The 48,620-nt window shown below is 42.8% G+C and carries 46 protein-coding genes (1 of these 46 only partly in view); 29 read left to right on the top strand and 17 right to left on the bottom strand.

What is annotated here, in order from left to right; genetic code table 11:
* Nucleotides 1-469, top strand: partial view of an SGNH/GDSL hydrolase family protein gene (locus AM228_RS02630; RefSeq protein ID WP_054464696.1) — the 3' portion only. The gene continues 521 nt to the left of window position 1, outside the view; the window shows 469 of its 990 coding nt (coding positions 522-990); its start codon lies off the left edge, out of view; the stop codon is at nt 467-469.
* Nucleotides 470-807: 338 nt separating this feature from the next.
* Here the strand turns inward: AM228_RS02630 and AM228_RS02635 are convergent, their stop codons facing one another.
* From AM228_RS02635 to AM228_RS02660, 6 genes are all read right to left on the bottom strand, one after another.
* Nucleotides 808-1,935, bottom strand: coding sequence for a Gfo/Idh/MocA family protein (locus AM228_RS02635; protein WP_054464549.1), 1,128 nt, complete (start codon nt 1,933-1,935; stop codon nt 808-810).
* Between the two features lie 710 nt (nt 1,936-2,645).
* Nucleotides 2,646-2,996, bottom strand: a complete 351-nt coding sequence (locus AM228_RS02645) for a phenylpyruvate tautomerase MIF-related protein (RefSeq protein WP_054464551.1) — start codon at nt 2,994-2,996, stop codon at nt 2,646-2,648.
* A gap of 88 nt (nt 2,997-3,084) precedes the next feature.
* Nucleotides 3,085-3,564: a flavin reductase family protein gene (locus tag AM228_RS02650; RefSeq protein ID WP_054464697.1), complete on the bottom strand. Its 480-nt coding sequence runs from the start codon at nt 3,562-3,564 to the stop codon at nt 3,085-3,087.
* A 320-nt stretch (nt 3,565-3,884) separates the two neighbouring features.
* Nucleotides 3,885-4,040 (bottom strand): zf-TFIIB domain-containing protein, encoded by a 156-nt coding sequence (locus AM228_RS34830; protein WP_231636561.1) that lies wholly within the window; start codon nt 4,038-4,040, stop codon nt 3,885-3,887.
* A gap of 92 nt (nt 4,041-4,132) precedes the next feature.
* On the bottom strand, nt 4,133-4,210 hold the full coding sequence (locus AM228_RS36645; protein ID WP_369817663.1) for a hypothetical protein: 78 nt from the start codon (nt 4,208-4,210) through the stop codon (nt 4,133-4,135).
* Between the two features lie 205 nt (nt 4,211-4,415).
* Entirely contained in the window at nt 4,416-5,930 is a 1,515-nt protein-coding gene (locus tag AM228_RS02660) for an NB-ARC domain-containing protein (protein WP_231636563.1), read from the bottom strand.
* A 792-nt stretch (nt 5,931-6,722) separates the two neighbouring features.
* Between AM228_RS02660 and AM228_RS02665 the strand changes: the two genes are divergently transcribed.
* From AM228_RS02665 to AM228_RS02695, 8 genes are all read left to right on the top strand, one after another.
* The gene (locus AM228_RS02665; protein WP_054464553.1) at nt 6,723-7,838 is read left to right on the top strand and encodes a hypothetical protein; all 1,116 of its coding nucleotides are present in this window, start codon (nt 6,723-6,725) and stop codon (nt 7,836-7,838) included.
* A 2-nt stretch (nt 7,839-7,840) separates the two neighbouring features.
* On the top strand, nt 7,841-8,377 hold the full coding sequence (locus AM228_RS02670; RefSeq protein ID WP_054464554.1) for a hypothetical protein: 537 nt from the start codon (nt 7,841-7,843) through the stop codon (nt 8,375-8,377).
* Entirely contained in the window at nt 8,377-9,546 is a 1,170-nt protein-coding gene (locus AM228_RS02675; RefSeq protein ID WP_054464555.1) for an ATP-binding protein, read from the top strand. Before AM228_RS02670 ends, AM228_RS02675 begins: the two co-directional genes overlap by 1 nt.
* Nucleotides 9,547-9,565: 19 nt before the next feature.
* Nucleotides 9,566-10,852: a hypothetical protein gene (locus tag AM228_RS02680; protein ID WP_054464556.1), complete on the top strand. Its 1,287-nt coding sequence runs from the start codon at nt 9,566-9,568 to the stop codon at nt 10,850-10,852.
* Nucleotides 10,853-10,934: 82 nt separating this feature from the next.
* Entirely contained in the window at nt 10,935-12,857 is a 1,923-nt protein-coding gene (locus tag AM228_RS02685; protein ID WP_054464557.1) for an ATP-binding protein, read from the top strand.
* A 10-nt stretch (nt 12,858-12,867) separates the two neighbouring features.
* On the top strand, nt 12,868-12,954 hold the full coding sequence (locus tag AM228_RS34835) for a hypothetical protein (protein WP_231636582.1): 87 nt from the start codon (nt 12,868-12,870) through the stop codon (nt 12,952-12,954).
* A 247-nt stretch (nt 12,955-13,201) separates the two neighbouring features.
* Entirely contained in the window at nt 13,202-13,492 is a 291-nt protein-coding gene (locus AM228_RS02690) for a nucleotidyltransferase family protein (protein WP_054464558.1), read from the top strand.
* On the top strand, nt 13,485-13,841 hold the full coding sequence (locus tag AM228_RS02695; RefSeq protein ID WP_054464559.1) for a DUF86 domain-containing protein: 357 nt from the start codon (nt 13,485-13,487) through the stop codon (nt 13,839-13,841). Before AM228_RS02690 ends, AM228_RS02695 begins: the two co-directional genes overlap by 8 nt.
* A gap of 6 nt (nt 13,842-13,847) precedes the next feature.
* On the opposite strand, the gene AM228_RS31650 is transcribed toward AM228_RS02695, so the two are convergent.
* From AM228_RS31650 to lgt, 3 genes are read right to left on the bottom strand one after another with little or no spacing between them, the layout of a single operon-like run.
* Nucleotides 13,848-14,048 (bottom strand): hypothetical protein, encoded by a 201-nt coding sequence (locus tag AM228_RS31650; protein WP_156331482.1) that lies wholly within the window; start codon nt 14,046-14,048, stop codon nt 13,848-13,850.
* Nucleotides 14,048-14,893, bottom strand: a complete 846-nt coding sequence (cobM, locus tag AM228_RS02700) for a precorrin-4 C(11)-methyltransferase (RefSeq protein WP_054464560.1) — start codon at nt 14,891-14,893, stop codon at nt 14,048-14,050. Before cobM ends, AM228_RS31650 begins: the two co-directional genes overlap by 1 nt.
* 52 nt (nt 14,894-14,945) lie before the next feature.
* Nucleotides 14,946-15,839 (bottom strand): prolipoprotein diacylglyceryl transferase, encoded by an 894-nt coding sequence (lgt, locus tag AM228_RS02705; RefSeq protein WP_199317216.1) that lies wholly within the window; start codon nt 15,837-15,839, stop codon nt 14,946-14,948.
* Between the two features lie 445 nt (nt 15,840-16,284).
* Here lgt and rlmN point away from each other — a divergent pair, with 445 nt between their 5' ends.
* Entirely contained in the window at nt 16,285-17,334 is a 1,050-nt protein-coding gene (rlmN, locus tag AM228_RS02710) for a 23S rRNA (adenine(2503)-C(2))-methyltransferase RlmN (RefSeq protein WP_054464699.1), read from the top strand.
* Nucleotides 17,335-17,403: 69 nt separating this feature from the next.
* Here rlmN and AM228_RS02715 read toward each other — a convergent pair whose 3' ends face one another.
* Nucleotides 17,404-18,564 carry a PP2C family protein-serine/threonine phosphatase gene (locus tag AM228_RS02715; protein ID WP_054464561.1) on the bottom strand — a complete coding sequence of 387 codons (1,161 nt, stop codon included), beginning with the start codon at nt 18,562-18,564 and terminating at the stop codon, nt 17,404-17,406.
* Nucleotides 18,565-18,992: 428 nt separating this feature from the next.
* Between AM228_RS02715 and AM228_RS02720 the strand changes: the two genes are divergently transcribed.
* A complete protein-coding gene (locus AM228_RS02720; protein ID WP_231636565.1) occupies nt 18,993-19,430 on the top strand; it encodes an ATP-binding protein in 438 nt (145 codons plus the stop codon).
* 152 nt (nt 19,431-19,582) lie between these two features.
* On the opposite strand, the gene AM228_RS02725 is transcribed toward AM228_RS02720, so the two are convergent.
* Nucleotides 19,583-19,765 (bottom strand): hypothetical protein, encoded by a 183-nt coding sequence (locus AM228_RS02725; RefSeq protein WP_054464563.1) that lies wholly within the window; start codon nt 19,763-19,765, stop codon nt 19,583-19,585.
* Nucleotides 19,766-20,991: 1,226 nt separating this feature from the next.
* Here AM228_RS02725 and AM228_RS34840 point away from each other — a divergent pair.
* On the top strand, nt 20,992-21,699 hold the full coding sequence (locus tag AM228_RS34840) for a PEP-CTERM sorting domain-containing protein (protein ID WP_054464564.1): 708 nt from the start codon (nt 20,992-20,994) through the stop codon (nt 21,697-21,699).
* A 174-nt stretch (nt 21,700-21,873) separates the two neighbouring features.
* Here AM228_RS34840 and AM228_RS02735 read toward each other — a convergent pair whose 3' ends face one another.
* Both AM228_RS02735 and AM228_RS02740 read right to left on the bottom strand, forming a co-directional pair.
* Complete coding sequence (locus tag AM228_RS02735) at nt 21,874-24,123, bottom strand: GumC family protein (RefSeq protein ID WP_054464565.1); 2,250 nt, start codon at nt 24,121-24,123, stop codon at nt 21,874-21,876.
* A 185-nt stretch (nt 24,124-24,308) separates the two neighbouring features.
* Nucleotides 24,309-25,907, bottom strand: coding sequence for an SLBB domain-containing protein (locus tag AM228_RS02740; RefSeq protein ID WP_072160621.1), 1,599 nt, complete (start codon nt 25,905-25,907; stop codon nt 24,309-24,311).
* A 338-nt stretch (nt 25,908-26,245) separates the two neighbouring features.
* Between AM228_RS02740 and AM228_RS31660 the strand changes: the two genes are divergently transcribed.
* The 11 genes from AM228_RS31660 to AM228_RS02785 all read left to right on the top strand — a co-directional run bounded on the left by AM228_RS31660 (nt 26,246) and on the right by AM228_RS02785 (nt 35,849).
* On the top strand, nt 26,246-26,584 hold the full coding sequence (locus AM228_RS31660) for a hypothetical protein (protein ID WP_156331483.1): 339 nt from the start codon (nt 26,246-26,248) through the stop codon (nt 26,582-26,584).
* The gene (locus AM228_RS02750; protein ID WP_054464567.1) at nt 26,493-27,908 is read left to right on the top strand and encodes an O-antigen ligase; all 1,416 of its coding nucleotides are present in this window, start codon (nt 26,493-26,495) and stop codon (nt 27,906-27,908) included. Before AM228_RS31660 ends, AM228_RS02750 begins: the two co-directional genes overlap by 92 nt.
* Nucleotides 27,909-27,912: 4 nt before the next feature.
* Entirely contained in the window at nt 27,913-28,086 is a 174-nt protein-coding gene (locus AM228_RS31665) for a hypothetical protein (protein WP_156331484.1), read from the top strand.
* A 182-nt stretch (nt 28,087-28,268) separates the two neighbouring features.
* Complete coding sequence (locus AM228_RS02755; protein WP_082348717.1) at nt 28,269-29,600, top strand: flippase; 1,332 nt, start codon at nt 28,269-28,271, stop codon at nt 29,598-29,600.
* A gap of 233 nt (nt 29,601-29,833) precedes the next feature.
* Nucleotides 29,834-30,754: a hemolytic protein HlpA-like protein gene (locus AM228_RS02760; protein WP_054464568.1), complete on the top strand. Its 921-nt coding sequence runs from the start codon at nt 29,834-29,836 to the stop codon at nt 30,752-30,754.
* Between the two features lie 41 nt (nt 30,755-30,795).
* Nucleotides 30,796-31,914: a polysaccharide pyruvyl transferase family protein gene (locus AM228_RS02765; RefSeq protein ID WP_054464569.1), complete on the top strand. Its 1,119-nt coding sequence runs from the start codon at nt 30,796-30,798 to the stop codon at nt 31,912-31,914.
* Between the two features lies 1 nt (nt 31,915).
* Nucleotides 31,916-33,040, top strand: a complete 1,125-nt coding sequence (locus tag AM228_RS02770) for a glycosyltransferase family 1 protein (protein ID WP_054464570.1) — start codon at nt 31,916-31,918, stop codon at nt 33,038-33,040.
* A 236-nt stretch (nt 33,041-33,276) separates the two neighbouring features.
* The gene (locus AM228_RS02775) at nt 33,277-34,233 is read left to right on the top strand and encodes a hypothetical protein (RefSeq protein ID WP_156331485.1); all 957 of its coding nucleotides are present in this window, start codon (nt 33,277-33,279) and stop codon (nt 34,231-34,233) included.
* 42 nt (nt 34,234-34,275) lie between these two features.
* Nucleotides 34,276-35,175, top strand: coding sequence for a glycosyltransferase family 2 protein (locus AM228_RS02780; protein ID WP_231636566.1), 900 nt, complete (start codon nt 34,276-34,278; stop codon nt 35,173-35,175).
* A gap of 148 nt (nt 35,176-35,323) precedes the next feature.
* Nucleotides 35,324-35,542 (top strand): hypothetical protein, encoded by a 219-nt coding sequence (locus tag AM228_RS31670; protein ID WP_156331486.1) that lies wholly within the window; start codon nt 35,324-35,326, stop codon nt 35,540-35,542.
* A gap of 115 nt (nt 35,543-35,657) precedes the next feature.
* Nucleotides 35,658-35,849 carry a hypothetical protein gene (locus tag AM228_RS02785; protein ID WP_197285200.1) on the top strand — a complete coding sequence of 64 codons (192 nt, stop codon included), beginning with the start codon at nt 35,658-35,660 and terminating at the stop codon, nt 35,847-35,849.
* Nucleotides 35,850-36,075: 226 nt separating this feature from the next.
* Here AM228_RS02785 and AM228_RS02790 read toward each other — a convergent pair whose 3' ends face one another.
* On the bottom strand, nt 36,076-36,342 hold the full coding sequence (locus AM228_RS02790) for a hypothetical protein (protein ID WP_054464573.1): 267 nt from the start codon (nt 36,340-36,342) through the stop codon (nt 36,076-36,078).
* Between the two features lie 201 nt (nt 36,343-36,543).
* Nucleotides 36,544-37,218, bottom strand: a complete 675-nt coding sequence (locus AM228_RS02795) for a formyltransferase family protein (protein WP_054464574.1) — start codon at nt 37,216-37,218, stop codon at nt 36,544-36,546.
* A 397-nt stretch (nt 37,219-37,615) separates the two neighbouring features.
* Between AM228_RS02795 and AM228_RS02800 the strand changes: the two genes are divergently transcribed.
* From AM228_RS02800 to AM228_RS02820, 5 genes are all read left to right on the top strand, one after another.
* A complete protein-coding gene (locus tag AM228_RS02800) occupies nt 37,616-39,028 on the top strand; it encodes an NB-ARC domain-containing protein (RefSeq protein WP_054464575.1) in 1,413 nt (470 codons plus the stop codon).
* Between the two features lie 559 nt (nt 39,029-39,587).
* Complete coding sequence (gene alaS, locus AM228_RS02805) at nt 39,588-42,221, top strand: alanine--tRNA ligase (RefSeq protein WP_054464576.1); 2,634 nt, start codon at nt 39,588-39,590, stop codon at nt 42,219-42,221.
* 216 nt (nt 42,222-42,437) lie between these two features.
* Entirely contained in the window at nt 42,438-43,196 is a 759-nt protein-coding gene (locus AM228_RS02810) for a TIGR04255 family protein (RefSeq protein ID WP_054464577.1), read from the top strand.
* The gene (locus AM228_RS02815) at nt 43,193-43,651 is read left to right on the top strand and encodes a hypothetical protein (protein ID WP_054464578.1); all 459 of its coding nucleotides are present in this window, start codon (nt 43,193-43,195) and stop codon (nt 43,649-43,651) included. The genes AM228_RS02810 and AM228_RS02815 overlap by 4 nt, the downstream gene beginning before the upstream one ends.
* Nucleotides 43,652-43,663: 12 nt before the next feature.
* A complete protein-coding gene (locus AM228_RS02820; protein ID WP_054464579.1) occupies nt 43,664-44,410 on the top strand; it encodes a hypothetical protein in 747 nt (248 codons plus the stop codon).
* A 328-nt stretch (nt 44,411-44,738) separates the two neighbouring features.
* On the opposite strand, the gene AM228_RS02825 is transcribed toward AM228_RS02820, so the two are convergent.
* On the bottom strand, nt 44,739-45,251 hold the full coding sequence (locus tag AM228_RS02825; protein WP_054464580.1) for a sterol desaturase family protein: 513 nt from the start codon (nt 45,249-45,251) through the stop codon (nt 44,739-44,741).
* Between the two features lie 300 nt (nt 45,252-45,551).
* Between AM228_RS02825 and AM228_RS02830 the strand changes: the two genes are divergently transcribed.
* Nucleotides 45,552-47,387: a fatty acyl-AMP ligase gene (locus AM228_RS02830; protein ID WP_054464581.1), complete on the top strand. Its 1,836-nt coding sequence runs from the start codon at nt 45,552-45,554 to the stop codon at nt 47,385-47,387.
* A gap of 86 nt (nt 47,388-47,473) precedes the next feature.
* Here AM228_RS02830 and AM228_RS02835 read toward each other — a convergent pair whose 3' ends face one another.
* Nucleotides 47,474-48,538: a M28 family peptidase gene (locus AM228_RS02835; RefSeq protein WP_054464582.1), complete on the bottom strand. Its 1,065-nt coding sequence runs from the start codon at nt 48,536-48,538 to the stop codon at nt 47,474-47,476.
* Between the last annotated feature and the right edge of the window lie 82 nt (nt 48,539-48,620).

The raw sequence follows: 48,620 nt of genomic DNA on the forward strand, positions 1-48,620 counted from the left end.
TGCGGCAGCCCCTAGTTCTCTCCCGGTTGGGCGCGATCGCAACTACCCAGACAAAAAACCTGCCCTAGCCTGGTTTGAACTATTCACTCGTTACATATTACCCGCCCCCAAAGTTCCCACCGCCCCCAAAGAACCGGGGGATCCGGTCGATCGCAACCTAGAAGCCATTCGACAAATCAAACTCTTAACCCAAGAAAGCAATAGTCATCTACTGGTGGCCATGACGCCACTCTTGAGAGAAACCGGCAACCCAACCACCCCACGGGACTATGAACAGAAAGCCAGGGCTAGGATACGGTCGTTCACCCAAGCCGAAAAAATTTTCTACCTGGATTTTTTACCAATTTTCAACCGCCAAGAACAACCAGCCAGCTTATACCGGGATCACATTCACCTCAGTCCCACCGGCAACCAGCTTGTCAGCCAAACCCTCTGCCAAATAATTCAACGAGAAACCGGGTTTCTATAACAATTTTGGTGGCCTCACCTACGATTTTTTAAAGTATCGTAGGGTGCGTTAGCGACAGCGTAACGCACCATATTCTATGTCTTACGCAGTAGCGAAGTATCGTAGGGTGCGTTAGCGACAGCGTAACGCTTATTTCTATAAAAGAAAGCGCAAAGTATCGTAGGGTGCGTTAGCGACAGCGTAACGCTTATTTCTATAAAAGAAAGCGCAAAGTATCGTAGGGTGCGTTAGCGACAGCGTAACGCACCATATTCTATGTGCAGCATTTAACCTTCTCAAATCTGTTCATAGTATCGTAGGGTGCGTTAGCGACAGCGTAACGCACCATATTCCATATCTTACGCAGGCACCGCCACGGGGTTAACACACTCCAGATTTGGCGAACTCCAGGCTTGGCCATCCAAAGCCATCTGCTCAATCACACTAGCCAAACGCAAAGCTTTAAGGGCTTGTTGACCGCCCACCGAAGGTTGCTGTCCACCCCGGACGCAATTCACAAAATGCTCTAACTCAGCGTGCAGGGGTTCTATATTGCTGGTGTAAACTTTTTCAATCAAACCATCTTGGCGATAAAGCACTTGACCATAGTCCGTCATATAGTCCGCCGTAGTCTGCCGATGAATCAGAATTTCATTATTCAGAAAATCCGCCTCAGTCAGGGAGTTGTGGCAATGAGCCATCAAACGGCGAATTTTGCGATGAGTCACCTTGCTGGCAGTTAGAGTGGCGACAACTCCATTGGCAAACCCCAGGGTGGCAGTGACATAGTCCACGGGTGGGGCAGACTGTGCTTGCCTAATGGGCCAATGAGGGGTTTTCTTTTCGGCTTGATTGTGGTAAACCCGCGAACCGCTGGCCGTTAAGCGAATCACTGGAGAACCCACTAATTCCAACAGCAAATCAATATCGTGAATCATTAAATCCAAAACCACGGAGACATCGTTAGCGCGATGAGAATATGGACTCATGCGATGGGCTTCTACAGCCAGTAACTCCTCGGTTTTCAGGACTTTACTGAGTTCTTGGAAAGCTGGGTTGAAGCGTTCAATGTGACCCACTTGCAGGATACAGCCCGAATCCGCAGCGGCATTAACTAAAGATTCGGCTTCCGCAATACTAGAGGCAATTGGCTTTTCAATTAAAACGTGAACCCCTGATTGTAGACAGGTCATGCCGACGGAGTGATGCAAGCGAGTGGGGACGGCAATACAGACCGCTTCTACATGGGGCAGCAAGTCCTGATAGTCTTCAAAAAACCGAATGCGATATTTGCTGGCGATGTCTAGACCTCTTTCCACATTGATATCCGCCACACCGACTAATTCAATATCTTTCAGCAGACTCAGAACACGAGTGTGATGTTGTCCCATGTTGCCCACCCCAATTACGCCAACTCTCAGGGGTTGAGGTTGACTGCGTACATGAGAATTGATCGGTCGGGTTAAAATGTAATTATTTTTTTGCATTTTTGGTTTTTACTCCTCACACCATAAACAATTTGCCTGTCACGAGGCATTCGGGATCTCACACCACTTGTGATAGTAACACAATGTATCTCTTTGTAAAGAATTTCAAAGTTACCTGGAAGTTCCTTAAGCAAAGGGAGAATAGATGGACAAAATTAATCGTAGTTATTTCTGAGCGATCGCTCTGATTAATTTTTTTTGGTATCAACTGACACTTCTATCTGTACCTTTGGACTTGAGAGAGAATCCGGAAAATTCATGCGGTGCCGGAAAATTAATTTTTTGTATCCTAGTTATCAGTGAGATAGTTGGGAGAGCTTGGTTGCGGTTTAAGGGGGCGCGATCGCGCCCCCTGCCAGAGGCATATCCCTGTATTTCTTATTGGCTTGACCATCCCATTTACTCGGTTATCAATCAATCAGATGAATCAATCAGCGGATTTTTAATTTTTTTACTTATTTTATGGATTTTTCTCAATTACTAGGTTTATTTCGGCGCAAGTAGGGGCAGTTCGCGAACCGCCCATAATGCTTTTTTTATTAAAACCGGTATAATTTATAATTTATTCTTTTTGCCATAAAAAAATAGAGATTTGCGGCAACAAATCTCTATTTTTTATGTTTAATAATTCATCCCCAAAAAGAAACCGGGTTTCTAAAATAACTTTTGCCGGAAATCGGAAATCTGATCAATAAATCCGGTTTCTGTAGTTAGAAAGTAGAACCATTCCAGCCCCACATCGAACCTTTGGCGTCATTAAACTCAATATAAATGCGATTTTGGGGAACCCCCAGAGATTGATTAATTTTTTGGCAAAAATCCTCACTCATACTTTGAGTTTGAGTCGAAGTCATACTGCCAATACTTTTAATTTCTATGTAACAAACTGGGTCGGTTGTTCCCGCAAAGGTCATCGGCACATCTGAGTCAAAAGCAGTCATTACATAAGACTCTGGCTTACCCAGATGTTTGGCTAAACTCGCGGAAAGGGTTTTAAGTAAACTTTCCACCTCTGTTTTTGGCGGAGTCGAAACCGTGGTTTTTACTGCGATCAAAGGCATAAATCAAACAAGCAATGATGGACTAAGGAAAATTCAGAATCGCGAGGTAGCCGCGCTGAATGGATTTAATTAAAATACTCGGATTTTTTTATCCACCGTAATTCCATCCGGTACTTTCCAGCAAGAGGGGCTCACCCTCTCGGTGAACTCCGGCAGCAATCACTTCTCCGACATAAACGGTATGATCGCCATGTTCCACGGAACCCACGACTTTGCACTCTACATAGCCCAAAGAGTCGGAGATAATAGGACAGCCAGTTTCTCCTATGTAGGATTCCACGTCTTCAAACTTATTGCCCACCAGACGCTGAGGCTTAAAGAATTTTTGCGCCACATCTTTTTGACCAGCTTCGAGGACGCTGAGGGAAAAAACCCCACTGGCTTTGATCATGGCGTGAGAAATCGAGTCACTTTTGACGCAGTTGACGACCAGAGGGGGCTGAAAGGAAGCCTGCATCACCCAACTGGCGGTAAACCCGTTGACATTTTCCCCGTCACAGACTCCACAGATGTAAAGCCCGTGGGGGATTTTCCGCAGAATTGTTTTTTTGGCTTGTTCGTCTAGCAAGGGATTCAGTAGCTCCAAGGATATGACATTGCACAGTTTACCAAAATTATTATCTCCAGATGCGACTCTTGGGCGATCGGGCCCGGTGCCGAGATATCGCAATCAAGTTCCCGCTACCCAACTAAGTAGACGGGCAGAAATAAATGCATCACAGACCAGATCAGAAGAAAAACTGTCATTCCCGCGCAGGCGGGAATCCAAAGCCTATCGGCGGAGAACGAAAAGTGCAATTGATTATGTTCACCTACTTATAAACATCACCCACCGATATCGGTGGGCATTTTCCGAGGAATTCGATAAATCGCCAGAGTATCATTAAGTTAGCTAAAGAAATTTTTAATGGTTTCAAAGACCGTTTCTTCTTTGTAATCTTTGAATTCTCCCGCATCAAACCACATCCCATAGCAAACGGGACATTTTTCATAAAAAATATGGGATTGTTTCAAGTCCGTATTTTGGTCATCTTGGTTTGACATTTGGGACAGTTAATTTCTCTGGTTTGATTAAATTTTTGGCCGGTTTGCGGATCTCCTACATCGATACTTTCAGCCCCTTTGATTTCCTTGAGTTATTGGGCTTCGAGAGAATCAAAGCAAATTCCCTGACATTCCGTACAACGGTCTACAGTAATGCTGGCATAGATCACTTCGGATAAAGTTCCTTGGCATTTCGGGCTTCGGAAGTTGAGTCATTATTTTTGCCTAATTTTTAGCTTCATTATTCCCACTATCTTAACATATATATTGCTGGATATCACCCCCACCACCGGGAAATTAAATCTGCTGGATCCCAATTCGATCCTTTCAGGATTAAATCCACAGTATCATTCACCATTTATGGGCTTATTAACATTACTCAATAAATTGATAAATTTTGTTATATTTCCGATTAAAATACTGCCGCATTACGGGTTGAAGGGTAAATAGAGTAATTTTTTGGGCTGTTTCTTTGGTAATCAAGGAACGACGGATTAAGGATTGCATGGCATCAGGAAGATTAGCTGGGGAAATGGGGAGTATGTCTCGCAATTTAGCCAAAGAAAGCGATTCTGACTCGGCGGCTAAAGCAGAAATAACCTGTTGTTCTAATTCCGATAAGCGATCGCACTGCTGTTGTAACCTAAATTGCAAATCTTCCGGTAAAAATAACGGGTCATAATCAAATAATTCCTCCACGTTGCCGCCAAACAAATCGGTAATCATGGTAGCAACTATTTTTAACCAAAGGGGGTTTCCTTGGTACTGATGAATCAATTTGTCCCAGTGGCGATCGGGGATTAAACCTTGTTGGCTTAAAAGTTCTCTAGCGGGTGCAATACTTAACCCATTTAATTGTAATGAATGACAATATTGATTCGTGGATTCTACGTCAGCAATTTCTTTAGGTGGTTCTGAACTAATCAGCAACAAGCAAGATGAGTGAGAGAGTTCAGCCACTTGTTTAAATAGGCAGCCATAATCCTCATAACCAGTTCGGTAATAACCCGCGAATTTTACCCTATCGAAAAGCATTTCTACATCATCGAGAATCACCAAACAGCGAAACTTGCGGAAGAATTCTAGCAGTTCCGATATCGATTCCTTCCGGTGCGATTCTGTTACGGAGATTCGCGGGTTTCCCAATAAAGAGTAAGTAGGATAATTTGAGCAAAATTGCCGGATACTTTGCTGAAGTAATTCTAGGGTTGGGGCAGAACGCAAACTGCGCCAAATTACATAATCAAATTTATCTTTAATTTGCTCGATTAACTTCACTGCCAGGGTAGTTTTGCCGATGCCACTAATACCCAAAAGTTCTACCAAGCGCGATCGCTCTTTTACTATCCAATTTTCTAATAAACTGAGTTCATCTTGCCGTCCGTAGCAAGCAAAAATTTCCGGGGCTTCACTTAAATCTTGACAGGGGATATTCTCAGGAGAAGGAAGGAGAGAAAGGGAAGAGATATTTAACTGAGTTTCCAATTCATGCAATAAATCGCGATCGCTGGGCTGAGATATTTCTAAAGATTCCCAATCATTTGCCACCTCATTTCTCTGTGCAAAAGCTTTACCAAACTGTAAGACAAAAGAAAATCGCCATCGTCTTTCTAATGCCGAGCGAAAATTGCCTTTATTAACAGCTTCACCCAAGATATCAGAGAGTGCCTGCCACAACTTAAACCCCACTTCTTTCACATACACTTCAGAACGGTGGTGTGCCTCGGCAATTTCCCGATATTTATGATTATCCCAAGCCCCGCGCAAAATAGCCTGTTGCAAACTATCCAGGTGTTTTCCCGTCATTGCAAATATCAGATGGTCAGCAAATTCCAAGACTTCTTCGATATCCATTTCCCTGGTATATGTCAATAGTTTGGCGTATAGCAATTCTCTCTCCTGATGAAGTACAGATTAAAAACCTGTCATTCCCGCGCAGGCGGGAATCCATCTTTTTATGTAGACAGAGAATTTATCTATTATAACCAACTAAATCCACCTTTTTCCACCCCACCCAGCTAAATCCACCTTTTTCCACCCTATTTTGGGTCTAAAATTCCCTACTTTATCCAGCTTGATCCATCTAGACAAATTTTATCAATATCCGTGATAATAAATACTTATTTTATGTCTATTGGAATCTTAAATAAATAATTCGGTAGGGTGCGTTAGGCGCTCAATTAATTAAAAATCTAACCAGAAACTCCCAATAGCGCCGTAACGCACCTTACGCCGATGAACATAGCAGTCTTCGTAGAGCCTGGTTTTAACCACAAATATCTGCCGGAAGGTATCCCCCGGAGTAAGGGCGAAGCATGACCGTAATAAATTGCTGCTTTTAACCACAAATATCTGCGGTCATGCTTCGCCCCTACAGGGGTAATTGATTCTTCTGAAAAACGCTGTAGGGGTTGGGGGTATCAACCCAATTATCTAATTTTTGAAGGCTTCTTATACGGAATCCGGTTGTCATAAACGTAATAAAAGTCGCCAGCCTAAAGGCTTTCAGCTTTTTATAGAAGACCTTTCGGTTCCGGATTCCGTATTAGACCGCTACGACGTTGACATCATATATTCGTCAAAATACAGTTTGATTTGAAAAAGCGATCTTTTCCTTAAAATTTGGCGACTCTGTATTCTCGTGTGATTGAATCAGATATATAAGCGAATCTTAGATATGATATGAGTCAAAATTCAAATTCACAAAACTTAAACCAAGTTACCTTCTCACAAATTGTAGATAACGAATTTGATATAACTGAAACCTATTGGCATCCTGATATGGGTGGATTAGTGCCTGAATTAATCCATGCAACAGAAACAATAGATCCTTGGATTCCAGGTTTGCGTCAGATTATGGATCAAAACCTGAAACAACCTGGTCAAACTGTTGACGCTCCAGCACTTTTGAGACGGGATGAATGGGCTAATATTGAATCGCAATGGTTTTGGGATAACTATGTTAACGGAAATATTGGTGCTGTTGATGGAACAATTATTTTTCCTCACACTAAGTTTGTTTTAACTCAAGTTTTTGCCGTAGGAGTTGGAGTCTATAACTCAGCGGGAAATACTGACACAAGATTAACGGCAACTAGAACTGTTGCGAATTTTGTGCAACCACCGCAAGGAATTCCAACTCCTCAAGAAATAAATAGAGCAATTGAGCAAACAAAATTTCTCACTCAGGATAAATCTTGGCCTAATACATGGAGAGAATATAGAGAACGAGTAGCCGCTATTGAAACTAACGAACAGATAATTTATTTAGATGGCCCCATTATTACTCAAAATCTAGTAACTCAGGCACAGGGTCGTCAAATTATGCGAGATTTACATGATACAGGCAAGTTCTGCGTTGGAGTGATCAAAGATATTCGTCAAAGTCAGCAAACACTTAGATGGTTTAGTAGAGCTTTGCAGCAAAATGAAGTTTTTTTAATAGATACTGTTGGAAGCTTGTTGAGAACCCGCCTACAAGACTGGGGTAGCAATGACGATCTCGTTAGTTTTCTAAATAATGTAGCTGATCAATATGTTCGTGGTATTTACAAACCCGGTAGAAAAGTTTTTGGTTTTGAATGTCTAGCCCATGATATCCCAAGGGCTATGGCAATGTTATTTCAAGATTGTAATGGAGTAGCAGGCCATGAAATACCATATATTTTAGATAAAGTAGATTGTGATATTAGAGGCAAGTTTAGACCTGATGAAGCCGAACAATATCTTTATGGAAAATTAGCTGAACAATACCCTGGACAAACTTTGGATGAAATGAATGAACGTTTGATGAGGTAATTATGACTTATAGCAATGATTCTCTAAGTGAAACACAGTCCAATAATAGTCAACAAAATCAGACTTCACCTAGCTTTACACCAATTGCCCCATTGGTTACTTGGTCTGATAGCTATGGTGCAAACCCCGCTTATGTTGAGTTGCTAGGGTTTCCTAATAGTCCAAACTATCAACGAATTGAAGCACTAGATTTTGTAATTATTGAGGATGTTTGGGATAATCCACGATATCAATATTTTGCTAGGATTGAAGAAGCTAATCTCAACCTACCTTTAATGGGATTAAGCCGAGAGAATCCTACCCGTATTGTTACGCAAGAAAGATATTTAAGAGGGATGCCAACTCCTTCTACTTTAGGTGAATGTGTACATCTATTTAAAGCCAAACTTATTACGCGCCTTGACAATGGAATCTCATCTTCACCTCGAACAAGACCTAATTGGAATAGTCCAACAAGATTAGCAAATGCTCAAGAAATTATTGATAATCTTGGTCTTCCATCTGCTAACCCAGATTTTGAAATAGGAGTGATTGCATAATGTCTGACAATAGAATTTCAATTTGTTTGGATAATCAAGTGCTACGTCATCACGGTGCGGTAGCTGGTACAACTGGGTACGGTAAGTCTAACATCAATAGTAATATTGTGAGGGCTGCTATTAATATGGGTTATTGTGTTTTCTTATTTGACCATAAGCCGGACTACCAAAATTTAGAGAAACCTAACGATGAGAAAGATTTATTTACAGATCCTCAGTGGAAACCTCAAGGATTTGATTGTCAACTACGTTATTTTTCGCTATCCGATGATAAGTCTCGTAAAGCCAACTCAAATGAAAAGTTAATAAATGTATATGCCAGCAGTTTCGAGCCTTATCAACTAGCTTCTGCTCTTTTTCATAAAAGAGGTGAAGAAGTGCCGCAAGAAAATATGACTTTGCTATTGAATGAATATAAAGACAAGCAAGAAGAAAAAAATAAAAAACCCTGGACACTAAAAGATGCAATTGAGTGGATTCGTGGGCTAGATAAGGGTACAATGTCTAATGTTTTAGGTGGTGGTAGTATTACTGAGAACAGTAAGACTGCGATGCTCCGTAAACTAAAAGCGCGATCAATGCCTTGGATGGATCGGATAGAGGATTACAGCACCAGTAAGTTACCAGGGCTAGAAAGCACTCAAAAACGTCTAGCTCCAGAAATTGACGTAACATCATTAATTACAAAAAAGACTGTAAATATTATCCGAGTAGGGCAAAGTCAAGGGCGAGATTATGGTTTATTTTTGTCGTTTTTGTTAGAGCGTGTTTATGATGCTAAAGCTTCTAACCCCGATCTTCCCCCTATTTTATATTTAATTGATGAAGCACAAGACATCTTTAGCGGTTCTAAACAGTTACGCGAAGCTTGTGAAGATATGCTCGATGCTAATATGAGAAAGGGGCGTAGTCTTAACATTGCTTTTTGGTACGGTTTGCAAAGGTTCAGTGCATTGCCAGAAAGTATTAGTATCAATATCAACTCCCGCATTATTATGGCTCATAAGCAAGCCGATGAAGTAAAGAACGCTTTACCGGGAGCCTCAAAAGAAATTCTTGGTTTGGTTACACAACTAAAACGTGGAGAAGCCTTGGTTAGTTTGTTTGGTTCCACTTCAATCGTACAAGCTAAAATGCACCCATCTAAAGCACTGTTAACTAAGGAATAGTAATTAACTAATTAAACTAATGGAAACTCAAAAACTTGCTGTAGAGGGGCTTCATCTAGGACTGGTCAAGACTCCCATAACAGAAACAGACATCTTAAAATACTTGAGAGATGCTAAGTCTGATTTAGCTAAGATTAAGAGCATCTACGATGCTATTTCTGTAAAAAATGCCACGAAAGCAATTGAGGAGCTAACCAAACAAGTTGAGGTAGCAGAAGACATTCGTTTAGATGCAACAGAACTCCGTATTCGGTCTGAAAGAGTATTAGGGCTGATGATAGAGTCGATGCCATCGAAAAAGAAAGGAAATCATCAAAAGCCTAATGTAAGTGTCGATCAAAATGCTGAATGTATAAATGACTTACCAGAAACCAATTTCCCTACACTAAAAACATTAGGTATTAGACAAGATGAGGCTAATCGATGCCGTAGCCTTTCTAGGCTTAGAGAGGATATTTTTGAAGCAATCTTGACTGATGTTAGATTAGAAGTAGCAACAAAAAAGCGAAAAACTCTGTCTGTTACTGCTATTGTAAATGCTTTTCGACAACTAGAAAAAGGTAAATCAGAATCTCTTTACAGTCCTCTGATAAAACCTTCTGATAATTGGAATTTTGCTCAGGTTAAATATGGTCGAATTGACCAAGAAGATAATGAAATAGAAACTTGGGGTTACATTCCAGGGGAACTGTACGCTAACTGTTTTTGGTATTACGTTAAACCTAATGATTTAGTTGTTGCACCAATGGCAGGTGCAGGTCAAGTTTGGCGTGTCTATGAGGATCGTCAAGAATGGATGGGACAAAAAGTTTATGATTTTCAATTGAAAATGTTCGATTTGACTCCACGTGGCAAGTATAAAGATTTAATTGGTCAGCATGATTTGATCAAAAGCTTCCCAGTTCCAAATCCTGATTATATAGTTATGGATATTCCTTATTATGGAATGGTTGCTCAACAGTATTCTAACAAGCCAGAGGATTTAGCTAACATGGCTTTAGAAGATTGGAAATTAGCAATAGCCACAATTGCTAAAAATTGTGCTGCCGCACAACAGACAGGAACCCTTTGCACGGTTATTTCTCCGAATTATCGAGATGTGGCAAAAGGGAAAATTGTTGTGATTACAGACATGATCCGCTCTTTGTGGGAGTCGGCTGGTTATGTTCTTTATGATAAAGCTTACTCAAGTCGCCGAATTCAGCAAAATCAAACTCCTCAAATGGCTAGAATGAATAATCAGGCTAAAGCTAATCAAATTATGCTGACTGACATTACAGAAATTTTGACATTTCGCAGGCTTTGATTTGGTGAATATCATGGCCAATTCCAGGCAGATATTGATGCAATGATTAACAATAAATTTAATCAAAGGTTTAGCGAATCGTATGAAAGGATTGAGTTTCAGTGAAATTTGGGAAAAATTATCAAGCAATGACGAATCAGTTTTAATAGAGGCTAAACGTGCATCTGACATTGGAAAAAGTGTGATGGAAACCGTTTCGGCCTTTGCTAATGAACCAGGACGCGGTGGCGGATATCTCATCCTGGGAGTAGAAAAATCGGAAGATGAATCCGCTGAAGATTACAAGATAACTGGAATTTCTAACTCCGATCAAATTCAATCCAATCTTGCTAATCAATGCCGCGAAATGTTTAATGTGGCGATTCGCCCACAGATTGAGGTAATTAGTCACAACGGCACAAACGTCATCTTGGTTTTCATCCCAGAAGCTCAACCCCATGAAAAGCCTGTTTATATAAAAAATAAAGGTCTTCCTAGGGGTGCTTTTCGCCGTATCGGATCGACAGACCAACATTGTACGGATGAGGATATTGCTCTTTTCTATCAGTTACGTCAGCACCGTACTTTCGATGAAACTCCTGTACCTGAGTCTAGTTTAGATGATTTTGACCCGCAGGCGATCGCCGAGTATAGACGGATCAGAAGTAATATCAATCCTAACGCTGCTGAATTAAACTACAACGACTCTGATTTGCTCTACTCTATAACTGCCACAACTAAACATCAAGGACAAATATGTGCAACTATTGGAGGAATTCTTTTATTTGGAAAGGTAGCAGCTTTAAGGCGGTATTTTCCCATGAGCCGTATTGACTATATCATAGTTGAAGGACGTGAGTGGGTTCCTGACCCAAATAATCGATATCAAACCGTTGAGATTCTTGAGCCGTTATTACTATCGATACCAAGGCTAATCAGCCTTGTTTTAAACGATATTCCCAAAGCATTTACCCTGGGAGATAACAACATTTATCGCCAAGAAGTACCAGTAATTCCGCGAACAGTTATTCGGGAAGCGATAGTCAATTCTCTGATGCACCGTAACTATCGTACACGCCAACCCGTACAGGTAATTAGATTTTCCAATCGCCTGGAAATTCATAATCCAGGTTATTCCCTAAAGTCTTTCGATTCGCTGGGAGAACCTGGTTCCATTACTCGTAACGAAAAAATAGCTGCTGTTTTGCATGACGTAGGTATTGCGGAGACAAAAGGTACAGGGATCCGCGTTATGATTGATGAAATGCATAGGGCAAATCTAACCATTCCTTTATTTGAATCAATTTCAGAGAAAGATTGTTTCACGGTGAAACTCTTAGTTCATCATCTATTAAGCTCTGAAGATGTAGAATGGTTAGCACAATTTAAGGATTATTCTCTTAACGACGATGACGCAAGAGCACTAATTATAGCCAGGGAAATTGGCGTAATAAATAACTTTATATACCGCTCTATCAATTGCGTGGACACCCTAACGGCTAGTGGACGCTTAAGACATCTGCGGGATTCGGGCTTGCTAGAACAGAAGGGAAAAGGCTCTGCAACTTACTATATCCTTAGACCCAATCTGTCAGGGGAAGGCTTACCTGGCACCATCGTGGCACAAGATAGTCCTTATCTAGCGAGTAGCCCTGTAGATAACAGCTTATCTAGCGGGTTAGCAGTCCAAGACAACCCTAATCTAGCGGGTAGCCCTATACATAAGGGTAATGAGCAAAATTACTTGGATCGGATGCCAGACAATCTGAGGGACGCTGTTGAGCAACTGGGAGAACGAGCGGATCCGCAAAAAGTAGATTCTGTAATTCTGATGCTTTGCGAGTGGCGTGATTTGTCTTCTTCTGACCTGGCTGGGATTCTTGGGCGCAGTCAAGTTTACCTGCGAAGTAACTATCTCAACCGTCTGATCGGTACGGGTCAGCTTGAATATATTCGGCCTGAAAGTCCCAGCGATCCGCATCAAGCCTACCGAACTCGGAACTTTTGGCCGCCCGGTAGAACTTGATTTTGCTGGAGTGGAAATTTTTGCCTCTCCCTTTTTCAACTTTGCCATTGGGCAGCTACTCAGAGATATTTCCCCAGATATTTACCCCGTCTGCTGAAATTTTCTCACCTGAATGCGATCGCTCTTTTTATTTCTCCTAAATAAATCGATAAATTCACCACAGAACTCTGTCGGACACAAAGATTAGTCTGAGTCAGGAGGAGCGATCGCTTATAAGATCAACCATGCTATATTTATCATTGATGAAGACTAACATCGAAATCCGCTAGAGTTACATCACCTAACTGGAAAAAATAGCTGACATTTAATCAATATCACAGCAGAAAAATTTGACAAAAAATATAATGAAAAAACAACAAGCGATCGAACTCCTTAGCAAGAGTAAAACTCTACTCCAAGAAAAATACGGAGTCACTACCCTAGCTTTATTTGGTTCTACTGCGAGAGATACCGCCACTGAAAATAGTGATATCGACATCCTAATAGCCTTTGAAGGAAAAGCAGACTCTAAACGCTATTTTGGCTCTTTATTTTATCTCGAAGACTTGCTCAAATGCCCTGTAGATTTGATTACAGAACCAGCCCTACGCCAGGAACTAAAACCTTATATCGAGGCAGAAATAATTTATGTCTAATACATCACAAAGAGAATGGCGATTTTATATTGATGATATGATTTGTTTCGCAGAAAAGGTTTTACGTTATACCAAAAACCTCGATCAAGAAACCTTTATTAACAACGAACCTTACTACGATGCAACCCTGAGAAACTTAGAACTTATTGGGGAAGCCGCCACCCACATTCCCCAAGAGATTAGAGTCAATCACCCAGAAATACCCTGGCGACAAATTATTGCCACCCGTAACCGCATTATTCATGGCTATTTAGGTATTGACAATGATATTATTTGGAGTATTATTACTGACGAAATTCCCGATATAATTAAAAAATTGCCAAAGGTAAAAGAAGAAAATTCAATTTAGCGAAATTCAAGGATTTTTCCATTCGCTCAAAATCCTCGAATATCTTTTTATTTCCCCTCGATAACTCGATAAATTAACCACAGAGACACAGAGGACACAAAGATTAGTCTGAGTCAGGAGGAGCGATCGCCTATAATCCGCGATCGCTCTTTTTATTTCCCCGAAATCAATCGACACATTTACCACAGAGACACAGAGGACACACATCACTGATGACTAGAGACAGGCCGAAATATATGGCTATGTTCGGGATGGTAGAGGCGCGATCGCACTTCGGAAAATTGTGCAGAACATTGCCTATTTTCTAGCCATTTTAACGCGGGACTAACTACATACAACGTAGTTTTAATTAAATTTTCTGCGATCGTCACAGTTGCCATTTCTGCCAAAGGCACCACCACGATTTTTTCATCGGGCCATCCCAGACGATAACAAATCGCCACAGGGGTATCTTCTGGATAATGTTGTAACAGCTTTTCCTGAGAATCTTCTACATGGCGAGCACTCAGATACAAACAAAGACTCGCTTGGTGAGCCGCTAAAGAAGCTAATTCTTCTGTATCAGGCACCGATGAAGCCCGCCCAGATACACGAGTCAAAATAATAGTTTGCACCAGACCGGGAACGGTCAATTCTACATTTAATTTCGCGGCAGCAGCTTGAAACGCACTAATTCCAGGGATAATTTCAAAGGGAATTTCTGCCTCAGCCAAAGCTTGCATTTGTTCGCCGATCGCACTATACAAACTGGGATCGCCAGAATGTAAACGAATCACCGATTTACCTGCTTTCACCCGTGAAATCATCATGGGCAAAATATCTTCCAGGGTTTTATTTGCCGTGGGAATTTTTTCCGCATCTGCCCGACAAAATTGTAAAACTTGCGTGGGGACTAAGGAGTTGGCGAATAAAATCACATCTGCTGCCATGAGTAATTTTTGGGCTTTGACCGTGAGTAAATCCGGATCTCCTGGCCCAGCGCCGACAATATACACCGCTGGTTTGAGCCCAGCTACAGATGGAATAGACTTAGATTTCTGAGATTCAGACATTGATTCAGACATTCGATGCTAATTTTTATGGTTGATAAAGATTTCTCAGTAGTTATTTTTGCGGCGACTCGCGGGAAATATCCCATGTTTGCCGATCGGGGGAAACCACATCGGGCAAAGGACGATTTAATTTGTAAAGCCAGATTAATCCCGCTAACCCCAAGGTAATGCCGAACAGACTAACCATTTGCGCCATTTTCAGCGGCCCAAACATTAAACTATCCGTCCGTAAGCCTTCAATCCAGAATCGCCCCAGGCTATAAGCGGCTAGATAGACTAAAAATAAGGTGCCCGCTTTTAAGGGTTTTTTGCCGGGAAACTTTCTAAAGAATAAGGACAACAGTAGGGCAAATACCATCAAATTCCACAGCGACTCATAAAGAAAGGTGGGATGGAAGTAGTCAAACTGTCTCATTTCCAGGGGTAGATGAAACCGATTTTCTGGGGGAATATAGAGTTTCCAGGGTAAGTTGGTGGGATCGCCGAAGGCTTCGGAGTTAAAGAAATTGCCCCACCGCCCGATCGCCTGTCCCAGAATTACCGAAGGGGCGACTAAATCGGTCAGTTGCCAGAAAGATATTTTTTGCAGACGGGCAAATATTAAAGCGGCTAGGATGCCTCCCAACATAGCGCCGTGAATGGCAATCCCACCTTTCCAAATGGCGATGATATCTCCTGGGTTTTGGGCATATTGTGGCCATTCAAATAGCACATAGTACAGTCGGGCAGCGGGAATAGCGCCGACTACCAGCCAAATGGCTAAATCACCAATTAAGTCTGGGTTAACCTGGCGTCGCTGGGCTAAATATTGGGAAAGGGTGACACCAATTAACACCGCTGAGGCGATTAAAAGGCCATACCAACGAATGGTTAATGGCCCAAGGTGAAAGATAATCGGCCCTGGGGAGGTGAATTGAAATCCGATGGGAAGAGAGTATATATCCATAATGATATTGAATTTAATCTTTAGCCAAGGCAGAGTGACGCCCTTGTTCAGCATAAAATATTAATGCCACCTAGCATGGTGATTAAATATGACCAAACGCGCGATCGCTCATAAAAACTCTGTCTCGAAAAGTCCCGTGATCAAAAAGTCCGTGGCTAAAAGTCCTGTCCCGAAAAGTCCCGTGACAAAGAAGTCCGTGGCTAACAGTCCAGTGCCGAAAAGTCCCGTGCGGAGGGGCAAAGGTGCAGAGGGGCAGGGCAGCGGAGGGGCAGAGGGGCAACGGAAAACTCCGGTTGCTAAAACTCCGGTGCCGAAAAGTTCCGTTGGCAAAATCTCCCTGCGGAAAAAGTCCGTGCTGAAAAAGTCCGCCTCAAACGCAGAAACCCCCAAAAATCAAAAACGGCATCATTTCCGAGGTGCCAAGTCCAGCCACGACCAGCCAAAAATTCAACCCAGACCGCTACCCCAGACCAAATATGAGAACAACATACCGCTTTTAGGATTATCTTTATCCCAGTTGACCGAGTGGGTACAACAACAAGATCAACCCGCTTATCGGGGTAAGCAGCTACATCAATGGATTTATCAACAAGGGGCAAAAACCCTGGAAGACATCACGGTGTTTCCCAAACAGTGGCGGGAAAATCACCAGGATGTAGCGATTGGGCGATCGCAAATTTTGCATCGTTCTGTGGCTTTAGACCAAACCGTTAAATATTTGCTGCAATTAGCCGATGGGCAAATTATCGAAACCGTGGGCATTCCCACACAAAAGCGGTTAACCGTTTGCGTCAGTTCCCAGGTGGGTTGTCCTATGGCTTGTGATTTTTGCGCCACCGGCAAAGGAGGCTTTACCCGGAATTTAGCCGTCCATGAAATCGTGGATCAGGTGTTAACGGTGCAAGAAGATTTTGGCCGTCGCGTCAGCCACATCGTATTTATGGGCATGGGTGAACCCTTACTCAATACCGAGAATGTTTTAGCGGCAGTACGCTGTCTTAATGAAGATGTCGGAATTGGACAGCGCCATCTGACTATTTCTACCGTGGGAGTGCGCGATCGCATTCGCAAACTCGCTCAATATCAAGGCCAATTTACCCTAGCCGTGAGTCTTCACGCTTCCAATCAAGCCCTGCGGGAAAAACTGATCCCCTCGGCCAAACATTCTCCTTTAGATCAGCTAATGGCAGAATGTCGGGAATATGTCAACATCACCGGACGACGGTTGAGTATTGAATATATTCTCTTAGCCGGTTTAAACGACGCCCATGCCCACGCCATAGAACTCGCCAATCTCTTGCGCGGGTTCCAATGCCACGTTAACCTAATTCCCTATAATCCGGTAAAAGAAGCTGACTATCAACGCCCAAGTCCCCAAGAAATCCAAGCTTTTGTGGACGGGTTACAACAGCGACATATCGCCGTCAGCGTCCGCTACTCGCGAGGCTTAGAAGCTGACGCCGCTTGTGGACAACTGCGAGCCTCTCGTCGTTAAAAGTTCGGTAATCGGCGGTGATGTGTCTCTTGAAAATTGGTAGAGTCATCCCTGAGTCTCTGGATCTAGTTAGGTAAACATTACCTGTAAAACTGATAAGTCGTCATCAAAAATCCGCTTGGGATTGAGATTCCTTAAATAATCCAAAAGATGATCCAGTTCCGTCTGATTTGTTTCTCGATAGTGACTGAGTATCTGCACAAATTCCTCTAAAGTCCACAGATTGCCGTCGCGTTGAGTAATTTCATAAGCGCCATCGCTATAAATATATAAGGTACTCAACGGAGGCACTTGACAAGATTTCTGCATATACTCAATATCTGGAAACATCCCAACGGGCATTCCCGGAGTTTTCAGTTGCTCAACGGTTAACGGGGTATTCCGGCCACCAGACAGCAAAATTGCCGGGGGATGACCGGCGCAAGAATAGGACAACTCGCGAGTGGAGAGATGATACACGCCGTACCAGATGGTAAAGTATTTGTCCTGGTGCATATCCATCTGGAAGGCTTCATTTAAAGCCGTGAGCACGCGAGCGGGTTCAGAAAAAGCCACTCCAGGCAAGGAACGGGTACGCAGTAAGTGCGACATAGCCACCGAAGGCAGGGTAGACCCCAGACCATGACCAGAAACATCCAGTAAATACATCACCAAATGCTCATCATCTAACCAATAGTAGTCAAAACAATCTCCTCCTAGTTGCCGGGAAGGAATAAACCGACTGTTAATGGTGACAGCAGCGGTTTTCATCGGTGGGGGTAGCTGCGATCGCACATATTCTGCCCCCTCTGCCAACTGTGCCTCCAAACGATGATTAGAATCTGCCAACATCTGGTTAGAAGAACGCAAATCTGCCGTGAGTTGATAGATTCTCAACCCCGCTCTCACTCTGGCATTGAGTTCATCGGGACGAATGGGTTTAGAGAGAAATTCATCCGCCCCAGTATCCAAACCCATCACGCGATCTTCCGTTCCCCCACGGGAAGTCAACAAAATAAAAAAAGTGGTCGAGAGATCGGGATTAGCCTTAACTTGGCGACAAACTTCTAGTCCGTCCATGATCGGCATCATCCAATCACAGATAATCAGAGCCGGACGGACTTCTTCCGCTCGCTCGACTCCTTCTTTACCATTTTCGGCTACGGTGACGCCATAACCCTGCTTTTGTAAAGCTCTGGTTAACACCACCCGAATCGTCGGGTCATCATCAATCACTAAAATCTGAGTCATGGGGCAGGGAAATTAGGATCATTCGCTTAAAATTGGATCTAACGTTAAACATAGCAATAGATACTACATTCCACAGCATCTAGTTCAACCAGTCGATTAAGATGAGGGTGGATCGGTCTGGTCATGGTAATTTCTGTTTAATCGGGGGAAACCCCTGGGTAAAATAGCGTCTCAACGCTTGGATTAAAAGCTTTTGAGCAACGTCCCTTCTATACCAGACCGACAAGGATTTAATCGCTGTTTAAAGAAAAATCAGGCCGGGATGAGAATTTATTTTCACCAAAATATAAATTATCGTGCCATTCTAAGAAGAGGGATAAAATTTAGACGATGTTCTATTGTATGATATCTAATAATTAATTTTGAAATCACGTAGCAAAAACTCTCAAAAATAGGGGGGTCATCAAATCATCGTGGATTATAAAGATGTGAAAAAACTACCAGTACCCCAAAAATTCACCCTGCATCTCACAACAGAAATTCAGTTACTCAACGAAGTTTTGTCATGGTTTGATCAGTTTGATTGTCCCCCTGTACCGAATAGAACTTGGATGCAATGTCAGTTAGCCTTAGCTGAGGCATTTACGAATGCTGTGCGTCATGCTCACGCAGAAATGCCAAGCAATACGCCAATTGATCTTGAAGTCTCTATTTTACCTGAGTCTTTGGAAATCCGGATTTGGGATTGGGGTCCAGGATTAGATTTAGCCGCAAAACTGAAAGCCCTGAGTCAGAACAGAGATAAAGATGCTGAAGGGGGACGGGGTTTGCTCTTAATCCAACTCATTGCGGATCATATGAGTTATACAAAAACTCAAGATAATCGGAATTGTTTCTTGATTGTTAAGCACTACGATAATAGTTAATCGTGAATCCGTATCTGACGCGAACCATCCTGAAACTTATGAAAAAAATAAGAGACAGCCTGATGGCGTCTCTTATTTTGGTGATGGTTTGTTTTAAAGAAATCGTCTTATTATAAAATCGGCGATCGCTCTGCCCTAACTAATGAAAATTTTTAGTGGCTATGGTCATAAATTCCTGGAGCATGAGCTTCGAGCACCTTGCCAGTGCGAACACTACTCAGCATAAAGTAATCACAGAAAGGACATTGGGTTTGGCTTTCTTCGCGCTTAATAAAGTAGTAGCGTTCGGCGAGATTTCCACAGTTTGGGCAGCGAATAGCTTGTAATGTTTGCATTTCAAAACCTCGGTTTTCTTTGATTCCAAATTTGAGTCCAAAAAGTGCTAATCAACTCAGGAAATAGAAACCATCAGGATGCTTGGGTCATCAAGCAGATAATCCCAAGGGTTTTTATGGGTTTATGGCGGCGGTTTCTATTTTTGATTGACAATCTGAAAAGTCTTGACCAATCTATGTGTGAAATCTATGTGTGAAATCTATGTGTTCAAGGTCAGAGAATTTTCAGTTTCCCAAAATCATCAAAAAAAAAATTAAATAAATTTTTGCCCATTAAGGCGAATCTCTGACAGAAGAAAAATTTAATGTTATTAGTCCTGTCGAGAGACTGGTGTTCGGAAAATTAAACAGATTTTTTGGTTTTGCTAGATTTACTGGTTTCGCCAAAGGACTCAACCGTTGGGAGTTTATACGTGGTCAAAGGTGTAATTTCTTGACAAACTCTTTTCGACTGGTGAACCTTTGGACAGACTGATTATCTCAGATATTTGACAATCCTGTCAACCTTAATTATTATTTGGGATCAATCGAAAAACAGCGATAACGGTTACATTCGTTAATGATTTTTATCACATAACTGTGATTTTTTTCATGTTTTCCTCATATATAAGGCAATTTTTGCTGGAAAATTTTAGGCTATTTAATAAAAATTCATAAAAAGTTACACAGTCGTCCCACTAAACCTGATTACCTTGCAGAAATCTTAAGGAAAATTTTAGATTTCTCAGGGGCAGAAATTTAGAAGTAGCAACATATGATTGATTCCTGATTCTATGATTCCCGATCCTAGTTTAGCCCCAATTAAATTACTGAATGGTAATTACCCGATGACTCAACTCGGATCGATCTCTGCAACGATGGGACGAACCCCCTAGTGCCGTTGACACCTCTAACTCTAAAGGGTCAATTGCCTCACACCATACTAAATAGCTCACTAAATATTGCTTTCCCGTTGATTCAGTTCTCAGGACTTTCGGTAAATTCCGTATATTTACGGAGATGTTCCATTATTTTTAAAGAGTATATAAACTCTGGCAAAATCCCTTGTCACTTAGGGAAAGTTAGTGCATTAATAGATATAGAAGCAAAAAATCTCAAGAATCCAATCTAATCTTGGGATGTAACCAGTTATCTTCAAATAAGCTTATAGAGCCTTAGCGGCACTGCATCTATATCAGTCCTAGATCAAGAACCAAGTCCTAGAAAAACAACGGAGAGTGACAAACATGAAATCACAAACAAAATTTTTTACCACTGCCGCAGCCACCGCGATCGCTGGTCTAGTCTCCGCAGCCCCAGCACAGGCTTTTAGTTTTAACAACAGCGGCATTTCATTTAACGAAGATACCACCGTCAACTTTGATTTTTTGGAATCCCACGGTTGGTTCAAGTCCAATTTTGGCGTGATCGATTCCACCGGCAAACAAACCGTGCTATTTGCTGAAACCAAACGAAGTGATGGATCTGGACCAGACAACCAAGGAACCGTTGGAAACACTGTGCTCAACGCCTCTGCAAAATTCAAGTTTGAAGCGGGCAAGCAGTACGCTTTCTTTTTGGACAGTGGCACAGATGTTTGGCGTGACTATGATGTTTACTCCACCGACTCCAAGAATGCCAGTTTTCTCGGGTTTGCCAACCAGTTCAAGTTTTTACAAGGGACATCCGTACTCAGCGATCTCAATTACAAGTATTACAGCACCAGCGTGAATAGCGCCCTTGGTCAAACGGCTGGAATTCAGAATGCGAACCCCTTTGCCGGGCCTGTTCTAATTGCTGTTGAGGATTCCGGTGTAAACGGCCACAGAGACTTCAATGACTTCATGGTGACCGCTCAGGTGGCGGTGCCAGAACCTGCGACATTAGCAGGCTTGGGACTGGTAGCAGGTGCAATGGCGATGTCTCGCCGTCGCAAAACCAATCACAGTGCTTAAATCAGGATTTCACCCTGAGATGATACTGGGATAGTGGTATCACTCCACCAAGTTATCACCATCTCAGTATAGCTCCGGGATAGAGTAAATTCTTTGAGGATGCCACAACTGCAAAAAAGTGGCATCCTCTTTTTTTGGGGGCTCTCGCTCAAAATCAAGCGCCTTTGTGGTAGTTTACCCTTTGACCCCATTGGCTACTACACCCAAGACCCTGGCACCAGAAATTTTTAATCCTTCTTGTGCTTTCTTTACCAGAGAACGGTCTGTCTTGGCGAGTCGAGTAACCAAAACGAGGCCATCAGTTTGTGCGGCGAGGAAGTTGCCGTCGGCCAAGCCTACCAGGGGTGGGGTATCGTAGATTACCAAGTCGAAAAAGTCCTGAAATTGCTCCATCAGAGATTGCATCTTTTTGGAAGAGAGCAGTTTGATCGGGTCTTCTGGAACCGGACCTGCGGTTAAAACAAATAAGTTATCATCATTGGGCGATCGCTGGATCACATCATTCAGGCTAATGTCAGTAGCGATCGCATCGCTGAGTCCCTGCACATTCGGCACACCAAACTTATTATGAATCTTGGGAGAACGCAGATCCGCGTCTACCAGTAAAACCCGCTGACCGATCGCGGCGGCGGTTTTCGCTATATGCACTGCCACCGTAGACTTACCCTCCCCAGCGGTAGCCGCCCCAATGACTAAAGATTGGATGGGGTTCTGATAACTGAGCAACCGAATATTGGTATAAAGAGAACGGAACGCTTCCAGTATGGGAGAAGTGCTGTAGGTCTGAATTTGCGCCTTAGTCGCCAGCAGCAAACTGAGACTTGCCTGATTTTTTTCCAAAGCCAGACCAGTTACAGGGGCAAGTTGCTTCCGGCGATCTGAGGATCTTTTCTTCAGGTCTTTAGCGAAAGGAATGATCCCCAGCAGGGGTAGTTTAGTGGCGCCTCTGAGTTCTTCCGGTGTATGGAAGACCGAAATCAACACCTCTACGAGAAAACCCCCCCCGACCCCAAGCAACATACTGACAATCACTGCCACGATTAACTGGCGCTTCGTTTGTGTCACCGTGATCGATATCGGTTGGCCATTTTGATCCCTGGGTACAGCAGGTTCCTCAATCACTTGCCACCCGACGCTCTCTTTTTGTCGGGCTAAATCAATCTCCAAGGCTTCTCGTTTGGCCAAAAATTCTTTCAGGTTTTTCGTACTAACTTCTAGCTCTCGCTGCAAATCATCATACTCACGGGCAACGGCTGGCAGTTGTCTAAGTTGTTCGGTTAGCTCAATCTCAGTTTCAGCTAATTTTTGTTCGTTAGCCTCTATTTCCCGGATTTGACCGGCGAGGTTTTTTAGATAACCTTGGGCTTGTTCGCTGGCCAATTCTTGCAAATTTTGCTGTTTTTCCCGTAGTTGCTGTATGGGTTCGCTATCTTCAAAAAATAGCGCTGACTGTACAGCGATGTCGCTTTCTATTTTCTGAAGCTGTCCAATGACAACTTCGTATGCTTTAGGATCTATGGCCAAAATTGAGATTAAATTACCTTCAGCCAATTGTTTTTCCAGGTTAGCGTATTGTATTCGCATCTGAGCTAGGGTTCTTTGGGCATCGACTCGCTGTCTCTGAATACCAAGCAACTGATCGGTCAAGGCTCGGCTGGCTGTTTCTGGAATCAGCACCTTGTAATTTTCCCGCAGTCTTTGCATTTCTTCTTGCAAAATATCCACTTGAGATTTTAGCTCAGGCAGCTTTTTATCAATAAATTCAATATTATTACGGAGGTCTTTTATCCGTTCTTCTTGGCTGTATTCTAAATAAGCTTTTTTCAGATGTTCTAAAACGGTTTCGATCCTTTTCGGATCTAGATCATTATAGCGAACTACCAAAATTTTAGTCCCTTGTTCCTGGGAACCTTTTTTCACGCTAATTCTAGTTAGAGACAGTCTAGATGCCAGCGTTCCGTAGCTCAGTTTGGGATACTGTTCTTGAAGCTTTTCCACCACTGGTTGGAGTATTTTTGGACTTTGGAAAACACGAATTAAGCTTTCGTAGTCCACCAAGCTATTATCTTCGATTTTAATTCTTTGAATATCGGAACTGGCATCTGAGGTTTGAGCCATTAAGTACATTTGTGACAACATTCCTTCCGCCGTAATGGGTTCCACCAAAATCCGAAACGCGCCGGAATACTCTGGAACAATCTGACGAGAACTCTTGACCAGCAATGCCCCAGCTAGCACGCTCAAGGTGATGCCTACACCAGCCATAATAATTGCTCGGCGACGCACAACGGCAAAAACCCAGCCTAAATCCAAGGAATCCCCATTACTCTCTTCAGCGTTGGCTGAGTAACTCTGAGGCAATGAGGAATACCTGCTGATATTGCGATTTTCGGAAAACTGTTGATAATTAGTTTCGTAATCCATGTTTGCTCCTTAAAAAAAGACTGTCTGTTGGCTTTGAGTACCTGGAGAGCCGATGTTATTGCGATCGCCATCATCTCAAGTGAAATAACCACCCCATTAATCGGCAGTTAAAGCCGGAAGCCTTAGCAGCATTATGGATAAATAGCTTGACTAATGCTTGAGAAGGTTTCTCCACCGGATCGGGCTTAAGGAACGGTCAAATATTTGAGAATGCCCAAGAATTCTAGAACCCTGAGAAACCCGCCCGTGCTAGTAGTTGCCGAGAAGATATTGTTGAGATTATCTCCGAAGGCGGTTATACCAGAGGGGTTAACCACAACAATGTCGTTATTACGGAGTATGGGATTGGTTTGTTCGTTGATGCTGGCAGCTAAATCAACAGAAACAGTTTGTCGAGAAACTGTGCCATTTGGGTTGAGGCGAATTAGCTCCACCGCACCGCGAGCGGCTCGACTATTGCGGAATCCACCCGCAGCCAGCAGGGCTTGATTCAACGGGGTATTTGGCTGCACCCTGATCGTTCCAGGTATTGTGACTTCTCCGACCACCCTCACATTAATTGTCTCGGGAGCAAAGCTGGCTGTAGCGATTTGTTCGGCTTCAGCCGGATTGACTTCGGCGGTTGCGGGAACGATAATAATATCTCCATCTTGCACGATTGGGTCTTGATTGATGTCTCCGGTCTGCAACAGTTGCCAGAGATTGACCGAAATAATTTGTGCGGCTCCTTCTCTTGTGGGTCGCTGCAATTGGATTTCCCGCAGATTCGCTAGTGGTTTAATTCCTCCGGCGATCTGAATCGCCCGGGTCACGGTTGGTAGCCCCCCTAGGTTAAAATCTGCTCCGGTGTCCCCTCCTAGGACAATATAAGGACCCGGACGCGCCACTTCTCCCACTACTGTAACATTCCTAGCTTGAGCCATAGGAATCGCAAAGCTCGTATTTGCCAGTTGTCGGATTTCTCCAAGGTCTACGGTAGTCGCTGTGGGAATGAAAATGGAGTCTCCATCAAGTAGTGTGATGTCCCATCGGCGATCGCCGGTCTGAAGCATTTGCCAAAGGTTAATATCGATCGTCCGCTGCGAGCCATCTCTTTGGGGACGACGTAGCTCGATCCGCCGCAAATCTGCTGTGAGCTTAATTCCTCCAGCTTGTTCAATCACCTGGGTTATGGTCGGGTACTGAGTGCCCGGACGCTGGCCGACTCCACCTTTGAGCGACACCGAGTAGGAACCGGGGCGATTGATCTCCCCGGCGATCCAAATATTTAGGGGACGCGGGGCTTGGAGATTGACTGAGATCACCGGACGTTTCAGAATATTCGCGTAAGCCTGGGAAATTGCATCAGCGGCCTCTTCAAGGGTTAAGCCCTGAACTGATATGCTTCCAGCCAGGGGCAGAATCAACCTACCATCGATGGGAATCTGGTAATCCCCACTGTATTGCTCAACCCCCAATATATCGATCCGAATCGTGTCCCCTCCACCTAATATGTAAGCTGAAACCGGCAGTTCTGCACTTGCTGGAGCGGGAATTTCTGGAATGCTTGGGGCAGGAACTTGTGGAATGGTGACAGATGTTTCTGGCATAGTCTGCGGGGATTCTGGGGGCGGTGCAGGGCGAACCGGAGTCCCCCCAGTTGCGTCTGGTTGCGATCGCTCCAGCAGTGGCAATTGCCCCAAGCAAGGATCGGAAGTGCCTAAGCTGGGAACAACCGATAGGGTCAGACCCAAAACTGCCTGACTTATTGTCTTCACTACATTAGTGTGGTTTTTTGATGACATATATATAAGGTGACATATAATTATTCAAGATGTCTTGAATTCATTTTACCCGCCTTCTCTCTTGATCTAATCGCTAGAAGCCATCTAGCACCTGGGCAATCCAATCTGTTTCCACGGCCAAACACGGACAAATCAAATTTTGCGGCGGATTTACCCAACCAAAGTTATCAATTCGGTAAATTTTTAGTATTTTAACCTTTGCCTCTTGACCTGAGTAAGCTGACTGGCCGCCCAGTAAATAATTCGCACAGAATTTTTTTTCCCCAGAAGTTATCAAGAAATATTTTTTGCATTAAGCTATCTTGTCCGGCCACAAGTACAGTGTTGACAGTTGAACCTTGATTAGTCTATCTTCTTTCACTAGGGAGAATTTACTTACAGAAGACTTAGGCACATACAGCATCCGTAAGTCTTCTTCCGTCTCGGTGGTTGCCTCGATTTTCCTTGGCGGTGATGACTCAATGCTGACTGATATCTATTCTACTCCTGAATGCCAAGACCAGTTTCTATGGAGGACGTTAATCTTCCAGGCGAATAATTTACCTTTGGCGTTCTTGACAGTTCACTATCAAATCAAGAAATATTATGAAAGCGCTGCTGGCAAATCCCCTAATTTTGCTACTAATTCTTGGTTGCGGTGCCATTTATATTCTTTTGGCATTTCAATTGGTCAGTAAATATCCCAAATTTGGGTATTTAGTAGAGAAAATCATCCTTGGCTTATATTTATTTTTGATGCCCGGAGTTGGCATAAGCCCATTTCCAAATTTTCATCCATCTAGTCTAGGAACCAGGGAAAAAAGTTTTGCCGGGGCTTTGGTTCAATTAGTGGTATATGGGGTGATTCTTTTTATTTTATCTCCCAGGCTGAAATCAACTTTAAAATACTCCGTTGAAGTTTTAGCAGTTTTACTTCAAAAAAATCTCGGATTATTTTTATTTTTATTGTTATTATTTCTATCGTTTTCTTGGTCTGACACACCTATTCATACCCTAAAATATAGCACGATCTGGCTAGGAACTACTATAGTTAATAGTTACATTATCAAACAATATAAATATCACGAGATAGATAAATTATTAAGATACACAATGGCAATTAATGCGGTTTTGAGTACCTATTATAGTATGTTCCGCCCTGCGATAGCGATCAATCCAGCCAAAAATAGCTGGCAGGGAATTCTATCTCACCCAAATACTCTAGCAGCAATCATGTCTTTGAGTGCAATATTGTGGGGTATAGAAGCCATTGACAATCCCAAAAAACGCTGGATATCTGTAGCAATGGCTTTATTTTCCCTTTACGTTATGCAAAAATGCGAATCGGGAGGAGGAAAAGTGCAATTTCTGCTAGGGACATTAATGGTTATGTCTGTTTCATTTTTGAGAAAACTTCCTTTTCAATGGGCTTATTTTTTTGTGATAATTTTTATGATTATTTCCATCGCAGGATTTATTATTGTCACAGATAACCTAGAGGCAATTGTTGTCGGTGGTCTAGGCAAAGATATGACATTGACTGGACGGACGCCTCTATGGGAATTTTTGTTTACAGAGAAAATACCAAAACGTCCTATTCTGGGTTATGGTTTCCATGGATTTTGGCAACCTTGGCGAGGGGCTGACAACCCAGCAGCAAACCATATTAGCGGTGAACTTAGGATGCCATCGGGAGATGGATATTGGAAACCTCCTCATGCTCATAATGGGTTCATAGAAATCATAATTGATCTTGGATATGTGGGATTTGCTTGCTTTGCGTTTTCATTTTTTACTACCCTGGCTGATGCAGTTCGCTATCTAACTCTTCCTCAACCTCCAGGCACTCCAATGATTGAATCAATTTTACCCCTTTTATTGTTAATGTTTGTAATTTTCCCAAATTTGACAGAAATTCCCCTGGTTGAAAATAACCATAACTGGTACTATTATGTTTTTGCCAGCGTTGGCTTGAGTATCAAAAACTGCGGCAAGAGCCTCACAGGGTACACCAAAAACTAGCGGGATGATTTTTGGACAAAAGTATTTACAGGGTCAACGAAAACCTGTGCGGGGCTCAACAGTGTTTATGGCATTTTGCCAAATCCCTCTGAAAGATCGTTATGCCAATCCTCGCTTCTTTGATGCGCGATCGCTTGGGAAGCTTGAAGACTATCATCACCCCATGACAAATGAATGACATGAATTGATGCTTGACCTGCCTAAGCTTAACCACAGGATTTTCCCATCTGATGTTGTGTATATTCGATGCGCGGGGATTCAGGGTGGGAATCAGGTGCTATCCTAACATCTATTGCTTGGCAAGATATTATGGAAAGTCAGGTTTGGGAAAAAATGTAACAATTATTAAAAAAAATAAAAATGAGCGTGTTAGAAAAACTAGCGGCATTAGGTCAAAAGATTAGTCCCGGTTTATGGAAGTTGATCGGCAATACAGGGTGGCTGTTTGCCGATAAAATTTTGCGAATGGGCTTGGCTCTAGTGATCGGCGTTTGGGTTGCCCGCTATCTTGGGCCTGAGCAATTTGGTCTCTATAACTACGCCATCTCTTTTGCCGGATTATTTACGATGTTTGCTACCTTGGGATTGGATTCCATCGTCGTGCGTAATATCGTTCGCCAACCGGCTGAAAAGGATGAAATCCTGGGGACGACATTTGGATTAAGACTGATGGGCGGCTGCTTTGTAGTCTTCTTAGCTGTTACAACCGTATCCCTGGTTCGACCAGGTGAGGATCTGACCAGCTTGTTAGTGGCCATTATCGCGGCAGGCGCAATTTTTCAGGCTTTTGATACCATAGACTTATGGTTTCAGTCCCAAATCCAGTCCAAATATCCAGTTTGGGCGAAAACTTCAGCGTATTTGCTCCTGAATCTTGGTAAAATAGGTTTGATATTGATCCAAGCCCCCCTAGTAGCCTTTGCCTGGGCTTGGTTGTCAGAGTTTATTTTTGCGGCAGTAGCTCTGGCGTTCTCTTATGGGTCAAAGGGTCACTCCCTCAGTGCTTGGCGTTTCAATCTGGGGCAGGCCAAAGTCATGTTGCGAGAGAGTCTGCCCTTGATCTTGGCGGGTGTAGCGGTTACGATTTATTTACGGGCTGATGCGGTGATGCTGGGAGCCATGATCGGGGATGAATCCGTGGGGATTTACTCCGTGGCCGTAAGATTCTCAGAAATTTGGTATTTTATTCCGGGTGCAATTGTTTCTTCTGTGTCTCCTTCGATTATACAAGCCAAGGAAGTTAGCGAGACCCTGTATTACCAACGGATGCAAAAGCTGTTTAATTTTGTATCCGGTTTAGCTTACGCAATTGCCATACCGATGACTTTTATCGCGTCGCCTCTGATTATCTATGTGTTCGGAGAAGAGTATCAGGCAGCAGGGCCGGTTTTATCCCTTCATATCTGGGCAAGCTTATTCGTTTTTGTTGGGGTGTCTAGGGGACCTTGGATTATTACCGAAGGATTTACTAAATCTTCTTTTGTGACTAAATCTTGTGGGGCTATTTTGAATGTATTATTAAATTTGTGGCTAATTCCAAAGTATCGAGAACTTGGGGCGGCAATAGCTACAGTGATTTCCTATGGTTTTTCTGATTATGTACTTTTTATAATCTGGCCTCCCTTCCGCAAGACTATAGGTATGATGATGACTAAATCTCTGACTTTGAGTTTTTTGTGGCTCAGAAAATAGCCATGATATTCTCGATACACATATTGTTTTAAGGAAAATATTCCCATAATATAGTGTTAATTATCATGTTAATTATTAAAAAATGAGGATTGCCAAAATTTCATCAGATAAATCTGAATGACAGGAACAAAAAAATATATGAATTATATGAATTAATTTCGGCGGTGGTAATCAAGTAATCAGTAATTAATACTATCGCGACATCGATTAAATAAATAAAGAAAGGAGAAGATATGACTGATTGGCAGAGTAAAACCCCTGTTGCCTTTTTAATTTTTAACCGTCCAGATACCACAGAGAAAGTCTTTGAGGCAATTCGCCAAGCCAAACCGCCTAAACTATTGGTGGTTGCTGACGGGCCGAGAGCAGACAAGCCAGGAGAAGCAGAAAAATGCGCCGCTGCCAGGGCAATTATCGATCGCGTGGATTGGGACTGTGAGGTGATCAAAAATTATGCCGATGCTAATATGGGCTGCAAACGACGAGTGTCCAGCGGTTTGGACTGGGTATTCGAGACAGTGGAAGCGGCGATTATTTTAGAAGACGACTGTTTGCCCCATCCCACGTTTTTCCGATTCTCTGACGAGTTACTGGAAAAGTATCGCGATGACCAGCGGATTATGGCGATTAGTGGAACTAACACCTTGGAGGAATGGAAATCGAATATTCAAAGTTATCATTTTGCTTATTTTGGCATGATTTGGGGATGGGCTTCTTGGCGACGAGCATGGAGTTACTACGATGTAGAGATGAAGTTATGGGCTGAACCGGAAATGAAGCATCGGATTAGGGATATTTTGGGAAATGACCAACAATATAATCGAGTGAAACAAGCATTTGATGGCATCTATAAAGGACAAGATACTTGGGATTTTCAGTGGTTTTTTGCCAGAGTTTCCCAGTCAGGGCTGTCAGTTATCCCCTCCGTTAATCTGATTTCTAATATTGGCTTTACAGCCGAAGGAACGCACACGACTGCTCCCACTGAGGGCATTTCAAATCTCAGTTTGGGATCAATGTCATTTCCTTTGCGATCGCCCTACGGAGTAGGAATAGATCGAGAATATAGTCAAAGACATAATCAAAAATTTATGCCCAAGAGCTTACCCCAGCGAATTGTGGGGAAAATCAAACGGATCTTTAGGGGAAAATAGCCATAATATTTCAGTCGATTTTGTCAAACAAAGAGGAATACATGGAAAATCAGCTAAAGCAGAGTTCAGGTGAAACTACTTATCCTTCGTCGATATTAATGGGTTTTGTTTTTTTCGGTGCGGGAAACATAGGCGACGATCTAATGGTAGCAGGATTTGTCCAATCTCTGTCAATTCTAAACCCAGAATCTCCAACAAAAATATACAGTAAAACCAGGCATAACGTCGAATCTCAACGGATTAGATTCCCGGAAATATCCTGGACACATACCGACGATAAAAAAGTCTACGATCCGGCGGAAATAGAATGTTGGGCTGGAGTGGGAGATACCCCGTTTCAGCTAACCAGTGGAGATTGGTCTCTGCAAATTTTATTGTCTGATTTAGAAGTGATACCCAAGTTTCAAAACCGAGTTTTAGTCAGCATTGGGGCTGAAACAGAAATTCAGCCAAGAGCCAAAGATTTTGCCCGGGTAGCCAACGCTTTTGAAAGAATCTCTACTCGTGATGAAAATAGCACTCGCATCCTCGTAGATTTGCTAGGTGTTCCCAGCAGCAGAGTGTTTACAGGCTCAGATTTAGCGAATATTAGCTTGCCCGGTATTCTGGAGAACCGAAGTATCAATAAAGAATTTGATCTGGGGCTGATCATCGCGGGTGATACTCTTTCTAAGAAAGACATTAAACAAGTCGGAGAATTCATTGCTAACCGTACTGATCCAGTTGCTTTTATTGCTGGAGAGACGCGCCTGGAACCGTCTTTCGAGCGGGGGATATTCGCCAAATTGACGAGATTTCCTTGGTCTCGGGTCAGAGGCAAGGCGATTTTGCAAGTGCCGTCTTACGAGCAGGGTTCACTTTACGATTTAGTTCACCCTATCTGTGCCTGTGAAACAGTGATCAGTTCTCGCTATCATGGCTTACTAACAGCGGCTTGGGCTGGGTGCAAAGTGGCGGCGATCGGTCGCGGTTCTAAGGTGAGTGCTCTTGCACAACTACTGGGAGTTCCCTATTGTGAACTTCCTGTAACTCGTGAGAAACTAGAGTTTCTCGAAAAAGAAGCATCAACAGTTTCAAAGGATGTTCTCACAGAGTTCAGACAAAAAGCCCTCGCTGGAGTTTCTTATGCATTAGGCATCCCTGGATCAGGAGCTATATAAAATGATTAAAATCGTTTACGATCACCAGATATTTTGGTGGCAACGATACGGCGGAATTTCTCGATACATATATGAACTGGCAACCAGAATCTCTGATATGGACGATTTTGATGTGAGTATTGAGGCTCTGGCTTATGTGAATGAGTATTTGAAGCAGTGTAAACCGGGTTTTGTGACAGGATTTCCTGTGCCTAAATCTTCCCGGCTTCAGATTCAAAAAATGGTCGGTAGGTTTAATGACAATTTAGCTAAAATTAGGCTGAAAAGTAATCCTCCTGATATTGTGCATGAGACTTATTACCACGCTGAAAAAATGTCACCTAAAAAGACTAAGGTAGTGGTGACAGTCCATGACATGATCCATGAAAAGTTTAACCAATTTTTAACCAGAGATATTTTTAAAAAATTGGATCCTACAGCGGAAGTTAAAAAGGAATCTGTCAAGAGAGCCGATCGCATTATCTGTGTTTCTGAGAATACCAAAAAAGACTTAATCGAACTATTAGAGGTCGATCGGAATAAGATATCGGTTGTCTATCATGGCACCAGTGTCAAATTAACAGAACACTATCAGACTGAAACCAGAAAATATCCACCATATATTCTCTATGTTGGCGATCGCATCAGTAAATATAAAAACTTTCAGGGTCTATTGCAAGCTTATGGGAATTCCAGCCAACTGAAAAATAACTTTAATCTCGTGTTATTTGGGGGAGGTTCACTATCTCGTGAGGAAATCACTTTAATCCAAAATCTGGGATTACCTGAAGGTAAGGTTTTACAAGTGGCTGGTGATGATGCCGCTCTAGCAAATTTATATCGAGAAGCTTCAGTTTTCGTTTATCCTTCCCTTTATGAAGGTTTTGGCATTCCTCTCCTAGAAGCGATGTCCTTGAATTGCCCGATCGCTTGCAGTAATACCAGTTCTCTGCCAGAAGTTGTCGGCAATGCAGCGGAATTTTTTGACCCCGATCAAACGGAAAGTATTGCTGCTGCTTTGGAAAAAGTGCTATTTTCAACGGAAAAAGCAAAAAACTTAATCAATTTGGGTGCAGAGAGAATCAAAAATTTTTCATGGGAAGCTTGTGCAGAGCAAACAAGGCAAGTTTACCTATCTTTGCTCTGACTTGTTGCTTCTTGTCTAAATAAAACCTGATTATACTAGGAAATGAGAGGCAATTAATATGCAAGGATACTAAGGGATAGTAAAGTTAGAGATTGGGGATATCTGCTTTTGAGATTTAGCTAATTGAATAAAAAACTAATTCATTGCCAAATATGCTGTATTAAAAGGGCAGATTATGATGAATAGTTATTTTCTAAATGTGGCAGAGACTTTGAATTAAAACGGAAACATTACTTATGAGACTACTCAAGCAAAACATAAAACAACTAAGATATCGAGTAAGTCGCTATGCAGAAATGTCAGCGGCTAATCGTCAGGGGATGGCTACACCCCAGGAACTTAACGATCAGATTTATTATACCATCCAACAATCATCTCCCTTTGTAGCCGGTAAAATAGGCTCTAATGAATTGTTAGTGTGTCTTTGGCATTTAGAATGGAAACTTTGGACTCGTTTAGGGATAAAGTTTTCCTGGAACTGCACTGAATACTTAGCGACAGGCGGTGGAATTTTTCCCAGAAATACAGCTAGTTACCACGAATATGCCCAGGCATATATCAAGGCTTTGGGACAGATAGACTATTTAGGAATGTGGCACAACGACGGAGAAATGAAGTTAGTTTCTACATTTGCCCCTCAAGCTAAACTTGCTAATTATCTGGGACTAGAACCTTATTTAAATTATCACAAACCCTGGACTCAAGCTTTGGCCGATAAAAGAGTATTGGTTGTGACTTCTTTTGCCCAAACCATGACTCAACAAATTTCCAATATCTCAAAAGTTTGGATGAATTTTCAAAAAAAGACAGGTCAAATTCTAATTCCCGAATCAGCTTCGTTTGAAGTAGTGAAATTTCCTTATGGATTTGATCCAGAAGTCCAACAAAAATATGGATCCTGGCAAAAAATTATGGAAATGATGACTGCTGAGATTTCCGCCAAAAATTTTGATGTGGCGATCCTTGGATGTGGAGCGTATAGCTTATTATTAGCAGATCGGATTAAAAAAAGCGGAAAGTCAGCAATTCATCTGGGAGGATCTACTCAGATTTTATTCGGCATCAGAGGTTCTCGATGGGAAGATAAATCTTGGTTCTTGGAAAACCTTAACGATTATTGGACTTATCCATTAGATGAAGATAAGCCTCAAGAAAAAGCTATGAAAAACTGTGAAAATGCCTGTTATTGGTAAAAGATAAAAAGTTAAAACTCTCTAAATTTCATAACAATTACAATGACGAAAAGACTTATGGAACCCAAAACGATCGCAGTGTTAATGACTTGCCATAATCGTAAAGATAAAACCTTGGCAAGTCTTGATTCTCTATTTCAGCAAAAAATGCCAGCGGACTTCCGGTTGGAGGTTTACCTCGTAGATGATGCGAGCACCGACGGCACTGCTGAGGCCGTCACACAAAAATACCCTGAAGTCAAGATCATTCAAGGAAATGGGGGGCTGTTTTGGAATGGGGGAACGCGAACCGCTTTTGGTGAAGCACTAAAATCGGATCGTGATTACTATCTGTGGCTCAACGACGATACTAACCTCTACCCAGAGGCGATCGCAAAATTACTTTCAACCGCGAGTCACATTGCCGAAACCGAAGTCCTAAATGCTGTAATTGTCGGCTCAACTTGTGATACTAAAACCGGCAACCTGACCTACGGTGGGATGGTAAGAAGTTCTTGGTGGCATCCGCTCAAATTTAAGTTAGTACAGCCAACAGAGGAGCCCCAAATTTGTCACACCATGAACGGCAATTGCGTACTAATACCCCGTTTTGTGGCTGAAAAAGTGGGCAATCTCGACCCTAACTTTGTTCACAGTACCGGAGACATTGATTACGGTTTACGAGTGAGAAATCAAGGGTGTTCTGTTTGGTTAGCACCGGGTTATGTGGGGGAATGTACCACAAATCCTATCGAGGAAGATATTTGGGGCAGTCCAAATTTAACTCTTGCTCAAAGGTTAAAAAAAATTAGGCAACCTAAAGGTTTGCCCGTGGAAGAGTGGAAAGTGTTTGCCCGACGTCATGCGGGTCCTTTATGGATGTTTTATTGGGGACTGCCTTATGTGAGATTGTTATTGGCGGCGCTATTCGGTGGGAAAATGCAGAGTCGGGTTAATTATTAAGCGCTTTGTGTTCATAAAAAACAGAAACCGGGTTTCTTTTTTGGCTGCCTACAGGTGATATTTACAACAGAAATCCGGTTTCTTTCTTGAGTCAAAAACCAGGGACTCAGAAACCTGGTTTCTTTTTTTACTACCACAGTAGGGGCGAATGGCCATTCGCCCCTACATATTCACAACAGAAACCCGGTTTCTTTTTGGGCTTCTTGATCGGGTCAAAAAAGCGGTAAGCGGAGCTATGCCGTCAGGCTTATCGCCTTCTCTAGAATTAAAGAGGGTGCTTCTTATGGGGAGAAACGCCCGATTATTTGTGTTAGTATATAAGAAAATGCCAGTTGTCAGTCATATTACATTGATAGTGGCTGTTTAAGAAAGGTTCTTGAGGCGCAGATATGGTTTCAAACAAATTATTAGAACTAGAAGATTCTATCCAGACCTTATCTTTAGAAGAAAAGCTATGATTACTAGATAAAATCGTGCAACAAATGCGAGCAATTACTGAAGATGCTAATCTCAAACTGGGCGGACAAGATATCAAGGAGGATAATGCAGTAAAACCCATCTGGGAAATAGCTGTAGAAATCGGCTCTCAAATTCCTGAGTCAGAATGGGAAAAAGTACCAAGAGATTTGTCCAAAAATTTTGACCTGTATCAAGGTTTTCCAGGAGACAAATGAGACGAGTTTTTTTTCAGCAGGCAGGTTTTGTTGCTCTATTGCGGGATTGAGTCACCGCAATAGAGCACCCTATATAAATTCAGTCACCAGAAAACCGGTTTATTTTTTGGGGGCAAAAACCAGGGACTCAGAAACCGGGTTTCTTTTTTGTCTACCACAGTTAACTGTTATATTCACCAAAGAAACCCGGTTTCTTTCTTGGGGCAAAAAGGCGATCGCCTATCTTTTACTCTGGTTGGCAAAAGCGACCTGTGACTCGCTCGTATTCATCTTCCAGCAACCACATAAGACTTTCTTCGTAAGTATCGCTGGTAAAGATAGATTGATAGTTTTGTGCGGGATTTTGAATCGAGAATTTACCGGATTGTTCTTTAACTAACATCAGAATATATGGGGGTGAAAGCCAAGGATCTACCCAGATTTCGGCAAATTCCCATTGGTCAATCAGACTGGTTCGGTTTTCTAGATATATTTCTCTGTCAATACCACTCATGTGATTTGTGTAACTAGCTATCTTACTATAACAAAAAGCGATCGCCTATTTTAAAATAAAATAGCGATCGCCTATCTTAAAATAAAATAGCGATCGCCTATCTTAAAATAAAATAGCGATAATCCTGAACTCATTGAGTTTCGTCTATCGGTCACGATGGATCGCAGCATCATTGCCGTTATTTAGCGCGAATATTTAGCTTTATTTTAGAGTTTTAATTTCAAAAATATGACCAGCAATCTCAATAGTAGGCTTAAACAATCCATAACTTGTTGCTCTTACACGCCTTGTTACTTCTTCATCGGTCATCGAGAGATTGATTATACCCAGTTGATTGAATTGTTTCCTTGTAAAAGGCTTTTTACTCCAACTTTCTTCAGATGATGGCAAAGGCTCATTTTTTATTATTTTGCTCATAATTTCATAGAAAAGAACTAATTGAAAATCGTAAGTCCGCAGTATCAGTGAAGCTACATCATCACTCATAAAAATAGGAAAGCGCTTGACCGCAATAATTTTTCCTGTGTCAACCTTGTTGGCCATATAATGACAAGTAACACCGTATTCATTTGCCTCTTCATACAAGGCAAAATTATAGCAACCGATCCCTGGATAATCTGGAGAAGCAGGATGAAAATTTATGGCAGCAACTTTGGCTTTCCTAATTAAATATTCAGGAACTACCCAGCGCGAGAGATAAGAAATTATGTAATCACCGTCCCACCAACTAATATCTTCCGGTAACGGATCCCCCCATTCGCCAAGATATACTGATACATCGTAAAAATTTCTTTTAATAAAATCGACTGCTTTGGTGCAGTATTTATCTTTTTTCTTTCCCAAAAATAAAATTGAATTATTTGATTTTGTCGTCATGGGTTGTAGTGGTAATGTGTTCGAGTGGTCTTTGACGGCTATTGAAAATAAATAGTTACGTCTTGTATGCTGACAGACTTATATGCTTTTATAAAGAAATATGTGCAATTCGTAAAGTCTAAAAAAGTCTAGTTTGGTATAGATTTTTAGCAATATTTCTGAACCCCGATCGCTCACAAAAAGTATAGTTAAGGTGCAAAAGGGTGCCAAAGGGTGCAAAAAGTAGCAAAAAGTAGCAAAATTGCCTCAGATTAGTTAAGATATGTTTAGATCGCACTTTCCCCTCTTCCTTTGTCGCCCTTATAGGTGACAAAAAGTAAAATTTAGGTGCAAAAGGGTGCAAAAAGGTGCAAAAGGTAGTAAAATAGCCTAAAAATTACTAAGATATGTATCGCCGATGGATGTTAACGAAGTCCTCGCATGGGCTGATAAATTAGTATTTGCCAAAACTGGAGCACACTTAAATAATTTGCAACAAGCAATATTAGCAGAGGCGTGGGATAGCCAAAAATATCAAGAAATCGCGGAGGATTATCGCTGTACTGAAGCGAATGTCAAAAGAGTTGCGGGCGGTTTATGGAAACTGATATCAGATGAGTTAGGCGAAAAAGTAAATAAAAAAAACTTCCGCGCTACAATGGAACGTTTTTTTATTTATAATTCAACTGTTAGTAATAGTAATAATAAGTTTCTAAATAATAAATTTATCGGAAAAAGCATCACTGTGTGTGGAGAAAGTTGGCACTCGGAAGAAGCAGCAAAAAAGCGATCGCCCACTTCTACTTCTTCCACCTCTTCCAGCGACCAACCAGAACAATGCCATGATTTAACCGAAGCGCCCTACACTTTTCCTTTCAATAATCGCACGGCAGAAATCAGCCAGTTAAAACAGTGGATATTGTCAGAAAATACCCAAATAGTGACTATCTTTGGTTGGCCGGGAATTGGCAAAAGTACCCTAGCCAAAAAACTGGTAGAAGAAATTAAAGATAATTTTGACTATATCCTCTGGCGTCAATGTAATGATAGCCTAAATCAGACATCTCTAGAAACCCATTTAATAGAGTTTTTCTGCCAAAATAAAGATAGTAAAGATAGTAAAGATAGTAAACAGCGATCGCGCAGTTCTATCCTGGACTATCTGCGTTTAAGTCGTTGCCTAATTATTCTTGACGACTTCCAAGAAAGCTTTACCCCTGGGGAATTAGCGGGAACTTACCGACCGGAATTAGAAAATTATGGCAAATTCTTAAAAGAAATGGCGCGATCGCCCCACAACAGTTGTGTCCTATTGCTGAGTTGGGAAAAGCCCACAGAAATTGCCACCTTAGAAGGACAAAAATGCCCCTGCCGCAGCCTACAACTGGGCGGTTTGGGAGAATTAGCGACGGAAATATTAGCGGAAAAAGAGCTAAAGGATCGGCATAAATGGTCGCAACTAATCCAACTTTATGGGGGCAACCCGTCCTGGTTAAATATCACTGCTGCTACCATTGACGACTTATTTAATGGCAGCGTCGATCGCTTCTTATCCTATCCCAGTTTATTTCTGGGAGACTTAGAACCCATCTTAGACGAATATTATCAACGCTTATCTCCATCGGAGAAAATGGTAATTCTTTGGTTAGCCAATCAAGAGGCAGCGGATATGTTCCAGAAACCGGCGGAATTCACTTTATCAGATGCGGACTTTTTGAAGGCGGTACAGTCTTTAAGAAAGCGGGGTTTACTGGAAAAAATTAGCGATAATAATGGAGCGTCCCTTTTCGCCGTTCCTGCTTTAATTAAAAACTATGTAAAAAATCGCTAAATTTTTTCTCAGCATTCAGCAGCTTACAGCAGGTGTCATTCCCGCGAATGCGGGAATCTTCATGGGTTTTAAGGGATTGTAGGGGCGAAGCATGACCGCAGATATTTGTCGGTGAAAAGCATAAATTTATTACCGGAATGCTTCGCCGCCCTTTAATGGCAGATTAAGGGATTGTAGGGGCGAAGCATTCCGGCAGATATTTGTCGGTGAAAAGCATAAATTTATTACCGGAATGCTTCGCCCTCCCCCGTACAGGGCGACGTTGCATGACCGTATATAGGTTATCGTTTTAAACCATAAATTTAGGGCCGGAATGCTTCGCCCCTACAGTCCGATCGCCTGATATAGAGAGTCGGTTTTAACCGACTTGCGCTATGAGACGGGGAATTCATTCCCCGGCGGTTTTTGGGCGGATTTCAAATGGTGCAAAATGTCCGATCGCCCCATTTCCAGCAATGGCACCTCGTCTTCCCCACCGCAAAAGGTCAGTAGCTACCCATAAACCGATAAAATTGATCGGGAAATTACTATAACGACTGCAATTAGTCACGAAATCCTTATGTCTTCTCAGCTTAAATTCCTCTCTGGTAGCGATATCCGGCAAAAATTCCTCGATTTTTATGCCCAAAACGGCCATCAAATATTGCCGAGTGCTTCCCTGGTGCCCGAAGATCCCACGGTCTTGTTAACGATCGCCGGGATGTTGCCGTTTAAACCCATTTTCCTGGGACAGCGCGATCGCGACTTTCCCCGCGCTACCACTTCCCAAAAGTGCGTGCGAACTAACGATATTGAAAATGTCGGACGTACCGCTAGACACCATACCTTTTTTGAAATGCTGGGTAATTTCAGCTTTGGGGACTATTTCAAAAAAGAAGCGATCGCCTGGGGTTGGCAAATTTCCACGGAAGTTTTTGGCTTGCCCCCAGAACGCTTAGTGGTCAGTGTTTTCCGAGAAGATGACGAAGCTTTTGCGATTTGGCGCGATCAAATCGGTATTCCTGCCCATCGGATTATGCGAATGGGAGAAGCCGATAACTTTTGGGCGTCGGGTCCGACCGGTCCTTGTGGCCCTTGTTCGGAAATTTATTATGATTTTCACCCGGAACGGGGCGACGAAAATATTGACTTAGAAGACGATACCCGGTTTATCGAATTCTATAATTTAGTGTTTATGGAATATAACCGGGATAGTGACGGCAACCTCACTCCGTTAAAAAATAAGAATATTGACACGGGGATGGGTTTGGAACGAATGGCCCAAATTCTCCAACAAGTGCCAAATAATTATGAAACTGACCTGATTTTTCCGATTATTCAAACAGCGGCAAATATTGCGGGAATTGATTACGCCCAAAGTGACGAAAAAACCAAAACATCCTTAAAGGTGATTGGCGATCATGTGCGGTCAGTAGTTCACCTAATTGCCGATGGTATTACCGCGTCTAATATTGGTCGGGGTTATATTTTACGGCGGTTAATTCGTCGGGTGGTGCGTCATGGTCGGTTGATTGGTATTGCTGGGGAATTTACTACCCAAGTCGCCGAAACTGCGATCGCTCTTTCCGAGGCAGTTTATGCCAATGTGCGGGAACGGGAAACCCAAATTAAAGCGGAATTACAACGGGAAGAGTCTCGCTTCTTGGAAACCTTAGAACGGGGCGAAAAACTATTAGGAGAAATTCTGGCCAAACAGCCGCAACAAATTTCCGGTAAAGATGCGTTTACTCTCTACGATACATTCGGTTTCCCCTTAGAACTGACCCAAGAAATTGCGGAAGAACAAGGTTTAACCGTTGATATTGCCGGTTTTGAAGCGGAAATGGAGGAACAACGGAAGCGATCGCAAGATGCCCATGAAACCATTGACCTCACCGTTCAAGGCAGTTTAGATCAGTTGGCAGAACATATTCATGCCACGGAATTCTTAGGTTATACCGAACCCAAATCAATCGCCAAAATTGAGGCTTTATTAGTAGCAGGTAAACCCGTTGATTCTGCCTCTGCCGGTGCAGAAGTTCAGGTAATTTTAGATCAAACTCCTTTCTATGCGGAGTCAGGGGGACAAATCGGCGATCGCGGCTATTTAACCGGCGATGATTTGGTCATTCGCATTGAAGATGTGCAAAAAGAATCCGCCATGTTCGTGCATTTTGGCAAAGTCGAACGGGGCATATTAAAAGTAGGAGAAACCGTCACCGCGCAAATCGATCGCGCTTGTCGGCGTCGGGCGCAAGCTAATCATACCGCCACCCATTTGTTGCAAGCAGCTTTGAAGAAAATTGTCGATGATTCTATTTCTCAAGCGGGGTCTTTAGTGGCATTCGATCGCCTGCGATTTGACTTTAATTGTCCCCGCCCTATTACCGCTGATGAATTGCAACAAATTGAAGATTTAATCAATACTTGGATTGCCGAAGCCCACGATACTCAGGTGGACGTAATGCCCATTGCGGAAGCCAAAGCACGCGGGGCTGTAGCCATGTTTGGGGAAAAATATGGGGCGGAAGTACGAGTAATAGATGTTCCTGGGGTTTCGATGGAACTTTGCGGCGGTACTCATGTGAATAATACTGCCGAAATTGGCCTATTTAAAATAGTAGCAGAAACGGGCATTGCTTCAGGTGTCCGGCGCATTGAAGCGGTGGCAGGTCCCGCAGTTTTAGAATATCTCAATGTGCGCGATCGTGTGGTGCGGGATTTAAGCGATCGCTTTAAAGTGAAGCCCGAAGAAATCTGCGATCGCATTACCGGGTTACAGTCAGAATTAAAAGCCACCCAAAAACAATTAGATGGGGTAAAAGCGGAATTAGCGATCGCCAAATCTGACCAACTAATTGCCCAAGCGGAAACCGTGGGTGAGTTCAAAATATTGGTCGCCAATTTAGGAGAAGGAGTCGATCCTGATGCCCTGAAAACAGCGGCGGAACGGCTACAAAATAAACTCGGTAATAGTGCGGTATTCCTCGCTTCTGTATCCAGTCCAGACAAAGTTTCTTTAGTCGCAGCCTTCAGTCCAGAAGTGAATAAAAAAGGCTTACAAGCGGGTAAATTTATCGGCGGCATAGCCAAACTTTGCGGTGGTGGTGGGGGCGGTCGTCCCAACCTTGCCCAAGCGGGGGGACGAGATGCCAGTAAGTTATCTGAAGCCTTAGAAACGGCGAAAAATCAGTTAGTTGCTGGGTTGAAATAACCTAGTTGCAGACTATTTTTATTGAAGGTGGGCATTAGCCCACTTTTTTTGGGTAAATTTTTTGGATTATTTCTGAATTTTGATGATAAAATAGTATTAGAATCAGTATATAGATATTCAACACTCCTAGTGTAGATAGAAATTGTGAGCGGATTTGCTCATATTGTGTTTTCGTAAATACCGCGATCGAATTAAACTCTTAAAAAGGAATTAGCTATGGGTCAGCCCCTCAAGGCATCGCCATTAATTGAAGTTCTTTGTGAGTTCAGGTTTGCTCCCTCTAGTGCTTGGGACTGGACGCTACCTGGTCGTCTCTATGAGCGGATCGGGAAAGAGTTTAGTGAGCGATCTCAAGTTAATCAATTTCTTTTTCAAATACAAGAAGAAGCAGATAATAGTGAGAGTTCACCACAAATTATAAACGTTCCTCAAAGAATTCAACTGAAGCGACCAGACGAAACAGCGTTAGTTCAAGTAAGTCCGAATATTTTAGTGGTTAATCATTTACCACCATATCCCCTTTGGGAGAATTTTCGTGATTTAATTGGGAAAATTTTTTCTGAATATATCAATTTATGTGAAAATTTTAATTTATCAGGGATTGGACTGCGTTACATTAATCAAATTCCGATTTCCCCAGAAGGATTTGATCTCAGTCAATTTATTACGTTGAAGCCTAATTTAACCGGAGTTCTAGATCGCTCTCTTTCTTCTTTTCATCAACGCTATGACCTGGCTTATGAGTCATTAAAAGCAGTGCTGATTCACCAGACAGGGATTACCGAGACTCAGGAAGGTGAATTTGCTATAATTCTGGATCTTGATTTTGATTCTCAAGAAGTTGATGGGTTAAAAAATATTACTGAAATTCAAAAATGGTTAGATGAAGCTCATCACCATTTGTCCGAGGCTTTTATCGCCTCTTTAAATCCAGAATACTATCAGCGATTAAAAGAAGGAAATATAAAATTATGACCCTTGTAATTCCCAAACCTTACGCGCAGCAAACCAGCTATAAAAAACCTAAACACACTGGTTTAGCATCTTTTCGGAAAAGATCGCCCGATGTGGCTTATTCTGCCTATAATAATTTGTCAGAAAGTGGCGCGGAAATATTAAAACTATCCGTAAATTCTGGATGGTTAAAGGGGACAGAAGCTACTCCAGGAAGTTTCAGGATAACTTTTCCTGACGATGTATCAATTTCACGAACCAGGGCATTACCTCAGCAACAAGATTTAAAGAAATCTTTAATTTCACCTGTCGATCGCCAAGCGTCGCCTGCGGTAATTTCTGAAGAAGAAGATATTCTGGATTGGGATTTCTACTTAGAAAATCCTCCCCTCAAGCCAACTTCCACCATAGAATTAGAATTTGAATATGGCGGTCGTAGTAAACCAATTCCTGTTGTCGATCCTTGGGATGAATGAGGAAAAACGAGCATGGACTCTGATAACCGCCAGCAACTAAAAGAATTGCTATCTCAACTCAGTGATTCTGAAAAATGGGAGCTAATTTTAGGACTAACCGATCGCTATCCCTGGTATCAGCTTGCGATCGGGGAAGAAGAAATCAAACAGGGCGATATCCTGGAAGATTGCCCTGTTTTTCAGTTGCCAGCAGACTTAGCTGATCTGACAAAAGATCAACTTAAAATAACGGCAAAAGGAGAGTGGAGGGAGCAAGACGTTATTGTCATGTCCCAGTCATGCGACATGGTAAAAGGTCGAGAAAAACTAACAGATATACTCCTTTGTGCTGTGTGGAAACGTTCGGAACTCACAGAAGGCTATTTGGCTTCAAATGTAGGCATGGAAGATGCACGACGGGGTAATCTTCCTGGGTTTCATGTTCTTGGTGAATGTGCTTTGCCTGATTTTTATCGAGAAGTTAGAGTGGTCGATTTTCGCCACGTCTATTCACTACCACTGCCTTTTGTTCGCAAATTAGTCACAGAAACAGAACAACGTATCCGACTACTTCCACCATACAGGGAACAACTTGCCCAAGCATTTGCTAGATACTTTATGCGCGTGGGTCTACCAACAGATATACCACCATTTTTAAGTTCTAAGCCTGATAAAACTGAAGCAGAAGTCATCAAAAAGTTACAAGGAATGGATGATGCATCGAAAAAACGCATATTATTGCATTTAAAGAATGAACTTGCATTGTCAACGGACAGTTAGAAAATCTGAGAATAATTAATCGATTTTTCTTTAGTCGCTGCCTTCAGTCCAGAAGTGAATAAAAAAATAGATTAAAGTAGTAGGTTTGGCAAAATTTTGCCCACCCTACAGGAAGTCTGTTACTTAAGAAAAGAAACCGGGTTTCTGTTATGTAAATGTAGGGGCGATTCGCTTTCTCGCCCCCTACTGTGGAATGCCAAAAAGAAACCCGGTTTCTAAGTTCCCAGCGATCGCGCTTTCTTGCCCCCAATAAAAGAAACCGGGTTTCTGTGGTGTAAATTAAATTTAACTGTGAAATGCGAAAAAAACCCGGTTTCTGAATTATCAACTACCACCAACGCACTTGAAAGATTCCCCGTTCTGGTTGACTAAGTTCTTTTTCTGTCAACCATTCTACTTCTTTATAAGTGCCAAACATTATATCCCACCAATCAACCCCTAAACCAAAATTATATTTCCATTGATTGTACTTGTGATGGACATAGTGGACGGGCATTTTCATCCAAAAACATTTGGTAGGATTTTCATGTTGCAATTGATGGGCATAAGCGGCAAAAATCCCATAAGTGAGCCCTCCCAGAAACCAACTCAGTCCCACTGACCAAGAATATAAGAATAGGGGTAATAACAGAATAACTCCCCCCTTGAAATAATCGCGAAACTCACCCAGCACTCCTTGACCTTCATTGTTTTTATGATGGTTAGTATGAAAAGCAAAAGTTTTCGGGTACTTATGCATTAATCGATGCGCCCAATACTCCACAAAGCTACCAAAAATAAAACAAGTGACAAAAATGGCGGCATCAACTGCTAAATCAATTGTTAGAGAATTTACAGACATACTCACTCCTCTTGGACTCTATTCTCTAAGGGAAACCCAGAGATTTTTCCCTCACTATAGCAAAAATTATCTCGCGATTCACCCGCCGCGATCGCCATAGCGTTGCGGAGCAATTTCGCTTCCCTTCAACCCTGAATATTGACCGGGACTTATTGACAGTAATTTTCAGTTATTTGTCAGTTATTTGTCAATCGGGAGACGGTTTTGCTTTGTTTTTACTCAGTCAGAACAATTTAGCATTGCATCAGATACAATAACTCAGAAAATGAATCATCCACTATCACCGGCTGCAATTTAATCATGTTAGAGACCAGTTCAGAATTTGCCAAATTTGCCAATCAATCTGCCACGTTACTAGACCTGGTACAAGAAAGGGCTTTAAATCAACCCGATGAAGTCGTCTATCGATTTTTGGGCGACGGCGAAAGGGAATCCGGCAGTCTGACTTATCAGCAGTTGGATACTATGGCCCGGGCGATCGCTGCTGAACTTCAGAGCTTGGGTGCCACTGGTGAGCGAGCGTTACTGATTTACTCTTTCTCCGATACTTTGGAATTTATCGTCGCTTTCTTTGGTTGTGTCTATGCGGGAACGATCGCCGTCACCACCTATCCCCCCAGACCCAACCAGTCTTTAGCGGGTTTTCAGTCGCGGGTATCGTCTTCTGAAGCGCGTTTTATCCTCACCACCGCCGCGCTATTCAACCTAGCCAAAAAACAATTAGGAGAATATCCCGAATTAGCCAATTGCAGCAAGGTACTGACGGATCAAATTACCAGCGAACGCGCCTCCGCGCCGCTTCGCGATCGCGCCTCAAAGTGGGTCAAACCGGATCTCACCCCAGAATCGTTAGTCTTTCTCCAGTACACTTCCGGCTCCACCGGCAACCCCAAAGGGGTAATGGTGACGCACAAAAATATGCTCTACAACTCGGAGATGATTTATCGCGGATTTGGGCATAGTCGCCGCAGCGCGGGAGTGATTTGGCTGCCCCTTTACCATGACATGGGACTCATTGGCGGCGTCATCCAGCCCCTTTACGGCGGTTTTCCCGTCGTCCTCATGTCCCCCATGACCTTTTTACAAAAACCTTTTTTATGGTTACAAGCGGTTTCTCGCTATCAAGCCACCACCAGTGGCGGCCCAAATTTTGCTTATGACCTTTGTTTAAGGAGGGTTACAGACAAACAACTGGCCACCCTTGACCTGAGTCATTGGGAAGTGGCTTTTTCTGGGGCCGAACCCGTGCGGGCAGAAACCTTAGAAAAATTTGCCCAAAAGTTTGCCCCTTGCGGCTTTCGCCCAGAGGCTTTTTACCCCTGTTATGGCATGGCAGAAACCACCTTATTAGTGTCTGGGGGTGAGAAAACTGCCCCGCCGACCATTCGCTATTTAGACGGCGCCGGGTTGGAAGAAAATCGCATTGTCCCAGTGGCAAAAGATGCTCCAGGGTCAAGGGCGATCGTCAGTTGCGGTCATGCTTGGTTAGATCAGAAAATTTTGATTGTTGACACGGAAACTTTGACCGAATGTCCCCCAGACCAGGTGGGAGAAATTTGGGTGTCTGGGTCAGGGGTCGGCATGGGTTATTGGAACCGCCCGGAAGAAACGGAAAAAACTTTTAATGCTTATTTGGCAGATAGCGGAGAAGGGCCATTTTTACGGACTGGAGATTTAGGACATCTCCATAATGGTGAACTTTTTGTAGCCGGTCGCTTTAAGGAAATGATGATTATTTGGGGTCGCAACCAATATCCCCAAAATATTGAAGCGACGGTCGAAGCTTGTCATCCCTCTTTGCGTCCCGGTTGTGGGGCGGCGTTTTCCGTGGAAGCGGACGGAGAGGAAAGGTTGGTCATTGCTTATGAGGTGGAACGGACTTTTCTGCGTCAGTTGCCAGTCGAGGAAATTGTTACGGCGATCCGACAGGCGATCGCCGCTGAATATGTGGCAGAAGTATATGCGATCGCGCTGTTAAAAACTGCCAGTCTGCCCAAAACTTCCAGTGGCAAAATTCAGCGCTATTTGACCAAGCAACAGTTTCTCGAAGGCACCCTGAATGTAGTTGCCCAGTGGCAACTGCCCAAAGATGAGCAAGGGGATATTCTTGACGTGCTCTCCAGTACGGGAGGTTAACAGGGGTTGGGGCGAAAAGCCCCCCTTTTTCAGGGGGGTTGGGGGGATCTCTACGGCATGAAAGCAACAGGTCTATTTCTTAAATATCACTGACTTAGCGAAACTAGGTGGTGAATCACTCGTTCAATTCCTGCCACTACCCGCGCTAGGCGATCGCCATCCACTTTATCTGGGGTATCTTCCATCGTGTGATAGTGAGGATAACGAAACGGTGCCGTATCTGTCACCATCAATGCGGGATAACCCATTTGCCAAAAAGCCCAATGGTCTGACCAACCAGCCCCAGGAACGTTACTCGGAAGGGCAGTCCCTTCGGAAGGGAACTGGGTATGACTGCGAAAATTTCCCACTACTTCACGCACCAAATTCCCGGATGAAATATTGCCAATAAACGCAATAAAATTGCCCGTAATCGGATAAATCGTATCCAATAAACCCAGAGGATATTGTTGGCTGCCCGGTGCATCAGAGTAATAACCCATTGTTTCTAAACTTAGCATCGCCACAATATTTTCCTGGCGTTCATAACAGCCTTTGGCATAAACCAAACTGCCCATATTTTCCGTCCAAAAAAATGGCGGTTCTTCATTCACAAACTCGACAAATCGCAAAGTGCGATCGGGAAGCGGCGCGGATGCGCTATCGGGTTTTTCGACCGCAAAAGCCCGCGCTAAAGCCAAGACTGCCGCCGCCCCACTGCCGTTATCATTCGCTCCTGGACTGCCCACCACTGAATCATAGTGCGCCCCAATTACCACAATTTCATCGGGCTTTTTGCTGCCTTTAATTTCCACTTCTAAATTGTGGAATTCTTGGCCATCGACCCGATAAGTTTGCCGATTGACTTGATAGCCAGCTTCGCTTAACGAACGAGATAAAAATTGTTCGCTGGCTGCTAACTGCTTGGGAAAAGCATAGTTATGTTCGCCAATTTCCCCGGCAAGTGTTTGGATATCTTGGAGTAATTCTTTTTTTAGTAATTGTTCGGCTGGGGTTAGCGGCGGCAATTCACCGGCATAACTTTTTCCTGGCATAAAAATAACCATTGACCACCCCCAAATAGATAAAATGCCGATCAAACTGAGCAAAACTGTTAAACGGATTAGGGCTGATTTCGTCAGCAATTTAATTGTTATTTTTCTTTTAGACATTAGCACGATTCCTTGATGATGAAGCTATTCGCTATTCTGTTTTAGGGTGTAGGGTGTAGGGTGTGGGGTGTGGGGTGTGGGG

Source organism: Planktothricoides sp. SR001, assembly GCF_001276715.1.
Lineage (GTDB): Bacteria > Cyanobacteriota > Cyanobacteriia > Cyanobacteriales > Laspinemataceae > Planktothricoides > Planktothricoides raciborskii.

Coding starts and splice junctions, on each gene's coding strand:
- AM228_RS02635 (WP_054464549.1), bottom strand. CDS start 1,935: ATGCAAAAAAATAATTACATTTTAACCCGACCGATCAATTCTCATGTA.
- AM228_RS02645 (WP_054464551.1), bottom strand. CDS start 2,996: ATGCCTTTGATCGCAGTAAAAACCACGGTTTCGACTCCGCCAAAAACA.
- AM228_RS34830 (WP_231636561.1), bottom strand. CDS start 4,040: ATGTCAAACCAAGATGACCAAAATACGGACTTGAAACAATCCCATATT.
- AM228_RS02665 (WP_054464553.1), top strand. CDS start 6,723: ATGAGTCAAAATTCAAATTCACAAAACTTAAACCAAGTTACCTTCTCA.
- AM228_RS02670 (WP_054464554.1), top strand. CDS start 7,841: ATGACTTATAGCAATGATTCTCTAAGTGAAACACAGTCCAATAATAGT.
- AM228_RS02675 (WP_054464555.1), top strand. CDS start 8,377: ATGTCTGACAATAGAATTTCAATTTGTTTGGATAATCAAGTGCTACGT.
- AM228_RS02680 (WP_054464556.1), top strand. CDS start 9,566: ATGGAAACTCAAAAACTTGCTGTAGAGGGGCTTCATCTAGGACTGGTC.
- AM228_RS02685 (WP_054464557.1), top strand. CDS start 10,935: ATGAAAGGATTGAGTTTCAGTGAAATTTGGGAAAAATTATCAAGCAAT.
- AM228_RS02690 (WP_054464558.1), top strand. CDS start 13,202: ATGAAAAAACAACAAGCGATCGAACTCCTTAGCAAGAGTAAAACTCTA.
- AM228_RS02695 (WP_054464559.1), top strand. CDS start 13,485: ATGTCTAATACATCACAAAGAGAATGGCGATTTTATATTGATGATATG.
- AM228_RS31650 (WP_156331482.1), bottom strand. CDS start 14,048: ATGTGTGTCCTCTGTGTCTCTGTGGTAAATGTGTCGATTGATTTCGGG.
- cobM (WP_054464560.1), bottom strand. CDS start 14,893: ATGTCTGAATCTCAGAAATCTAAGTCTATTCCATCTGTAGCTGGGCTC.
- lgt (WP_199317216.1), bottom strand. CDS start 15,839: ATGGATATATACTCTCTTCCCATCGGATTTCAATTCACCTCCCCAGGG.
- AM228_RS02715 (WP_054464561.1), bottom strand. CDS start 18,564: ATGACTCAGATTTTAGTGATTGATGATGACCCGACGATTCGGGTGGTG.
- AM228_RS02725 (WP_054464563.1), bottom strand. CDS start 19,765: ATGCAAACATTACAAGCTATTCGCTGCCCAAACTGTGGAAATCTCGCC.
- AM228_RS34840 (WP_054464564.1), top strand. CDS start 20,992: ATGAAATCACAAACAAAATTTTTTACCACTGCCGCAGCCACCGCGATC.
- AM228_RS02735 (WP_054464565.1), bottom strand. CDS start 24,123: ATGGATTACGAAACTAATTATCAACAGTTTTCCGAAAATCGCAATATC.
- AM228_RS02740 (WP_072160621.1), bottom strand. CDS start 25,907: ATGTCATCAAAAAACCACACTAATGTAGTGAAGACAATAAGTCAGGCA.
- AM228_RS02750 (WP_054464567.1), top strand. CDS start 26,493: ATGAAAGCGCTGCTGGCAAATCCCCTAATTTTGCTACTAATTCTTGGT.
- AM228_RS31665 (WP_156331484.1), top strand. CDS start 27,913: ATGATTTTTGGACAAAAGTATTTACAGGGTCAACGAAAACCTGTGCGG.
- AM228_RS02755 (WP_082348717.1), top strand. CDS start 28,269: ATGAGCGTGTTAGAAAAACTAGCGGCATTAGGTCAAAAGATTAGTCCC.
- AM228_RS02760 (WP_054464568.1), top strand. CDS start 29,834: ATGACTGATTGGCAGAGTAAAACCCCTGTTGCCTTTTTAATTTTTAAC.
- AM228_RS02765 (WP_054464569.1), top strand. CDS start 30,796: ATGGAAAATCAGCTAAAGCAGAGTTCAGGTGAAACTACTTATCCTTCG.
- AM228_RS02770 (WP_054464570.1), top strand. CDS start 31,916: ATGATTAAAATCGTTTACGATCACCAGATATTTTGGTGGCAACGATAC.
- AM228_RS02775 (WP_156331485.1), top strand. CDS start 33,277: ATGAGACTACTCAAGCAAAACATAAAACAACTAAGATATCGAGTAAGT.
- AM228_RS02780 (WP_231636566.1), top strand. CDS start 34,276: ATGACGAAAAGACTTATGGAACCCAAAACGATCGCAGTGTTAATGACT.
- AM228_RS31670 (WP_156331486.1), top strand. CDS start 35,324: ATGGCCATTCGCCCCTACATATTCACAACAGAAACCCGGTTTCTTTTT.
- AM228_RS02785 (WP_197285200.1), top strand. CDS start 35,658: ATGCGAGCAATTACTGAAGATGCTAATCTCAAACTGGGCGGACAAGAT.
- AM228_RS02790 (WP_054464573.1), bottom strand. CDS start 36,342: ATGAGTGGTATTGACAGAGAAATATATCTAGAAAACCGAACCAGTCTG.
- AM228_RS02795 (WP_054464574.1), bottom strand. CDS start 37,218: ATGACGACAAAATCAAATAATTCAATTTTATTTTTGGGAAAGAAAAAA.
- AM228_RS02800 (WP_054464575.1), top strand. CDS start 37,616: ATGGATGTTAACGAAGTCCTCGCATGGGCTGATAAATTAGTATTTGCC.
- alaS (WP_054464576.1), top strand. CDS start 39,588: ATGTCTTCTCAGCTTAAATTCCTCTCTGGTAGCGATATCCGGCAAAAA.
- AM228_RS02810 (WP_054464577.1), top strand. CDS start 42,438: ATGGGTCAGCCCCTCAAGGCATCGCCATTAATTGAAGTTCTTTGTGAG.
- AM228_RS02815 (WP_054464578.1), top strand. CDS start 43,193: ATGACCCTTGTAATTCCCAAACCTTACGCGCAGCAAACCAGCTATAAA.
- AM228_RS02820 (WP_054464579.1), top strand. CDS start 43,664: ATGGACTCTGATAACCGCCAGCAACTAAAAGAATTGCTATCTCAACTC.
- AM228_RS02825 (WP_054464580.1), bottom strand. CDS start 45,251: ATGTCTGTAAATTCTCTAACAATTGATTTAGCAGTTGATGCCGCCATT.
- AM228_RS02830 (WP_054464581.1), top strand. CDS start 45,552: ATGTTAGAGACCAGTTCAGAATTTGCCAAATTTGCCAATCAATCTGCC.
- AM228_RS02835 (WP_054464582.1), bottom strand. CDS start 48,538: ATGTCTAAAAGAAAAATAACAATTAAATTGCTGACGAAATCAGCCCTA.